The following is a 44,730-nucleotide window of genomic DNA, read 5'->3' as shown; positions in this document are numbered from 1 at the left end:
GGATTCCATACATCACGTTAAAGTATTTACTCATTCCAGAGTAAGATCGCAGTCGTTCCTTAGGATATGTAATGTGACCAGCCATAGATGCAGGCAATATCAATTTATAGGATCTCATCGTCATCCCAATCCCAGTCAATTTGGGAAATGTCACGGGAGACTTTGTGTAAATACCACCCGAGCAAAGCGACAATAGAAAGGATTAAAACTATAAAGGTTAAAAGCATATCCTACCCTTAGAGTTTGTATGAGACGTAACTACTAGGCTTACCATGGCAATTGAGTGCCATCGTAGACAAAAAATGAACCTGAATGCTTAAGTTTTAAATTGTCGATAACATTAAGCATGCCTGTAACACTCTCTTTTACTGTTACCTTGCCTTCCTTTCCACCCATATCGGTTTTTACCCAACCTGGATGAATTGCCATGGTCTTCACTCCCGCTTCGGATAATTCACAGGCTAGAGATTTAATTATTTGGTTGAGGGCCGCTTTTGATGCTCGATAGCTGTATCGTCCCCCTGAGCGGTTATCATCAATACTGGCCAGTATTGAGGTCATCCCGATTATGGTTTTATCTTGGCCGGCTAGAATATTATTGAGCAAGGCCTGCGTGATTAACATGGGTGCGATGGTATTGACCTTTAACACCTCTAGCCATCTTTGCTGATCCATATTGCCTAAGTTGTCACATCCTTCACCACTCACCCCAGCATTATGAATAAGTACATCAATAGGTTGCTCTTTAAACACCTCAGTTAAAGCGAGAATATCTGTTTCATGACTAACATCTAGAGCATAAGGGCGAATGGTTGAATACTGTTGTGCTAACAGGGTTAACTCATGCGCTGAATCAATATCGCGACAGCAAGCGATGACCTTGTAATGTCGCTGTGCATATTGCTTTGCAAGCTCTAATCCTAAGCCACGATTAGCTCCAGTAATAAAAACGGTTTTCATTGAGTGCCTCTTATCAGTTTCAATCTTGTCTAATACCAATCAATATAAGTTGCGAAAAGCTGGCCAATGCTGCTGCATTGACCAGCTCTAAGGGTAAGAGTCGTGTTTATTTCATTAATACATTTTTACCATTAACTTTCTGCACGCTTATCAAGACGGCCACTAAAGCGGGTCAAAGCAAGCGCTATCAGTACAACTACTGCACCTACCCAAGGTGTATGCATTAAGCCTGCTTCAGCGACAACCATCCCTCCGCCCCATGAACCAAGTGCAATACCAACGTTAAAGGCGGCAATGTTTAAACCGGAAGCAACATCCACTGCATCTGGTGTATATTTTTCAGCAAGTTTCACTACATATACTTGTAAACCTGGAACATTACCGAATGCAAATGCCCCCCAAACTAAAATCGTGGCTACCGCGGCAATAGGGTTAACGGCGGTAAAATTGAACACGATAAGCACAGCTGCAAGACCAGTAAAAATAATGCTAAGGGCTTTTATTGGGCCCATTTTATCGGCCATTTTTCCGCCCCAAATATTACCAATCGCAACTGAGACTCCATAAACCAACATAATTAAACTAATTGCATTCGCACTAAAGCCAGTTTCTTGCTGCAAAATAGGAGCAAGGAAAGTGAATGCTGTAAAAGTGCCGCCATAACCCAGTGCAGTAATCGCATAAACCAGTAATAATCTAGGTTGAGTTAATACCTTAAGCTGCGATGAAAGCTTAGCTGCAGCAGGTTGTTTTAAGTTATTTGGTACTAAGAAAGCACTACCAATTAATGCGATTAAACCTAATAGCGCAACAACTAAGAAGGTTGATTGCCAGCCAAAGGTTTGACCTATGTATGTCCCAAGCGGCACGCCTGTGACTAACGCCACGGTTAAACCAGTGAACATAATCGCAATGGCGCTGGCGGCTTTTTCTTTTGGTACCAGACCGGTAGCAATGGTTGAACCAATGGAGAAAAATACACCATGGGCTAAACCTGTCAAAATACGAGCGATAATCAGGGTGTTATATCCAGGTGCTTGCCATGCAACTAAGTTACCGACAACAAACAGTGACATGACGGTAATCAATACGTGTTTACGATTCCACTTTCCTGTTAAAGCCGTTAAAACCGGGGCGCCAATGGCAACACCAAGTGCATAAAGGCTAACCAGCAAGCCTGCTGAAGGCAGTGATATATTTAGGTCGGAGGCCATGGTCGGGAGTAGCCCCACGATCACAAACTCCGTTGTTCCAATAGCAAAGGCGCTGAGCGTCAATGCAAGAAGTGCTAAAGGCATAATATTTACTCTCTGTTGTTTGAAAATGACCAGCAATAGCCGATGTATTGGTCGCTATGCCGTCGCGTTGTTAATTGATGGGGGGCATTTTGCATTAAAGATTTTTTGTGAAAAACAGAGGTTTTTACAAATGATATTTGTTATAAATGCAATAAAGCTGATGAGCGATTGGATAAAGTTGAGGGAAATAGCATGCGAACAAAATCTGATGATTTAGCCATTTTACTAGCTGTAGTCGATACCGGAGGTTTTTCAGCGGCAGCAGAGAGCCTAGATATCCAAGTCGCGCGAGTATCCAGAGCGGTCAGTAAAGTGGAGAGTCAACTTGGGGTCACTATTCTAAACCGAACCACTAGACGTATTGAATTAACCGATGAAGGACGCCAGTTCATTGACTCTGTGCGGGTGGGATTAATGCAATTACAGCAGGCGGAAGAAGATATTATTTCCCGTGGGGAATTGCCCAAAGGCCGTTTACGTGTCGACGCGGCTAGTCCGTTTGTGTTTCATCAACTGGTGCCATTGGTGCAGTCATTTAATCAAGCCTATCCCGATATTGAGCTAGAAATAACCTCCAATGAAGGCATTGTGGATTTACTAGAAAAGAAAACCGATTTAGCAATTCGGATTGGTACGTTGAGCGATTCTACGCTACATGCTCGGTCGCTGGGTCGAAGCCCCTTGTATATTGTGGCTTCACCAGAATATATCTCAAAACGCGGGCTCCCCACTAAAAGCAGCGATCTTGCTCAGCATAATCTCATTGGATTTGTCGCCCCCAAAATTTTGAATGACTGGCCTTTAAAAGGTTTTACCCAACTAGACGCTTTGATGTCATCAAGTAATGGCGAAACCATTCGACAAATTGTGTTGGCAGGAAATGGCATTGCATGTCTATCAGGGTTTATGGTGAATAAAGATATTGCCGAAGGACGTTTAATCTCGCTGTTGGAGAGCGAAAAAATCAGTCATCCACGAAGAGAACAAGTCAACGCTGTGTATTATAAGACTTCTTCTGTGGCCAAGCGGATCTCCGCTTTTATTGATTTTATTAAGCCAAAGCTAACCCTGTAACCCGCTTAAACAAGCTGATTGTTGCAATTTATACAAATATTATTTGCCTTTATTGCTATAAATGATTGGTGACTCATTTGCTAGTATGCCCCTATCAAATGAAGAGGGCTCAACTATGTCACTATCACTATTTAAACCATTCACATTGGGTGGACTCACACTCAAAAACCGCATTGTCATGCCACCGATGACGCGTTCAAGAGCCAGTCAGCCTGGTGATGTCGCAAATGACATGATGGCAACCTATTACGCTCAGCGTGCCAGTGCAGGATTGATTGTGTCTGAAGGTACGCAAATTTCAGCGACGGCAAAAGGCTATGCATGGACCCCAGGTATTTACACACCTGAGCAGATTGCTGGTTGGCGTAAAGTGACAGACGCTGTGCATGCCAAACAAGGCGCTATTTTCGCGCAGCTTTGGCATGTGGGAAGAGTCACTCACCCAGATAACATCGGTGGTAAGCAACCGATTTCTTCCTCCGCATTAAAAGCGGAAAACGTCAAAGTATTCGTTGATAATGGCAGTGATGAACCTGGTTTTGTTGACGTCGTTCAGCCTAGAGCGATGACAAAAGCCGATATTCAGCAAGTGATCGAAGATTACCGTCAAGCCGCATTGAATGCCATTGAGGCAGGCTTTGATGGCATTGAACTGCATGCCGCTAATGGTTATTTAATTAACCAATTTATTGATTCAGATGCGAATGATCGCACTGATGAGTACGGTGGATGTCTTGAAAACCGTCTTCGTTTTCTTGATGAAGTTGTTACTGCAATGGTCGATGCCATTGGCGCTGATCGCGTTGGTGTGCGCTTGGCACCTTTAACAACCCTCAATGGTACTGTTGATGCTAACCCTATTGAGACTTATACCGCTGCCGCAGCGTTACTCAATAAACATCATATCGTGTACCTACATATTGCTGAAGTCGATTGGGATGATGCACCAGATACACCCGTCTCATTCAAACGTGCAATGCGCAATGCTTTTCAAGGCGTGCTGATCTACGCAGGTCGTTATAATGCGGAAAAAGCAAAGCAAGCTATTGATGACGGACTGGCTGATATGATCGGCTTTGGTCGACCTTTTGTGGCGAATCCCGATCTTCCTGAACGTCTACTTCACGGCTACCCATTGGCAGAGCATGATCCAAACACCTTGTTTGGTGGTGGTGAGAAAGGTCTGATTGATTATCCAACGTATAAAGCTTAAGGGGGTAAGTATGTTTAAGGTATTTAAAGGTCACGGACTTGAGACTAAAAACCGTATCGCGATGGCGCCGATGACTCGTTCACGCACGTCTCAACCTGGTGATGTACCAAACGAGATGATGGCAACCTACTACCGTCAGCGTGCCAGTGCTGGACTCATTGTATCAGAGGGCACCCCGATCTCAGCGGCTGCACGAGGTTATTCGATGACTCCGGGCATTTATACCCCAGAGCACATCGAAGGCTGGAAAAAAACCACCCAAGCTGTGCATCAAGATGGCGGGAAAATATTTACTCAACTTTGGCATGTGGGGCGACGCAGTCATTCTGATATTTCAGGTACTAAGCCGTTAGCCCCATCAGCGATTAAAATCCCAGATCAAGTATTTGGCCCACTAGCTGAAGGTGGCTTTGGGATGATTGAAACTGAAACGCCACGGGAGATGACGCTGCAAGACATTAAGAGCACGATTGCGGATTTTGTACAAGCGGGCAAAAACGCCATTGAAGCTGGTTTTGATGGCGTGGAAATTCATGCTGCGCATGGTTACTTGTTTGATACCTTTTTACGCTTAGAAAGCAACCAAAGAAGTGATCAATATGGTGGCAGCCAAGAGAATCGCATGCGCTTTTTGGTTGATACGTTGCAAGCACTTACCGACGAAATTGGTGGGGAAAGAGTTGCGGTTCGTCTGTCTCCTCATATCGGAGAGGGTTTTGCTGGGGATGATGTTGAAATTGTTCCGCTAACGTTAGCATTGCTGGAAAAACTACAACTGATGAACCTTGCGTATGTGCATTTTTCAGAAAACATATCACGCTATGTAGAGGTGCCTGAAGAGTTTCGCCAGCAAGTACGCCGAATATACTCTAATCCAATCATGGTTGCAGGAAAGTTGACCAAGCAATCTGCCCAACAGTTGCTAGATAAGCAGTATGCTGATTTCGTTGCCTTTGGTACTCCTTTTGTAACGAACCCTGATTTAGTCGCCCGATTTGTTCATGATTTACCATTGGCCGAGTTTGATGCCGATGCTAGGTTGACCTTGTATGGGGGCGGAGCCGAAGGCTACGTCGATTATCCAACTTATCAAGCCTAATACACCAGGTACCAAGGACGATAACTCTTTGGTGCCTTACCTTTTCATTAAGCGAGTGGAAGTGATATGGAACCCTATCGAATTTGGCAATATCAAACTGAGAAACACAGTCTTGTTTTAGGTAAGGCTGAAAGAGCAGCTTTAGATGACAGCGAAATCTTAGTACAAAACAAAGCGATTGGTATTAACCCTGTGGATTGGAAATTTATTAAAGCCAATCCTTTAAATTGGCCGAATGGCCATGTTCCAGGTGTTGATGGTGCAGGCGTCGTCGTACAAGTAGGTTCTAAAGTTGATCCCAGTCTAATTGGCCGTCGAGTGGCATATCATGGTTCACTAAATCGCCATGGTAGCTTCGCTAAATATACTGTTTTGAACGTTGAGCGAGTGATGACACTACCTGAGAGCCTATCTTTTGAACTTGCCGCGGCACTGCCTTGTCCGATGCTAACTGCGTGGCAAGCATTTGAAAAAATTCCATTAACCCAACAAAGAGAAGTGCTTGTCGTTGGTTTTGGCGCGGTGAATAATTTGTTATCCCAGATCCTTGTCAGAGCGGGTTATATCGTTGATGTTGTCTCCGCGAGTCTGAGCGAAGAGCGAGCCAAAAGTTTAGGTATTCGCCAAGTTTATCGGGAGCAATCTCAAATCGACATGAAATACTTCGCCATTTTTGATGCGGTGAGTGGGGAAAATGCCGCCCATTTAGTGCCGCTGTTAAGAGCGAATGGACATATTGTCTGCATTCAAGATCGTATTGCTAAACCCATTGACCCTCCATTTACGCGCACTATTTCTTACCACGAAATAGCCCTTGGAGCGTTACATAATTTTGGTGATAAAGATGATTGGCATACATTAATGCAAAATGGTGAAGCGCTGCTTGAGCGTATTGAAAATGGGAGTGTTGAAGTTAGTATTCCTGTCACTTTTAAATTCGAGCAGATGCTTGATGCGTTGAAACACAGTGAAACCACAAAACGAAAAACCGTGATTACATTGAGTTAGACTGCGCAATTTATCCTTTTGCTGGGAGTCACATAGCGCTTACTTCCTACACTTTGCTTGGATAGTTGTTCTAATTGCTGATATTGAGTAAGACTCATCTTTGCAACGTCGTTTAAAATTGTGGTCTAAATAATTTTGACCACACTCTTACTAGCAGATGCGATACTAATAGCAATCCAACCAATGAAGAATTCGTGATTGCTCAACAGTCGGTAGAACTACTGTAATTTACTTTAAAAACAGATGGTTAAAAGCGAGCTTAGTGCTCGCTTTTTTTTATGTTGGTTAAATCATCACGAACGATACTTTCTTCGTCTAGTAGATCTTCGAGTCAGCGAGGCTAGAGTTAACTCACTTTTGTCCCTTTTCAAGCTAGAGTGAAAACTTAACCACCTTTACTTTAAGTAAATTTGCCTTAGTAAAAGTTATTTTCAGTAGTCACTCTCTTTGTCAGCACGCTTCCTACGCCTACTAGTTCAAAAGGAAACTATTTTTGCTGCAATTATATTACAACATGTAAAACTAAATTTAGTGATAACTGACGGTTTTACACTTGCAACTGCTTGAAATATAAAGTTAAGCTTTGTAGCATATGTAATGATATTTACAAATTATTACAACGCTTTAAGGAAAAAGATAATGTTAAAACGCAAGTGGTTGGCTAGTGTTATAGTCACGTTGATATTGTCAGGTTGTGCAGCAACATATGAATCGGCAGAAGAAGCCTATCAAGATGGTGATTATGCTAAAGCAAGAGAATCTTGGCAAAAATTGGCTTTAGAAGGCGATAATCGTTCAATGTATCGCTTATATACCTCAACGAACCGTCCATCAGATGAAGATATTATCTGGCTTAAAAAAGCGGCGGATTCTGGTTTAGTTAATGCTCAATTTGATTATGGTATGCATGCGCTTAAACAAGAAAAATTCAAAGAAGCACAAGCATACCTTAATAAAGCATCAAAGAATAAATCAGAGAAAGCATTAAAAGAACTAGCTGACCATAAAGACTTATTTCCTTTATGGTTAAAAGCAGAAGAAAGTGACGCTTACTCAATAAAGAAGCTAGGTGAGCTATATTGGGAGAAAAAAGAATATAAGCAATCCCTAAAATGGTATGAACAATGTGTTGGTAGCTATACGTATTGCTCTTTCTATATGGGACTTGCTTTTGATAATGGCCACGGTGTTCCACAGGATTATAATAAAGCGATTCATTGGTACTCTAAATCAGCAAAAGACGGAAATAGGGACTCAGCCAGAAATCTAGCGTGGTTATATGAGAATGGACAAGGTACGAATATAGACAAGGAATCAGCCTTCTACTGGATGTCAAAAGCAGCTTCTTCAGGTTGGACAGTCCCAACAGCCTCTTTGGGAAGATATTATTTGTACGGAATTGGTACTGAAAAAGACACAGATAAAGCATTTAAACTACTATCGAAGGTTGCGAATGAGAATAAGTACGCTGCATATAATTTAGCTGGGATGTATTTTAATGGCAATGGGGTAAAGCAGGACTATCAGAAATCATTTGACTGGTACTCTATAGCAAGTAAATCAGATAATGCTGCATCAGATTATTTTATTGCTCAACACTATTATAAAGGGTTGGGTAGAGATAAGAATCTAACACAAGCTTATAAATGGTATCTTCAAGCTGCTGAGAAAGGAGATGTTGACGCTCAATTCAGACTGGGCTGGATGTTAAGTAATGGCGAAGGAGTTCCTGCAAGCTCCAGAAAGGCATTCAAATGGTATCAGAAAGCAGCCGAGCAAGGCTCTGTCTCAGCTCAGAATAACCTTGGGGTTATGTATGACCAAGGTCGTGGCACAGAAAAAGATCGTTATCAAGCTTTCAAATGGTACGAAAAGTCGGCAAGGCAAGGTAATGATGTAGCACAGAATAACTTAGGAGTAATGTATGAAAATGGCACAGGGGTAAGGAAAAGCAATCAATTAGCTGCCTTCTGGTACGCAAAGTCTGCACAACAAAATCACAAAGAAGCGCAATCAAACCTAAGTGGAATACTAAATAAACTTAGAACTAAAACCGTTCAGATCAAAAAAGCTTCAGTTTATAAAGAAGGCAATTTTGACAGTAAAGAGTTGCTTACATTGCCACAGGGTCAGCGTGTTTATGTGTTGTCCTCTGGAAGTAAATGGACAGAGATATATATCCCTAAAAACCACACCATTGGTTACTTAAACAATACTCATCTTTACTAAAATGGAATGGAAAATGAAGAAATTAATCTTTACACTATTATTTGTATGCCAATCAGTATTCGCAAACCCTACTGTATTTGGGCTAACGATTGGTGAAACCACTGTTGAACAACTTAAAAGCAAATACAACGTATCCCACCAAGGTATCAATAAGTATAGTCAAGGCGATATGTATCAGATCCCTCGAAATCAAATACAATTCGAAGGCATCAATGATGTGACGGTGATCTTTAGTCGCTCCAACAAACTGATTGCGGTTTTAACTGAATTACCAAAAAATAAGTTTGATTATTTGAATGGCACTCTTGGAAAAAAATATCAACTAGTAAACCAAAAAATCCCTTTCGTTGGGAATAAATCTGCGACATACAAAGATGGTGAGACTGAGATTACATTGGAAGCTCCACATATGAACTTTCAGCTATCTATGAATTATATCCACTCAGACCTTTTAAAAGCTTTTAATGTCCAGAGCAAACAAGAGGAGAAAAAGAAACAGCAGCAAGAGAGTTCAATGCTTTGATCTAAACAGGTCGTTATTTTGCGCTCGCTAGATGGACGATGGTAGTTGCATCCGAGCTTTCAAGTTACTTTTTCTCATCTTTTAGAAACGATTTAGAGCTATTTATCTAAATCGTTTATGTCCAAACCCGTGTTAATAGGTGCGATTATAATAGCTTGCCAACCAACGAAGAATTCGTGATTGCTCAACAGTCGGTAGAACTTCTGTAATCTGAACTGAAGTCTAAGCAAGAAAAAGACAATCAAAAGCGAGCCCAAGTGGCTCGCTTTTTGTGTCTAGTAAAGATGCGTCTGAATGTTTTAACAGGGGGATAGCCTACAAGGCGATCGTGAAACAGTTTTAGAACAGAGCTTAAATTGCGACTCATCGGGTGCTCTGGAAGCGCTAAGGTTATTTAGTCCCTGAGCGGTAGTTTGGATCTGTCCAGCATCGAGGTAACTCTTCCCCTGACATAAACATCAGTTCGGACTTTTTAAACATCTCAGGGTCTTGCTGTTCTTCGCCTGCTTGAAACCGACCTTCGATACTGTCTTGAAATAAGTTGGTTAATTTGGTCATTTCAGTTACATCAACGAGGTCACCGGTTTTTTCTCTTTTAGAAACATTTTTTTGCCCTCAATCTAATCGGTCACCCCTAATTATAATTGCTATTTGGAAAATGAGAGTCTTTTCAATTCCGGCACTTCTTGACTAAGCAGACCCCAGAGCTACGCTTATGATCATCGACAACCCAATCGATGAACAAACTTATCCTCAACAAATAAATGGAGTCGCGATGTCATCTGCCCATATTGCAAACAATCTCAGTAATTATCGAGCGCACTATTTAAATACTGGACCTGAGATCTGGCAGCAAACACAGGGGAATATTGATGCTCTAGTTTCAGTGGTGGGGACGGGTGGAACCATTGCCGGAAACTCACACTATCTATCTGAGCAGCAACCCAATCTCGAAACTTGGTTAGTTGACCCAAATGGGTCCGGCATTTATTCGTTTCTACGTAATGGACACTATCAATCAACGGGAAGTTCGTTCACGGAAGGCATAGGGATCATGCGAACGGTTGAAAATTTCAGGCAGGCAAAAATCAATCGTGCAATCACGCTTCCCGATCAGGATTTGGTGACGATATCCCGCCTTGTTGCGGAACATGACGGTGTTCTTCTAGGAAGCAGTTCGTCGTTGAACGTAGCAGGTGCGCTATACGCTGCGGCTAGAATGGGGAAAGGGAAAACCATCGTTACATTTAGCTGTGACCTTGCTGAGCGCTCGTATTCGAAGCTGCACAACGAAACGTTTCTGAAAGAAAAAGAGATACAGCTTAATAAAGAAAACCTCTCTCAACTATGGGCTCGTTATCAAGCCGAAGATGGCAGCATGGTCGTCAACGTATAGTCGCTTTAAGTTAGTAACAGCCAGTGGTCTGCCAGCTCTTTCGTTAGCGCTGAACATCCGGTTAGAGCTAAACATCCGTTAGCACCAAATCCGGCACTATTGCTTGTTATTAGGGTAGTGAATCACATTATGAAATACGGCGTTTCCTTCACCGATATTTTTGTAGGCATGGGTCTGGTTGGCGTTGAAGCGAACGGCTTGTCCTGCGCGTAACGTATGCCACTCATCATCAAACATCACGGCCATCTCTCCTGAAATGCATAAGATGTGCTCAGTGACGCCTGCGTTATGTGGGGCGGATTCATGCTGGTAATCGGGTGCTAGGGTGAGTTCGAATATTTCAAATCCTAGTGCTTCCTCAAAAGGAAACAACAAACTGACGAAAAAGCCAATGTTGTATTCTTCATGCCTTAGTTCGTTTGCATCTCTGAATAAACTCGTCAGTTCACTGTTTGGGCTAGCCGCGATAAAGCTCGAAAGTGACACCTCGAATCCAGAAGCTATCTGCCAGAGCTTAGCGACTGTCGGGCTGGATTCTCCACGTTCAATTTGTCCTAACATTGCTTTACTCACGCCTGTTGCTTTCGCTGTTTTGTCTAAGCTCCAGCCTTTTTCTTGGCGAAGGCGTTTCAAGTTAACGCCGACTTTAATTTCTGTTTGCATATTTTCTCTACAAGTTTTTCAAAAATTAGTTGTGCGTTATAGCGCACGGGTGCTAAGTTCAGTCTATGGACGTTATAACGCACACAGGAATAAATTAACATGACTAAGCTAAAATTTTCTCACGTCAGTACCGGCTTTATCGCTGTTTTCATTGGTTATGCGAGCGCCGCGGCGATTATTTTCCAAGCGGCAATGAGTGCTGGAGCAACTGAAGAACAAGTGGCGTCATGGTTTTGGGCGTTGGGAATTGGCATGGGCGTAACCACAATACTGCTTTCGTTTCATTACAAGAAGCCTGTGGTTACAGCGTGGTCGACGCCTGGAGCGGCGTTGTTAATCACATCTCTTGAAGGGCTAACAATGAATCAGGCTGTGGCCGTGTTTTTGTTCAGTTCGATGTTGATCACGTTAGTTGGATTAGCGGGGATATTTGAGAAAGTCCTAAAACAGATCCCAACATCGATTGCCTCTGCGATGCTCGCGGGGATCCTATTGCAATTCGGTTTGGGTTTGTTCACGTCGTTAATGGAAGAGGCACAAGTCGTAGCGGTCATGCTCGCTGTATTTATTCTGGCGAAAGCGCGGTTAGGTAATTTACTGATCCCAAGTATTTTCATTATCGCACTGGTTATGTGTGTGGGGTTTGGCAAACTCGATGTCAGTCAGGTAACTATGGGATTAACGACCCCGATGTTCATTACGCCCGATTTTGAGTTCTTTTCGTTGTTCAGTGTAGGTATCCCATTGTTTATAGTGACGATGGCTTCACAGAACTTACCGGGATTTGCGGTTCTAAAAGCGAACGGATACCAGGTCGATTCATCGAAGATCATTACCACCACTGGGGTGACAGGTTTGATCTTCGCGCCGTTTGGTGGCTTTGCGTATAACCTTGCTGCGATTACGGGCGCTATTTGCATGGGCCCGAATGCGGATGGCAATCCAAAGACACGTTACATGGCGGGGATCTGTATGGGCGGGTTTTACTTGTTAGCTGGCGTGATGGGGATGTCATTTGTGTCGCTGTTTAGCGCCGTGCCCTCCGAGATTGTCATTGCGGTTGCTGGCTTAGCGGTGATGCCGACCTTGATGAATTGCCTTGCGGTATCAATGGCAGACAGTCATTACCGAGAACCCGCATTGCTTACTTTCTTATTCACTGCTTCTGGTACTAATTTACTGGGAATCGGCAGTGCATTTTGGGGTTTGTGTATCGGGTTGTTTTGTTGCTGGTTACACAATTACAAAGCTAAGTCACGTGGAGCAAGCAAGACTTCGCAAACTTCGTCGTAATGAAACGACTCAAGATTATGATCAGGTTCGCTGTGAATTAGAAACACCAGCAAGTTGTTTGAGTAGTAAGCCCAGTCATACTTGTGACTGGGCTTGCTTACAAAGGAATAAAGCTACTTAACTTCGTATCTCAGTAGCACTTCATTATCGAGAACGACATTTGTCGACCAGATAAAGCTTGCGCCAGCACCACTGAATTTTTCGATAAAGTTCATGTACGCTTTTTTATTGTTCACGCCAATATCGTCTTCTGAATATACTGATGCTTGAGGCCAAGATGTTGAATCGAACTCTTGGTTCATCCAGTTGGTTGGTGTTTCCCAATGAGCGGCGTAGGCATCTTGACCGTGGTCAGTTCCTTCCGTGGTGCAGCTTTCAGAAAGACGCTTCCCGTCCACTTCACTCAAACAAGTCAGGTCATAAATCGGTGAGGTATAAAAGGTTTGTGCTTGCCATTCTGGTCCTGTCACGGTTCCGTCACTAAAGCTCGCGATAAAGCCACCATCGCCAGCGTGGTATGCCTTTCCGCGGTTATCTTCGCTGCCAAGACCTAGGTTTTCTTCCCAATCAATCACTTTCACGGCAATCGTGTAAGGCTTCTTCACCTTAAATTTGACGATGTTTGAGTTAAACGGTGTGAAAGGAACGGTGTCTACCGCGATTAACTTGCCGTTGATATAAAGTTCGAAATAGTTATCGGCAAAAATATAGCCTGTTATTTCCTCACCGTCTTGATCCACTATCGCTACAGGTACAGAGCTTTGATCGACTTCGGCTAGGCTGCTTGGTGTGGTGTTTGAGCACTCTTCATAAAGATCAAAGGCTTTTGGCCCTGTCGCAAAGTTGTTCTTGGCTGGAACCGTCCAAACCTTTCCTTCTGAGTCCGTAATTTCCCCAACGCCCGCCACTCGGCTACGTCCGTTTGCACACTCAAAGAGATTCGATTCAACGGTGGTCGCCACACCCTGAGTAATACTCGCTGAGCCTTGGTAATCACTGATGTTGCTGACCGAAGGCGTATCTGATGATGGTGAGCAGCCTGTAGCGAGCAAAGCAACCGATGAAAGGGCAAGGGCTTGATATTTTTTGATGATCATTGATTGGGTATCCTAAATGGGTGATTTAAATAAGCGTGGTTCAAAATAAGCCAAGTGCAAGTAAGTTAATTGAAAACAAAGCTATTTCAAACAAATCCGAGCTAAGTAGCTAAGTAGCTAAGTAGTTAAGTAAGCCGTGAACTCATAGCTGATAGCTGGAACGACGAAACTAAGCAAGAGCCAAAGCAATTGTGAGGTACCACGCTTATTATTTGATGAGGCATATATTACCCGTACAAATGTAAACAAGCGTAAAGCTGAGTAAGCATGCGCAAAACAGCGCTTTTATAGGATGATCACATCAGCTTGCGCGGAGCTTGAAAAAATACTTAGAACGAAGCGGTTTCAGGTTGTGATTGAGATAGTATTTTGCTACAAAACGCGCATAATCTCGCTATACAACATTTAAAGAAGAATTTACCTATGACTACCTTTCAATACTACTTTCACCAACTGCCTTGCTTCGACTGTAAAAAAACGACAGTAAGTACTGATCTTGGTTGGTTAACGCCTGCGATGAAAGACGATGCTATCGCACAAGTGACAGCAACACTTGCACAAGGCGAGGTCACTCCTGATCTTTCAGCGGACGTGGTTTGTACGAAAGATGAAGCGCGTGAGTATTTACTACTGAACTTCTTCGGTTATTCAGAAGAAGAGCTAGCAAGCGGAATCGAAGCGGATGATGAAAAAGAAGTGGTAGACGAAATCGCAGAGCTAGTAGAAGAAGGTAAAGACACCATCACCTTCGAACATGAGATTGCTCTTCAGTGCTGTGCAGACTGCGACGTTGAAGACGAGTCAAACTAAGCTCTTGTATTAAGAGTATTAAACTAAGTACTCTTATTAAGGTTCATCATGAAGCTATGATGTTCTAATGATGAAAGGCGTTAGCGAATTGAGTTCGCTAACGCCTTTTTTGTCTCTCTGTTTCTTATCTTTAAGCGGCATTCAATCTTAAGATGTTGTGCTTTCTATGATGCCTTGTTTGCTCAGTTGCGAAAGGATCTCAGCGGTCTTCTCTCTGAATAAATCTCTCAGTAGACGCACAGTCGGGGTGATGGATTGACGACTTGGACACACTAACCAGAGCTCGGTAGGGGTCGGCTTAAACTCAGGCATAACTTTAACCACTTCACCTGAAAGCAGATGAGGTGACATGTCTAAACAAGATTTTATTGCCACTCCTTTACCTGCGATACACCAACGTCTTACAAGGTCTGCGTCGTTCGAAGCGCGATTTCCTTTTAGTTTCACTTTATGATCTTGAGTACCCTCGTTAAACACCCACTCGTCTTGCAACATATCATGGAGTTGGTAAAGCAAACCATTGTGCTGCGCTAAGTCACTCGGGTGTTTTGGTGTTCCCATTTCAGCCAAGTATTCAGGAGCCGCACACAATATCCTCGGCACATCGCATATCTTGAAACCATACATGTTCGCATCGGTCGGAGAGCCGTAACGCAGCGCCATATCGACGGAATCTCGGTAGAAGTCGATATTGCTATCGCTGATGCTAGTACGTAGTGCGGCGTTAGGATATTCCAGTAAAAACTCATCAAGCCAAGGTGTGATTAGGTTTCGTCCTAGATCAGAAGAAAGCGCGATACGAATTTCACCGTCAAGAATCCCGAGCTCTTCGCGCATGTTGAGCTTCGCTTGCTCCAACATCTTTAAGGCTTGTTCGCATTCCGGTAAATAACGCTCGCCTGCTGAAGAGAGCCTTAGGTGGCGTGTGGTTCTTACAAACAACTCTGCACCGAGTGCCGCTTCAACACGTTTTACGGCTGCACTTGCTGTGGCAGTGCGCATATCTAGGTTGGTGGCTGCAGCGGTGATACTACGAAACTCCGCCACTTTCAAAATGACCTGTAAGTCTTCAAGAAGCATTTCGTTTCCCTGTTCTGAACCTTGAATCGGTTACCCATAAATTAGGCATTTTCAAATTGCTAATCTTAGTATTTTTCCTGCGCATATACATCTGATTATCAAAAATTATTTGATAATCATTCAAATATTAGGCGGTTTATCTAGAGTGAGAATTGACTAAGATTAACTCGTCTAATTCAAGGAGAAAGCACCATGTCAGTACCATCAAAAATGAAAGCTATCGGATTTACTCAATCACTTGCGATTACAGAGCAAGACAGTTTATTTGAGTTTGAAACGAGTCTGCCAGAACTAAAAAATAATGACTTGCTGGTAAAAGTGAGCGCGACTTCTATTAACCCTGCTGACGCAAAAATTCGTATTCGTAGTGCCAAAGACAAAACACTCGAACAACCAAAAGTGCTGGGTTATGACGCAGTCGGTGAAGTTGTTGGTAAAGGTGCTGACGTTGAAGGCTTCGAAGTCGGTGACCGTGTGTACTATGCGGGTGACGTAACACGCATGGGGGCTAACGCAGAATACCAAGCTGTGGACTACCGTATTACCGCTAAAGCGCCTAAGAGCCTTTCTGATGAAGCTGCAGCCGTTATGCCACTAGCGACGCTTACAGCATGGGAAGCGTTGTTTGACCGCTTGCGTGTTCGTCCTGAAGAGAAAAAGTCTATCCTGATCATTGGTGGAGCGGGCGGCGTTGGTTCAATTACGATTCAACTGGCTAAGCAACTGACCAACCTAAATGTTATCGCAACAGCTTCAAGACCTGAAACGGAGCAGTGGGTAAGAGATATGGGAGCGGACTATGTGGTGAACCACCGTAACCTTGTTGAGTCAGTGCGAGAGCAAGGCATTCAACATGTTGACTACATTTTCAATGTTGCTGATACAAAAGGGCACTGGGATGCGATGGTTGAGTTGATCGCACCGCAAGGCATGATCAGTTCGATTGTTGAATTTGATGGTGGCATTGACTTATCAGCGCTGCAAGGAAAATCAGCAGGCTTTGTTTGGGAGCTGATGTTCACGCGTTCATTGTTTAACACCGAAGATATCCAGAAGCAGCAAGACATCCTATTCCAAGCCGCGAATCTGATTGATTCGGGCCGTATTAAAACGACTCTAACCACGACCCTAAATGGCTTTAGTGTGGATACAATCAAAGATGCACACCAACGCATTGAGAGCAGTGCCTCGATTGGTAAAACTGCCATCAAATACTAATTGCTGATGTTTTAATCCGTCGTTGTTTTGAGTCGTTGACGGTTTAAATAGAAGAAGCCCCTGATATCTGATTGCTAGTCAAAAGGTTTCAGGGGCTTTTGTTTGTTTTCAGTTTAGTCAGCTTCTGGTGATGTGATAGGTTTCGATGTTCTGAAGTGAAGCTGTATTAGGTCTAGCTCAAAAGGCGAGGGCTCTTTGTCCGCAATCAAAAAACCGATTTGTTTGATGTCTTGTGCCTTAAGTTCCGGCGCATCGCTCAGTAGCCGACCTCTGAACACAGCTTGAAAATCATTGAAGTGGAACACCTTGCTAAACTGTTCTCCCTTTATCGTATCGAAATCGTGTTTGTATTGAATTCGATTGCCGTCCTTCGATGTTGTGAACCTCAGTTGGTAAGTGCGACCATCACCAACGAATACTAGCTCTGCACTGTCTATTTCATGGGCAGGTGATTCAATGGAGCGCTTTACAGAACTGAAACCACCATTATTTTCTAACGATAGCTCGCCCCTAAATCGACTCATATCATCAAGATAAATGAGCTCGCCTGTAGAGATGCCACCCATTACATCGTCGTTGGTCGCTGTCCAATTCTTGTGTTCGTTCGGTTGTATAAAATCAATCATACCTATGCCTGCTACAGATACTTGAGACCATAAAAAGGAGAGGCTGAGTACTAGCCACAAAGGGTGTCTTCGCTTAAGCAATGAAGCCGTTTCGTTCATGATTGTCTCCGTTAGCCGTTAGCCGTTAGCCGTTAGTCTGTTCGCGTTTTATGGAGAAGGTTCAGTGGCAAGCATACCCATACAATGCTCAATAAATTCAGAGTAATTTGAAGCGTTGCCGTACTCAATTTTTAGCGAACCGTGAAACATCAGCGTCACCGTGACGTCTTTATAGCTTAGCCAACAGGTGTAACCGTCGTAATCATGCCAAGCCGTCATTTCGCCAACTAGATATTTGTTGTCCCGTTGCTCACCGGAAGAGCGAATAAACTCAAATACTCTGAGAAATTCAATAATGGTGATTCTGTTGTCCATGTGTTACTCCCGCTGCGTCATCTTTGAGAATAGGCTGATCTTTGGTGTTTAGATTGCCTACGTCTTTCTTTCATATCCTTACGGCTTACCTCTGTGCCCCGATCACTGAAAGGGTCTTACCTTCTCGATAAACCGCTGTTTTCTAATATTTCATCATCATTCCATACATCTGTTCAATCCAGAGCGAAGCGTGCGTAACAAACTCGAATAACAACGTTAACCCTCAAGATAAAGACGAGCTTAATTTGCGTTTATGGTGGTTAATTAAAATTAGAGTCGATAGGATAAATAGCATCGGAGCCTTGTTATTGGCTGAAATGGAATCTACAGAAAGTGCGTGTCAACATGATAGAAAAACTGAAAAAGGAATGGTTTCTTGTAGGGATGGTGGTGGCTATGGTCGTTGCTGTTTTTACGCCGGATTGGGGCAAATCGGGTGGGGTACTTCATCTCGATACGGTGACTGTTCTCGGCATCGCTTTGGTGTTTTTCTTACACGGTTTGGGTTTGTCTCCCAAAGCCATTCTTGAGGGGCTTTCGAATTGGAAGCTGCATGTTTTTGTACAAAGCGCGACATTCTTAGTTTACCCACTGCTTTGGGTGATATTCGGGCAAGGCTTTGTCGCTTATATGCCAGCAGCTCTGGCCTTTGGTTTCTGTTACCTCTTCGTATTACCGAGTACGATTTCGTCTTCGGTCGCGATGACGGTGATTGGAAAAGGAAACCTACCGGGTGCGATATTCAATGCATCACTTTCTAGTATTTTAGGCGTGTTCATTACGCCTCTACTGATCCAGCTCTTTATGGGGTTGGAAGGTGCAGAGCTAAACCTGATGGAATCGGTGATCTCTATATCTAAAATGCTGCTATTGCCAATGATTGTCGGCCAGTTGATGCGCCCGTTACTTTTTGAATGGACTCAGAAACACAAGTCAGTGGTCAATAAGTTAGATAAATACGTGATACTTCTGATCGTCTACAGTGCTTTCTGTGACTCTATTGAACACGGTATTTGGAGCGACTTTTCACCAATGCTGTTGTTGCTGTCAGCGGTGATTTGTTTAGTGGTATTGATGGTGATGGTACACGGCATTCAATGGAGTGCCCGAAAGGTTGGATTCAATCATCAAGATGAAGTCGCGGCAGTATTCTGTGGTACTAAGAAGACCTTAGCGGCAGGTATTCCTATGGCTAAGGTGATCTTTGCTCACAACCCTAATCTAGGGATGATATTACTACCAATCATGCTTTATCACCCGATTCAGATCTTTTACTGTGCAGTGCTAGCCAACCGTTACGCCAAGGTTGATACACAATCTAGTTAAACTTGTTTGTTGTTACAAGTACAACAGAAAAACGCCTTTCACTTCGCTGTGAAAGGCGTTTGTATTTGAATCTACTTCACTTTAATTAGAGTGCTTGAATCTGTATGAGCAAATGCGTTGTCGTAGATCTCTAAGCCTGTTGTTTGAGAGTACGTCAGCGTATCGTCTGAAATGCTAATGTTCATCGTGAAGCCCGTGGTGGTTGCGTTGTCCGTCATGTATTCGGACTCAGCGATGCCACGCTTAGACGCAACTAACGTCATTGTATCGCCAGCAGGGCCTTCTGCGGTGACACATGTGGTGCGTGGTACGCAGTAAGAGTTGTAGACGACCTGATTTTTTTGGTCGTAGATGAAGTAGCCACGTTGATCGTGGAACTTAGAGTCGTCGGCCTTTCTGAATACTTCTTGTTTGTAGTACAGAGCAACCAGATATTGATCGCTGGCATTGGTTGCATCTGCCGCAACCTCAAACGTCATTACTTCATAGAATGGTGTAACCGCGGGACCACCTGCACCCACTTCTGTGCCTTCTTGGCCTGGAGAAATATCAACGCCGCCAGTTTCGACTGATTTCCATGTGCCGACTAACTTTGCGAGTGGACCAAAATCCATACCATTGATTGTGTTGTGGTCGGCTACTGCTGGAGCCGAGATTACCGCTGCGATACCAAGTGCTAATAATTTTTTCACTTTAACTTCCTTTTTTGTAATTATCTGACCACATTAAAAGTAAGGTTATTGTGAAGCCAATTTATTAACCCAGATCAGTGTTCTTGGTTAATATGAAAGCGATTTGTAACTTGATGTATCAGTCAATAAGAGAATATTAATGCGGCTAAATATTGAACGAATAGCTGTGATTTGTTCATCGAGGTTTAATTCAAAATTGCATTAGTCTGAGCCTTATTAATTTTGCTATTACACATTTCAAATTCTCATGTATGATGTGCGCCCATAATTGTATGACAAATGTGTAATCTTACTTCTGTATGAATAAAGCTGTTAACCACGCCATTTTGCTTTTGGTGCTCGCAAACCTACTTGCGTCTTTTTCAGACGTATCATTGAAGATACTGAATGGCGAAGTCCCTACGTTCCAGTACGTGTTTATCCGTCAGCTATTGAGCGTGATCTTGTTGCTTCCATTTTGGTTAAAGTTACCGAGAGAGACGCGTATGAAAGGCGGTTGCCGAATCAACTTCTTAAGGGCTCAATTTATCTTAGTGGGGAGTGGCTGCGCGATGATCGCCATTACACACCTTACTTTGGCGACAGCAAACGCGATGTTCTACGTTGGACCAATCCTTATGCTGCCTTTGTCGATCGTGCTGTTGAAAGAAAGGCCGACATCTTCAAAAGTGATCGCGACCCTGATTGGTTTTGTGGGCGTATTAATCGTGTTACGCCCTGAACAATTTCATTGGGCGGCGATTGCTGGGCTAGGCAGTGCGCTTGCGATGGGCGTGGGTAATATCTTGATTAAACGCTTGAATGCAGAGCAACACATCATCTCAACTCTGTTCTGGACCAGCATTATGACTCTGCCACTTGCACTGGCATTAGCGCTGCCAACTTGGTCTGCGCTCGAATGGCGTCATGTTGGTTGGATCATGGCAATCAACTTGTTCGTACTTGGATACCATGCGCTTGTGGTGGTGGCTTACAAAAAAGCACCGGCCAACCAGATTGCGCTCGCCGAATATTCTGGGTTGGTGTTCGTAACATTGTTTGGTGTTATGTGGTTCGATGAGATTCCAGACATCCTGACGCTGGTGGGCATTAGTCTCATCGTTATTCCAATGATGCCGATTAAATGGAAGAAGGTTTTCAAGTGGAGAGACCGAGCCGCTTTAGAAGTTGAGGTTACTCCGCCTAAACCATAGCGGCTTGTCTCTCAGTCATTCTGGATTCCAAATAAACCACATCAGGGAAGGTCGTCTAAACTTAGGGTTTGTATCGCTTCAAAATACGACAATTTGGGCTCTAAAAACGTTCTCGAAATAAATGCAAATTAGTGCTTTACCTCAACTTAACTTGAGGTATTAGGATGTGCAACGTTGCTTACGAGAATACTTTAAGGAGAGAAGAATGATCCAACTTGAACATGTGAATTTAGTCGTCAAGGACATCCCTGAAATGCTGACTTTCTATAAAGCGGCGTTTCCACACTGGTACGTTCGTGATGAAGGAAAAGGCGAATGGTCAGGCAAGCCACGTAACTGGCTGCATTTTGGCGACGAGTACCAATACATCGCATTGAGTGATCACGGTGAGGGTGAAAACAGAGATTTGGCAGGGCACTCTGTTGGCCTCGCGCACTTCGCTTATGTGACCAATAATATCGAAAGCGTCACTCAACGTCTTATCGATGCGGGTTTCCCGATTGCTAAACCTGGCGCTGAAGAACCTTATCGAAAAAATGTCTACTTTGTGGATCCGGCAGGCTTTGAAATCGAGTTCGTTGAATACCTAAGTGATGACCCTAAGTTACGAAATGCCACGAGTTAGTTACGTAATACGCCGCTTTGTTAAAGTTGGTTAGCTGAATGAAAGCGCGCTAGAGAGCATTTATAGAAAAGGGCATTGTGGAATAATCCGCAATGCCCTTTTTAGGTCTATGCAATAGCTGATTATTTAGCTGATGTTTAGCTCAGTTGTTGGGTTGTTTATTTAGCCTTAAAAGGCACCAACAGTTGTTTGCCAAACACATTAATCAGCGCGCCAGTCACAATCAGGCCACCGCCTAGATAAGTCCAAACCGATGGAATTTCATTAAAGATCCACACGCCTAACAGTGCCGAGAAGACGATCTGGACGTATGAGTAAGCCGAAGCTTTACCCGCCGCTTGAGTCTGCATCGCTTTGGTCAAACCGTATTGGCCTATCTGAGTGAAAATACCGACTAACACGAGCATCACGGTTAAGAATAGACTTGGCCATACAAAGTCGTTCCAAATAAGGACTGTCGATATTGGCAGAGCAACCAGTGGGAAGTAGAAGATGATGACAGAGCTGTCTTCCGTCTGGCTCAGCTTTCTCACAATCACATAAGCAATTGAGCTACCAAACGCACCACATAACGCCACCATAATGCTGAATAGCGGTAACTCGCTGCTCGCGCCGCTGTTCATGCTTGGTTGAACCATCACCAATAATCCCGCTAGGCAGAATGCAATGCAGATCATGGTCGATTTCTGGACGCGTTCTTTCAGGAACAACACACCGAGCAACGCGGTAAAGACCGGATGTACGTATTGTAGAATGGTCGCTTCTGCTAACGGAAGAGTGGTTACAGCGTAGTAAACACACATCAGTGCTGCAGTACCTACTGCGCCACGAACAAACAACAAAGGTTTGTTATTACCCCAGATCGAAATGCCTTTTCGTTTTACGTCGATGTAGCTGATGATCAAAGACACCAAAGCCCTTGCTGCAACAATTTCGAATACAGGAATGCCATAATTGCTGATGTATTTCACACAAGCTGACATCAGTGCGAATCCAAAAGCGGAGAGGATCATGAATCGAACCCCAACAGGGATTTGTGAAAAAGAGAAAGAAGACATAAAAATATCAATCGGTTGAGGGAACAGGAATCATAACTTAGTTTAGAAGAGCCGACCAAAGTCTTTGTCCTGTTCTATTACACCAAACCATTGATATTGCTGTGCGAGTACTTTCAGCAACTCGATCTCTTTTGTTGTCTCTTCTCTAAGCCATTCAATAAGGTCGTTGATGATAGGCGTGTGACTGCGCTGGTGCATGAAGTAAGTCCAAGCACTGTGTTGGATTTTTGCATTTCTAGGGCAGTACAAGAAGCCTCGTTGGAGATCTTGTTGAACTAACAACAGATCCGTGACCGTAACCCCTTCACCGGATAGACAGGCACTGAGCGCCATATCTAAAGACAAGAAGCTGGTATTTCTGACAGGTTTCTTTGGTGGGAATTCAACATCGGCCAGCCACACTTTCCAGTCGTGATGATCTAAGGTTGGATGCAGCCTTGGCAAGGTTAAGATTGAATCAAGGTCGGTGTCTTTGGTGGTTAAACTAGTAGAGCAAACCGGCGCCATAAACTCTTCACGCAAGAAGGTGATATCAGGTGCTTTGTCATAGCGCTTTTTGAAGCGCGTGTGGAAGATCAGTAGATCATACTCACTACTATTAATCGATTCGTCTTCCTCAATCACAGGAACTATGACGATCTCATGATCTTGATAACGCTCGTTTAATTCCCGCACTTTAGAGATCAATACTCGCGTCGCGAAACTCAAGGTCGCTTTGATCACAATACGCTTCTGCTTGGGCTCACTCCAAGAGGCGATAACAGCTTCGATATTGCCGTAGCTTTCTCGCAAAGCCACATACAAATCATGACCTTGTACCGTTAATTCTATGGCTCGATGCTTACGAATAACCAGTGATGCGTTTAACTCATCTTCAAGCTGTTTGATCTGTCGGCTGATTGCACTTTGTGTCACATGCAGCTCTTCGGCAGCCAGAGTAAAGCTCATCAGCCTTGCGGCAGCTTCAAAGGCTTTTAGGCCATTATGTGAGGATGGCAAGCTAGGATATGGGGTCATAATTCGTTCGCATGAGTTTATGGAATGTTAGAGTCGCAAATTTATCAATTGAACGCCAGCCTCATCGATCGTATTTTGGGCGAAATTAACTGAGGCGCTCATGAAAAAAATACTCACTCTTGCATTCCCTTTGATCATTTCACAGCTGATCTCTATGGCTTTAGTCCTTACTGATGTTTGGATGATGTCGCGTATCAGTGTGTCAGCCCTTGCGGCTGGTGGCTTAGGTGCCTCAATCTACTTTTTCATCTTCATTATTGCGAGCAGCACCGTGGGTTGTGTCGCGAATTTGATTGCGATCGCTTATGGTCAGCGAGTAGCTCGCCCTGAGTTTGGTAATACTCAAATTAGATTGGCGGTGAAAGGCGCAACCATGTTGGCATTCGTGCTCAGCGTGACCTTAATGGCCAGCTTCTGGTTTGCTCCGTTGGTATTAGAAGCAGCCAAACAGCCACCAGAAGTGATCACTTTAGCCATGGAATATGTCCATGCTTTGAAGTGGGTAATGTTGCCTTCGCTTATCTTGTTGGTACTTCGTGGCTTAACCAGTGCGTTTGGCAACGTGCGCTCCATTCTTGTGATGTCGATTATCACCGTAATTCTGAATGTGCCAGTGAGCTACTTTCTCACCTTCCAATTAGACATGGGCTTAACAGGTTTAGGGCTTGGTACGGCTATCGCGGCATTTATCGTGATGGTTGGATATACGGTTTGGGTATTTAAGCGTGACGAGTTTAAGCAGTTCGCCCCTTGGCTAAATACAGAAGAGTATTCAATCAAGTTGATGAGCCCATTGTTGTTGATGGGTCTACCAATCGGCTTGGCTGCTTTACTTGAGCATGGCTTGATTTACGGTGGCACCTTGATGGCGGGCACGATCAGTATTGCTTCGTTAGCCTTGCACCAAATCTTGCTGCAATGTTTAAGCTTTACTTGGAACTTCAATTTTGGTTTCTCACAAGCTGCGGCGATTTTGGTTGGCCGTGATTTTGGCGCGGGTAACTACGAAGGAATAAAAAGAACCTCGATTCAAAGCTTCATATTGGTGTCGGTGTTGAGTGTGGCGTTGTCGGCCGTGTTCATTATATGGCCTGAGATGATCGCTTCTATCTTCAAGTTAGACGATGGCACGGGTGCTATGACTTCACTACTGGCTTCTGTGATTTGGGTCGTTGCTTTGTGCTTTATTGTTGATGCTTGGCAACTACTGGCGATTAACCTGCTAAGAGGCATGAAGATTGTCTCTATGCCAACCGTGATGACTGCCATCGGTTACTGGGTATTTGGCTTGCCTGCGGCTTGGTATTTGATGCCTAAGTTCGAATTGGCAGGGATTTGGGGCGGAATCGGTGTTGGCTTAGGCGTGACAGGTATTCTGCTGCTTATCCAATTGATGCGTGTCATTCAAAAGAACAACCAATCTCCAGATTTGTCGAATCATGCTTATACGTGATTTGCTTGTGATGCTCGCCTTTACCATGGAACCTTGAACGATAAACGTTGTATTGCTGACCGAGAACTATCAATTACCAACAATGACCTATAAGCCCTAAATTGCGTACTTCGTAATTTAGACCTTGGTCTTACAGAAACCGAGCTAAAAGGTGACTAGAATGATTTGAGTTGCTCACCGTTTTATCAAGGAATACACAAATGGAAGTTGGATTGTTCTGGGCTGAAAAAGGAATGTTAGTGCTTGGCGCACTGTTTGTTTTGACGAGCATGATGCAGTATGGAAGACGCAGTAGCGATTGGAAAGGCGTGATTACGATGTTCTACAAGCGTATCCCAATGAACATCGCCGAATACAAATGGTATCGCCTGGGGATCGCGTTGTTGGTATTTGCTGTGATCATACGTTTCGCATTACTGATTTTATGGCCTTCATATCAGTTCTAGTTCTCTTGCATTAGCTTTGTTGGATAGCTCTCTATCATGGCTACATAAAGCCGTTCAATGAATGAGTCAGTCGAGCCTTAATAAACCCGCTTGTTAAGGCTGCTGTTAAATATAATAGTGCTATTACTCAACAGCAAGGATTGGCTATTACCTTTGTAGCATATTGTTTTTCATGAAGAATAATGCGAAATAATAGCTTACCCACCTGTTTCATCATTCTTACTAATAATCTGCACATAAATCCATTCACCCCGTACCTGATACCATAATGTTCTGTTACACTCGGTCGAATTAGCTTTAATTTGTCAGTGGTGCATTTATGTCGTTCCCAGTTCTTATATGTGATGATTCTGCGTTAGCAAGGAAGCAGATGGCTCGGTCACTGCCTAGTTCTCTAAATGCAGATATAACTTTTGCTGTTCATGGGCTTAATGCACTTGAAGAGCTCGCTAAAAACCAATTCAAATTGATGTTCCTCGACCTAACCATGCCGGAATTAGACGGCTATGGTACATTGGAAGAGATGCAACGTTTAGGCGATACCACGCCAGTTGTCGTTGTTTCTGGTGACATACAACCAAAAGCACAACAGAAGGTGCTGGATCTTGGCGCCAAAGCATTTTTGCAAAAGCCGATCGATAAAGAAGCGCTAAAAGCCATTTTACGTGAGCATGTCGAGCCGCCAAAACAACCTCAAATCATTACCCCAACCGCTTTAGAACTGCCAATACTTCGCAGACGCGATATCTATATGGAAGTCGCGAACGTAGCGATAGGCCGTGCCGCTGATGCACTGGCTCGTCACTTTAATGTGTTTGTTCACCTACCGCTGCCGAACGTTAACATCTTCGAAGTGAGTGAATTGCACATGGCACTTCGTGACCTAGCGGATAACGACCAAGTGTCGGGTGTTTGCCAAGGCTTTAGTGGAGAAGGCATTGCAGGTGAAGCGCTAGTTTTGTTGAGTGATTCCAGTGTGAGCGATCTTAAGAAGCTCATGAAGGTGCCAACAGAAAGCGAGCAGCTAGAAGAATTAGAGTTGTTGATGGATGTATCGAACATCTTAGTCGGCTCTTTCTTGAATGGGTTAGGGGAGCAATCAGAAGTTCGTTTCTTCCAGGGCTCTCCTGTGCTGCTAGGTCAACACATCTCGATTGATTCGGTGATTGAAAATACCAGCGGCTCATTTAAAAAGACCATGACGTTCGAAGTCAGCTACAACATCGACGGCACGTCCATCCGTTGTGACCTTCTATTTATGTTTGTTGATGAGTCTCTGCCTCTTCTAGATAACAAATTGGCCTACCTAATGGAGGAGTTTTAATATGTTGAATCTTCCTGCTGAATTTGAACAGTTCCACTGGATGGTAGACATGGTTCAAAACGTCGATATGGGGCTGGTGGTCATTAACCGTGACTTTCAGGTACAAGTTTGGAATGGCTTCATGACGCACCATAGCGGTAAGCAATCGCATGATGCGATCGGTAAGTCGATCTTTGAGTTATTCCCTGAAATTCCTGAAGAGTGGTTTAGGCTTAAAACAAAACCGGTTTATGACCTAGGCTGCCGTAGCTTCATAACGTGGCAACAAAGGCCTTATCTGTTTAAGTGCCGCAACGTGAGGCCAGTAACTCAGCAAGCCGACTTTATGTATCAGAACGTCACGCTTAACCCGATGCGTTCTCCAACTGGGCAAGTGACATCCTTGTTCTTGTCGATTCAAGATGCGACTGCTGAAGCTCTGATGTCTCAGAAAAAGGCTTGACGTACCTTAAGGTGAAAATTGAATCGCCTTATAAGAGCACTCTGAAAACCAAATAAAAATGGCCAAGGTTAATCCCCTTGGCCATTTTTGTATCTGATCCTGTAGTAATGAGTTCGAACTAAAGAAAGGCGTTCCGTGTTCGTTAACTTTAGTCGAGTTGTTGTTAGGCTCTATCAACAGCGGCTTGTATCCGCTGGGTTCTCATAAATAAGCGCATCTAACCTGCCATATTTTGTGGACTTTACCCCGCTCATCCAAGTTTCGAACGTGCTAATCGATCTTGCCTTTGTACTTTATAAATTTCAGGGCTAATGAAAGAGGGCTGAGATCGGCACTCGAAGCGAAAAAAGTCAGAAAAAAATGAAATTATTTAAGAAAAAACGCATTTTTTGATTCAAGAAAAGTGTGATTTTTATGTGATTAAAGGGCACTTTTTTCACAAATTTGCCTTATCGAAGATTTTTTCGCCGAATTTGCAAGGGAAACGTTTGCGCAATAAACCGACAGCGTTTGCGTGAATATGTTGTTAAGTTATTAATTACTATGAATTTAGTAGGAAATGACGGGCGGGAAGCTTTTACCAGATATGGAATCTTTGAGAGGATAGCACAAAAAAAAATGAAATATCAGACTTGCTGTTAGTAAATCACAGCCTATAATGCTGAAAACCGGAGCGTCTGCCAACGCTCCGGTTTTTTTGTGTCCGAAACTCAGTAAAGCGTCTGCCAACGCTTACCGAAAACGCACGACACGTAATATGATTACAGGACAAATTATCATGCGTATCGAACAAGAACTTAAGTTAGGTTTCAAAGATGTACTCTTCCGTCCGAAGCGTTCTACCCTTAAAAGCCGTTCTCAAGTTGAATTAACCCGCGATTTTACATTCAAGCATAGCGGTCGTCAATGGTCTGGTACTCCAGTAATTGCAGCGAACATGGATTCGGTAGCAAGCTTTGAAATGGCAGCTGCTCTAGCAGAGCACGGTGTTATGACTGCAGTACACAAGCACTACACAGTAGAGCAGTGGGCTGAGTTCGCAAAAACAGCAGACAAGAAAACGCTGAACAACGTATTTGTTTCAACAGGTACTTCTGAAGCTGAGTTTGAGAAAACTAAGCAAATCATGGCGCTTAGCGACGAATTCGTATTTATCTGTATTGATATCGCTAACGGCTACTCAGAGCACCTAGTTGAGTATGTACAAAAAGTACGTGCTGAATTCCCGACTAAAGTTATCTCTGCTGGTAACGTTGTAACGGGTGACATGGTTGAAGAGCTAATCCTAGCTGGCGCAGACATCGTTAAGGTTGGTATCGGCCCTGGTTCTGTTTGTACTACACGTGTTAAAACAGGCGTAGGTTACCCTCAACTTTCTGCAATCATCGAGTGTGGCGACGCAGCACACGGCCTTGGCGGCATGATCATCGGTGACGGTGGCTGTTCATGTGCGGGTGACGTATCTAAAGCGTTCGGCGGCGGTGCTGACTTCGTAATGCTAGGCGGCATGCTAGCAGGTCACTCTGAGTCAGGCGGCGAAGTTGTAGAGCAAGACGGTAAGCAATTCATGAAGTTCTATGGAATGTCGTCACAGTCGGCTATGGACAAGCACTCAGGTGGTGTTGCTAAGTACCGTGCTGCTGAAGGTAAAACTGTTTTACTTCCGTTCCGTGGCTCTGTTCACAACACAATTTCTGACATCCTTGGTGGTGTACGTTCAACTTGTACATACGTAGGTGCAGCAAAGCTTAAAGAGCTAACTAAGCGTACGACTTTCATCCGTGTACAAGAGCAAGAGAACAACGTATTCGGTAAAGAGTAATCTGAACTGATTCGAATAGTTTGAAAATCAAGAGCCGCTAAAGCGGCTCTTTTTTTACGTGAAATTGATAAAATCAATGTCATTAAACCTGCGCGCTAATAATCTGTCTAATTTTCAGAAGACGCTGGATTTAGAATGTGACTAACAGATTTAATGATCGCAGGAACTATGATGGTTATTAGTACTAACGTGAATAATGATGCCTCAAACCAGTGCCAACCTAATATACTTGTAGTATAAAAGTAAGCGCCTAAAGAGAGTGGCAGCGTCAAATTAAACACGATTAAGACGATTAACGCAGCTCCTGCCCATACCATACCAAACTGATTCTCAAGTCCTGAAAAACCTTTAGACAGATAGCACGTACCAGATATTGTAACAAGTAAAGCACTAAGGCAGCCTGATCTCATTTTGTTGCCTAGAATATTAACGAAAAAAGCAAAACTATCAGAACGCCTAATTATTTGAATTAGCATTCAAAAATTAATATTACTTTCAAATGCTATTAGTCTTTGTAAAACTCATTTATCGTCTCTTTAGTTGATTGTCACATGATTGTTTTTTCATTTGGTATCTTGAAAATAAGTTTATGCTTTGTAGTCGAAGTTTAATTCATGCCTAACATATGCCTTACAAATTCGCTGCGATCCAGAGTAACTGATTCAGGACTTTTCCCCGGCACGACCGACAGAGACACCATCGGATGTCGGTAAGGGTTCTTACAATAGCTATATCAATAGTATTGATATTTTAACTAGTGTGGTATCAGTTAATAGAAACAATACTATTGATTTTTAGATAGCTCGCCCAGTAATGAGCTTTCGCTCCACATCGTTTACTTCATGCTGAATTCTTCGTTGATTGGGAAATTCGAAGGAAACAGCGCTCGTTTCGCTTCTTCATCACGTTCGGTTTTAAACTCAATGCCTTTGCCGATTTCGCGAGCACGCAGCGCAGCAGGGCGAGTGTTGATTGCGTTAAACCAGCGCTTCAAGTTCGGGTAAGGTTCTAAGCCTTCTTCACCAAGCACGACAGGTGCTTTATCAATCCAGCCCCATGCAGCGACATCGACAATCGTGTACTCATTTCCGACGATAAACTCACGACCTTCCATATGCTTCTCTAACACTTCGTAGTGACGTTGTGCTTCACGTAGGTATCGGTTCACAGCGTAGTCTAAGCCTGCTGGTGCAGCATGGCGGAAGTGTACCGATTGGCCTGAATATGGACCAAGGCCACTCGCGATAAACATCATCCAAGAGAGTAGTTCAGCTCTGTCTTCTGGCTGACCGCCAAGCTTGCCTGTTTTCTCTGAGAGATACAGAAGGATAGCGTTAGAGTCGAATACACGTTGTCCTTCATCTTCAATCGCAGGCGTTTTGCCATTTGGATTGATTAAACGATATTCCGGTGAATGCTGCTCACCCTTTAAGGTATCGACAGGAACAAGTTCAAAATCTAGGCCTGTCTCTTCCAAAAACAGAGCGATCTTCATTGGGTTTGGTGTTTGGTGAAAATAGAACTTAAGCATGGGGTAACTCCTTGTATTGGTCATTTATTAAAGCACCACTTGAACGATCGTTCAATGGTTGATTTTGAATTATTTGAAGATCTTCTGACTCGCATTCCAACTCTATGTGTTGAAGACCTCGTTATTTGAGCGAGGGGTAAAATCGCGCGATTCAGTGTGTTGGATTTTAAGTTGTTGAAAAAATGAGCTTAAAGTGGTTTTTTTGATTCGTTGCTTTATGCGGAGTTCGGATTTGTGATGGGTGGTTTTTGGCGGGATAGGGCGTATGAAATCCGCAGTCAGATATTCCAACAAAAACGTTGAGCACTGGTTCAAACCAGAATTATCTGGATGCACAGGCTTATTGGTAAGTTCAAAATCATGATCTGCTGCCACACCTTATGCAACAAATGAATATAAACGTCAGAGATTAAGGTGTGCTTCACGGTTTTTTAATCTTAGGGACTTACATTGGTGAGCAAATCTGATGTGAACACTTAACGACACAGGATCTTTTCATGAAAAAGAACATTATCGCCCTCGCTCTTGGTGGCATGCTGGCTTTTGGCGCAACACCTTATTCTTTTGCTGCTAACGACGGCGCAGTACAGGCTTCTGCGGATTACGCGCAGTTGGTGACTAAGCGACAAGTTGTCGACCAATTACTTCTTGATGCGTTGCAGGCGTTTAAGTCTCCGGCAAGAATTTCTCACGCGGGCTTTACGGCTAAAATGCCAAGCAACATGGAAATTGTGACTAACCGATTGTTAGAAGCTTACCAACTAGAACCTTACCGTACTGATTTGCTTATCTCGGCAGCGAACGCTCAGATCTACAACAAGAATGCAGAGCGCGCTATTGAGCTGTTTGAGCAAGCGCTGACGGTTGCACCAGACGATGTTGATCTTCATGCTTACCTTGCGGTTTGGCAGCGATTTGAAGGCAATGAAAGTGAATCCAATAAGCACATGGAGAAACTGGAAAGCCTGAACAAAGGTAAAGCAGAAGACATCAAACGCATTTTTGCTACGGTCGACCGCGTGTTAGAAACACCGTTGAAAGAGTCTGCGGATAAAGGCTTGCTTGATCATCATGGCGCGATTGTCACTTTGGGCTATGCGCTTAATCCAGACGGCTCTATGCATCAAATTTTGGTTGAGCGTCTTGAGACAACATTGGCGATGGCTAAGGCGAACTCAGATGCGATGATCGTGTTAACGGGTGGCGTGCCCAAGAACCACAAGACTGAAGGTAAGTTAATGGCGGATTGGCTTATCGAGAAAGGGGTAAGCAAAGATCGCATCATCGAAGAGAATTACGCGACCAGCACGGTAGGCAATGCCTTATTCAGTAGCTACGCACTTGCTCGCCATGATATTAAGCACGCGACCATTATTAGCTCGGCAAGCCATGTTCGTCGTGGTCAAACTCTGTTTGAAATCGCTAGCTGGCAAACCGGCCCTCAGGGCATTACTTTTGATACGGTTTCTTACCCAGACAAGCCACTCGCAGATCTTAAGAAGGCGAGTGATGGTGAGCTACTAGGTATCTACCGAGATGCGCTTAGAACCTATGGTATGTGGAGCTACCGCTCTTACCCATTAGAGTCTCGCTAGGCTTAGGGTTACTTCACAGTAGGCAAAGTATAAGTTGCTAGTACAATCGAGCACAGCTAGATGGTATGCTGTGCTCCTACTTAATTTAGTGTTTCAAAGGCAAAAAAATGAACCCGATTTTAGCAATGTTGAAAGAGAACAATATTAGCGACGAGCAGATCAGCGAGCTATTCAAGACGTTGACCGAGAACCCTCTTGCAGCAATGGCGACGATCAGCCAACTTGGCTTACCACAAGATAAACTTCAAATGCTGATGGGCCAGGTAATGCAAAACCCTGCGCTAATCAAAGAAGCAGTTGAAGAGCTTGGCCTAGATTTTTCTAAGGTTGAAGCCGCTAAAGAGCAACTTCAAAAATAAGCGAATTTGAATGAGCTAAGATCGAATTAGCTTAATCAAAATTCAATGAAAAGGTCGTTTAAGTTCAGCAACAGGCTGTCTTAACGGCCTTTTTTGATCTTGGTGGCGATTATTCACTTTGATCAAGTTGCTTTCAATCCCTGCTTCCCATTTTCTACTCAACGACTATTTCAACACAATTGACAGCACTTTTGCCAAACATGCGTTGCTACTGACAATTTACTTACTAGACTTAATTAACCTATGTGCGACTTGATATGTGCACCTTGATGAACAGTGTTTTTTGGATGAGGAATGCCCTGAATAGTAGGGATCATCAAACAATAGCGCTGTTTATTTATGGGTCACAACAAGAAAAAGAATAAGAGGGCACTCAAATAAGCCCTTTATTGAGCAGTGATTTTATAGGAAATGAGTTATGAAATATTTAAAGGAAACGGCTTTAGCTAGCCTTGTGTTGGCCGGGCTTGTTGGTTGTGGCGGAGACTCAGGATCATCAAGCAGTACGACACCCATTACCTTGAGTGTGAGTGATGCGCCCGTCGATGATGTTAAAGATGTGACGGTGACATTCAGCAAGGTAGCTTTACTTCCGATTCAGGGAGGTACAACGCTAGTGTATGACGTGTATAAAACGGACGAAAACGGTGATTACGTTGATGAAAATGGCGACCCGTTGCCAGACGGTGAAGATCCTATTCCATTAAGTGTCAATTTATTGGATTACCAAGGAAGCGATGCACTTCCTTTGATTGAAAACGAGGTAGTTCCAGTAGGTAGCTATAAACTATGTGTGTTTGCGAATGATGGCGATCACCCGACACATCCATCTTATGTTGTAGAAAACGATGACTCGATTCGTGAGTTAACGGTGAAAGGTAATGGCGCGTGCCCGCAAGGTGTTGGTAAAGAAGATAACGCTGGCGTGCTTTACTTTAATGATTCATTTAATGTGAACCAACAGAGTAACGATTTTGTTGTCGAGTTCGATCTTCGACGTGGCCTAAAGAACAGTTCGACTTTCCCTGATTACACTATTCAAAGAACGTCTGTAAGCCTTATCAATACGGTTGAGACAGGAAACATTGAAGGTACTGTTTCGAGTACCACTTTTGAAGCTTGTAACCCTACAAATGATAATACTTATGTTCAGTCGGTGTACTTGTATGAAGGTAATGTCGACAAAGCTGACATGGCGCCTATTGGCGGTTCCGATGAGGTGAAGCCGATTACTTCAGCATCAGTGGCAATGAATGAAGCACAGACTAACTATGAGTTCTCTCTGGGATTTATTGATCCAGGTACTTACTCATTGGGTTATACCTGTACCGCGCAACACGACAGTGATGAAGACAATGCTGATCCGGTTGCTGATGGTTTTGACATTTATGAAGTTCAAAATAGTGTTCAGGTAGTGGTTGGTCAGGATAACCAAGTATCGTTTTAAATCTTTGACGTGATTAAGCATTCGAATAAAAACGGCCTCTCATTTAGAGGCCGTTTTTGATCATGTCACCTAGTTAGCATGAATTTGATGATCATTGAGTGTGACTCTAGGGAAGTGATAATGTAACTTTGTATCTCTTACTTTAACCTAGCGAAATGTACTCCGGCGTTGCTCATGAAATCTAGCTTAAGCATTCGATCTTACACCAAGCAATTTAATACCCATGCTCATGATGACCATCATCAACTGGTATTGCCGATCCAAGGCAGTATTAATATCGAAATGGTGGGGTATGTCGGTAAAGTGGCGGTGGGCGAATGTGTGGTGATTCCGGTAACCACAGCACATGCGTTTAAAGCGGACGAAGCAGCGCGGTTTATTGTCGCGGATATGGCTGTGTTGCCTCTGCATTTGTTAGAGCACGAGCTCTCGGTTTTCACGATAACGCCACCTTTGATGAGCTTCTTGTTGTTTGTTGAGAAGCAGCTGGAATATCAGGTCGATAGCGGTATTGAGTCATCCATCTTGGATGTGTTTTCACTGCTGTTAGAGCAACAACAAGTGAGCAAGAGCATCGACCCAAGAATCCGCGCTGTACAAAGGCTGATAGCGGATAATTACACACAACCATTATCCATTTCGCAACTTGCAGAAACGGCTTGTTTGAGCCCCACTCAATTCAAAAAACGCTTCAAAGAATGTCTGGGTATCAGTGCGCTTAAATACATCACTCGCTATCGTATGGAGAAAGCCCAAGCCTTGTTAACTCATACCGATTTACCGGTTCAATTGATTGCTGAAAATGTGGGCTATAGTGATGTGTCTGCTTTCAGTCGTCGCTTCTCTCAGCACTTTGGCATGTCTCCAAGGGCGTTTCTAGGCTCAATGAAAGACAGTCTTTAGAAACAACAATAGCGTCCTTTCGGCAAACTAACTTTTATCAATCTTCACTATTATCTATTTCAGAACTGAAAATTGGGTAATAGAAATGAATCTTGCCATCAATCGCGTTAACGAATTCCAAACGGGCACTTTAGCCATCTTGTTTGCTTCTATTTTATGGGGCACGACAGGCACCGCCGCAAGTTTTGCGCCTGATCTAAGCCCATTAGCGATTGGTGCTTTTTCAATGGGCGTCGGCGGCTTAATGCAAGCAGTCTTGGCGTATCGAAAGATCTTATCTTCACTTGATAAGCTTTTGCTCAACAAAAAGTTTTTAGCGGCGAGTGCGCTGGCTTTGGCGATCTATCCTCTGGCTTTTTACTCTTCGATGAAGTTATCGGGTGTCGCAATGGGCACAGTGGTGTCGATAGCTACTGCTCCTTTCTTTTCTGCACTTTTAGAGTGTCTTATTAGCAAAAAGAATAATATCAACAAACGTTGGTTAACGAGCTTTGCCATTGGCGTGGTTGGTATTGGGCTACTGGTATTTTCAGAATCATCATCAGCGAATGATTCTGGTGACGATCTGAAGCTTTTGGGCATTGGATTAGGGTTGATTGCTGGGTTGTGTTACGCCATTTATTCATGGGCGACAAAAGCTCTGATAGACGAAGGCATTAAGTCGCAAGCAGCGATGGGCAGCATATTTGGGCTAGGAGCGATGTTGCTACTGCCAACGCTTTGGTTTACGGGGGATAACTTGTTCGCATCGAATACCAATATATTGGTGGTGAGTTACTTGGTGTTACTTCCTCAATGTTTAGGCTATATCGCTTTCAGTTTTGGGCTACGCCATGTCACAGCGAGTAGCGCCAACTTGATTACCTTACTTGAGCCAGTCGTTGCCGCCGTGTTGGCCGTGTGTATTGTGGGTGAGCTTATTCCATTGGTTGGATGGCTAGGTATGTTCTTGATAGTGATGTGTTTATTCATCCAATCTCAGCCAACTAAAAAGCCATTATAAGTATTTGTTAAAACGGGATTAATTGAATTAAATTCATGCGTGATTCTTATAATTGAATAAAATGAGTATCTCAGTTGCGAGAGTGCTGTTACTATCGTTATCAATAGTCGGGGGGCATATACCTTAGTTGGTGTTTGCTGAGATCGTTATTCGAGACCCGTTGAACCTGATTCAGTTAACACTGGCGTAGGGAACTATGATTACTTTGCCTACGTGGTTCAACAATGATCTCTCATTGCTTTCACCTCCACACTCTCTTTGCGGCCAAAGTTCGGTTCTTTTACGTCTTTTAGACAGTAGGAGCGACCATGACACAGCATTCCAATTCTCAAGTATCACCTAACAGCACTCAAACACCAGAAAACCAATCTTCTTCGATCAATACTCCGATTGTTTTGACCATTGCGGGTTCTGACAGTGGTGGTGGCGCGGGCATTCAAGCTGATATTAAAGCCATGTCTGCAACGGGTAGCTTCGCTTGTTCGGTAATTACCGCGATTACATCTCAGAACACCCAAGGCGTGTCCGCTATATTTCCAATCCCACTAGAGCATGTCGCTAGTCAGTTAGATGCAGTGTTTACCGATTTGAATATCGTGGCGGTAAAAGTCGGCATGTTGGCGGATTCGCAAATCATCAAAGTCGTTGCAGACAAAATCAAACAATACCAACCAAAACACTTGGTAATTGACCCTGTAATGGTCGCGACAAGCGGCGACCTTCTTCTAGAAAACTCTGCTATCACTACGCTAAAACAAGAGCTGATTCCGCTCGCCGACATTATTACCCCTAACTTACCTGAAGGCGCGGCGTTAACAGGCAAGCCGGTACCTGAAAGCGAAGCCGAAATGCAGGACATGATTGAAGATCTGCGCGCTTTAGGTGCTAAAGCCGTTCTGCTAAAAGGTGGTCATCTAGAGAAAGATGAAAACAGCAATGACTTACTGATTCTACCAACTGCATCTGCTGTGATTAGCGCGAAGCGTTTTCCTACCAAAAACACTCATGGCACGGGCTGCACGCTCTCTTCTGCTATTGCTTCTTTCTTGGCTCAAGGCAACACGCTCCCAGAGGCTGTAGACCTGGGTAAACAATACATTTCACGCGCGATTGCCCATGCTGACGAGTTGAAAGTCGGTCAAGGTCATGGCCCAGTAAATCACTTTTTCGCTGGGCACGGTAATGTCCGTTAATACGGTTGGCGTTCAACTTAGCAATGCGACGTTGCGTTACCGAGATAGCGAGCACGCGACCCTGTCGGGGCTGTCACTTAACTTAAGCGCAGGTAAGTGGACAGTGCTACTTGGACGCAGTGGTTGTGGGAAAACGACGGTATTGTGTTATTTGGCAGGTTTGTTGGAAGACAAGGTGGAGTGGCAGGGTACATTGGCAACGTCTGATGAACTGCCTCTAACTGATCGTATCGCATACATGGCACAGCAAGATTTGTTACTGCCATGGTTGTCGGTTATCGACAATGTTTGCCTAAGTCATCGTTTTCAAAATCCAGCTTCTGATAAAGCACTACAAACCAATCAAGCACTAGAGTTGCTCGCTGCGGTTGGTTTGGCTGATCACGCGTCTACTATGCCAAATCAATTGTCTGGCGGTATGCGTCAGCGTGTTGCTTTGGCTCGCACTTTAATGCAAGACAAACCAGTGGTACTGATGGACGAGCCTTTCTCTGCGCTGGATGCGGTAACAAGACACAAGCTGCAAAGTTTAGCGTGTGAACTGTTAAGAGATAAAACCGTTGTGTTGATTACTCATGATCCACAAGAAGCGGTGCGCTTGGCGGATAATTTGTATGTGTTGCAAGGCACACCTGCGAATGCTCAGTTTTTATCTGTGCCTCTCACATCAACACCACGAGTGTTAGACGGTGAATGCGCTGAGTTACAACAAGCGATCTTAGATCAGTTGGAGCGTGATTATGAATGATCTAACGCGGAGCGAAACTGTGGCTCGTTCAACCGACATACAGGTTAGCACTGAACTTCCTCGCCAGATGAATCCCGTTATGCGTTTGCTTATCAGCAGTGCTGTGATTCTCGGTTTATGGCAAATGGTGGTCGTTATCTTCGAGATGCCGAGCTTCATTCTTCCCGCTCCGGCAGAAGTCTTTTTAAAGTTGATTGAACGTTACGATGTGTTACTCAAACACACTTGGGTGACTGCGCAAGAGATCTTACTTGGCTTGCTACTCGGTTTGTCGATGGGGCTATTTTTCGCCCTGCAGATGTTGATGTTCGAACCACTAAAACGCTGGCTGTTACCTATCTTAATCGCTAGCCAAGCGATTCCTGTGTTTGCGATTGCTCCAGTATTGATGTTGTGGCTTGGCTATGGCATCGCCTCAAAAGTGGTGATGGCGGCGATCATTATCTTCTTCCCTGTAACTACCTGTTGCTACGACGGCCTGCGAAATACTCCGACGGGCTATCTTGATCTTGCTAAGACCATGGGTGCATCGAAATGGCAATTGTTGCGTTATATCCAACTGCCTGCTGCGCTGCCAACACTGGCGTCTGGCATTCGTGTAGCGGTGGTTATTGCCCCAATTGGCGCGGTCGTCGGGGAGTGGGTGGGTTCGAGTGAAGGGCTGGGTTACCTAATGCTACAGGCCAACGCACGCATGATCATAGATGAGATGTTTGCTGCCTTGTTCATCTTGGCGGTGCTGTCTATCTCGCTCTACTTCGTTACAGATAAATTACTCAAAAAAGCTATCCCTTGGGAAAACCAATGATGGCTTCGCTCAACACAATAATAATATTCAAAAGGAAAGGTTAACCGTGAAAAATACAAAATTGATAGGTGCAGTGGCACTGCTTGCTTCGTTAGTTTCAGGTCATGCTCTAGCGGACTCTGAACAAAAGAAACTGACATTGATGTTGGATTGGTTTGTGAACCCGAACCACGGCCCGATTGTGATCGCTCAAGAGCGTGGCTACTTTGCTGACCAAGGCCTAGAGGTTGAAATCCAAGAACCAGCAGACCCAAGCACGCCAGCGAAACTGGTCGCAGCAGGTAAGGTCGATTTAGCGGTAACTTACCAACCAAGTTTAACTATGGATGTGGCAGCGGGTCTTCCTTTGGTTCGTGCATCAACCCTTATCGCTACGCCACTGAACACACTAATGGTACTGGATAATGGCAAGAACGATTCGTTAGCGGATCTGAAAGGCAAGAAGATCGGTATTGCGATCGCAGGAAACGAAGAAGCAACAATTGGCACCATGTTAGCGCAAGAAAATGTTGCGTTTACCGACGTGCAAACCATCAATGTGGGTTGGGCACTTTCATCTTCATTGGCATCGGGCAAGGTAGATGCAATCTGGGGTGGTTTACGTAACTTCGAAACTAACCAATTAGCCCTTGAAGGCTTTAAAGCAAAAGCGTTCTTCCCAGAAGAGCACGGTGTGCCAGCTTACGATGAGCTGATCTTTGTTGCGAACGCAAAGCAGCACGATGATGAAGCGATCAAAGCGTTCAACAAAGCATTAGAGCAAGCGACCACTTACATCGTGAACCACCCACAAGAGTCATGGAGCGAGTTTGTTGCGTATTCACCAGATACGTTGAACAACGAACTTAACCAACGCGCATGGAATGACACGCTGACTCGTTTTGCACTTCGCCCTTCAGCGGTTGATCTAAAACGTTACGACGATTACGCACAGTTCATGTTCGACAAAGGCATCATCAAATCACTACCAAAAGCCGCTGACTACGTACCGACTTTTGACTAAGGAATCTTATGAAATACCAAGACTTAATCCAAGCCTGTCAACAAGATTGGCAAGAGTACACTGAGCACGCTTTTGTTAAAACGCTGGCAAACGGCACTCTTGCTCAGCCGTGTTTTATGCATTATTTGAAGCAAGATTTTCTGTTCTTGAAGCAGTACGCTCGCGCTTATGCGTTGGCGATTTACAAGGCAAAAACACTGGCTGATATGCGTCGTGCACTGCCAAGTGTTCATGCTCTGCTAGATTCTGAAATCTCTCACCACGTGACTTACTGTGGTCAGTGGGGTTTAACCGAATCTGACCTAGAAAACGAACCGGAAGATTTCGGTACAGTTGCTTACACGCGCTATGTTTTAGATGCGGGTATGACGGGTGATCTCGTCGACTTATATGCGGCACTGGCTCCGTGTTCAATTGGTTACGCTGTGATCGGTAAAGCGCTGTTAGAAAGCAGTGATACTGTTTTGGAAGGCAACCCATACGCAAGCTGGCTACAGCTTTACGGCGGTGAAGAGTTCCAGTCTGGCGTAGCAACGGGCGCGGAATACTTCAATCAACTGCTTGCTGAAATTGATATCAACAGCGAGCGCGGTCAGAACATCGTTCATATTTTCAAAACCGCAACGCGTATGGAAGTGGCTTTTTGGCAGCAAGGTCTGAATGCACTTAATGACTCAACAGCGGCTTAGAGCGACTTTCACGAATAAGGATTTATCCATGCTAACTGAACAAATTATCCAATCGTTGCGCGCAGTACGAGAGCAAAAGCCACTGGTGGTGAACATCACCAACTACGTCGTGATGAACAATACGGCCAATGCGTTATTGGCGATTGGCGCTTCGCCTATCATGGCGCACTCGCAGCAAGAACTGGCTGAGATGATGTCTTTCTCTGGCGCGCTTGTGATTAACATTGGCACGTTAGACAGTGTTTGGACGCCAAGAATGTGTTTTGCTGTTGAGCAAGCGAACGCGAACAACAAGGTGGTGGTTCTTGACCCTGTGGGTTGTGGTGCAAGTACGCTGCGAACTGAGACTTCTCGTGAAATCGCACGTTTAGCGGATAAGTTGATCATTCGTGGTAACGCGTCTGAGATTATCGCGTTAGCGGGTGAGCAAGCACAGAGCAAAGGCGTTGATGCACTAGATAGCAGTGATGCTTCATTAGGCGCAGCGCAATGCTTAGTGGCTGAATATGGCGCAAATGTGGTGATTTCTGGTGAGACGGATTACGTTGTCACCAAAGACAGTGTTGTGACGTTAAACAATGGTCATCCAATGATGCCGTATGTGACAGGCATGGGCTGTACTTTAACAGCATTGACGGGCGCATTTGCTGCTATTGGTGATGACAGTGGTTTGGCGGCAGCAGCGGTATTAGGTGTGGTTGGTGAAATCGCAGCTGAAAACTCACGCGGCCCGGGTGGCCTGCAAATGAACTTGCTTGATGAGTTGTACCAGTTAGATGAAGAGACTCTGATTCAACGATTGAAGATTCAGTAGGGTTAACCGAACTCTAAGCCACAAGCCTAACTTAAATCTCTTTAGATAAAGAAAAGCCCCCGACACTTATGTGCTGGGGGCTTTTTATTATTGCTTTGGAACTGTGCCAGCTGTGTATAGACTGGCTGGCTAGGTTCTAAATCGATTCACTTGGCTCTCTAGGTGGTGAGCAACCTCAGTTAAGTCGCTGGCTGCACCTGAAATGCTGCTGACTGATTCTTGGTTACTTTGCGCGATGGTGTTTGCACCTTGCGCGTTCTCACCAAGTGATTTAGTGAGACGATCCTGCTCATCAACTGACACTGCGATTTGGCTGTTGGCTTGGTTCAGGTCTTGGATGTGTTGATTAATCACATGTAAATTCTGAGAAGCTTGCTGCGCCTGCGTTGAAGCGTCTGAAACCGTGCTGTGGCTCTCTTTGATAGACTCTAACGCATCTTTAGCGCCACGTTGTAGTGAGGTGATGAGCTCATCAATCTGGCTAGCAGAGTCTTGGGTACGTTTAGCGAGCGTTCTTACTTCATCGGCTACTACTGCAAATCCGCGACCTTGTTCACCTGCGCGCGCAGCTTCAATAGCCGCATTCAATGCCAACAGGTTGGTCTGCTCAGAAACGCCTTTGATTACTTCAAGAATGGCACCAATGTTCATCGACTCTTTATGTAGGTCGGTCACTTTTTGGCTGCTTACCTGCATGCTTTCATCGGCGCTACCAATTTCATGCAGTGTCTTATCTACTTCTTTCAGTCCCATCGCCACATTCTCGGTGGCTTGGTTGGCAACTTGAGACGCGTGGTTAGCACTTGCCGCAATTTCTGATGTGCTGGAAGCTAATTGATCAACGGCAGAAGAGATATTGATCATTTCACTGTTCAATTGTGTTGCGTTGGTCGAGCTGTTATTGGTCACTTGATTGAGTGACTCCGACATCTCACCAATACGCACGCTAGAACGGTTCACTTGGCCAACAATATCGCGCAGAGATTCAATGGTGATCTCCATATTAGTCAGCAGTTCGCCAATCTCATTTTTGCTCTCAATGTTCACTTCCACATTCAGGTTGCCCTGAGAAAGCTCGTTGGTGATCTGTTTAACTTGTGCGATGCCTTTAGTAATAGAGCGAGTCACCAACACGGCGCTCGTCATGCCAATAACTAAAGCCACACCCGTCAGCAATATGATGATTTGAATCGAGCGCTTTTCGCTGGCTTGCAGTTCTGGTGTTAATGCTTGTTTCTGTTGTTCTAGAATGCTCTGAGCATCAGCTACCGAAATCGCTAAGCTGTCACCAATAGAGGCGAGGGTAGCGGTTCTTTGCGTGTTCTCAATCATCTGTTGGTGAACTTGCTCAAAGCCTTTCGCGTACGCTTCCCGTTGGTTAGAGAAATCTTCAATCAATTCACTTTGATAAGGAGATGATTTAAGAGATTCAATATCGCCTTCTATACCTGGCAGAGCATATTCAAAAATGTCTTTACCAGCTTCATAGTTTTTGAGGTCGTTGTTGTTTGAGTAACTCAGCACTGTGATCTTGGCGGCGAGGAAGTTCTCCATCAACATGCCCGCATATAAGCTCGCGTTTGGATCGTTGTTGTTGTAAGACTCATACAACAAGCTCTGAGCAGCTTTCAGTGCGTTGGTTTCTCGTGTGACCATTTCCACGTTCACTAACTGGTCAATGAGCAGTTGGCTCTGTTTCATTGAACCATAAGCCGCATCAAACGCTGCGACGCTGTCTTGCACTAATTTCAGGCTCGACAAGCTATCAGTATTGGTGGTGGTTTGGATTAAGTTGTTCAGCAGTTCATCAATCGCAAGTTTGCTCGATTGATAATTCGCTTCGTATTGATCATCCAATGACTCTAAGTAACGTTCAGAAGCTAAACGCATCTGAAGAAAGTGCACTTGAATGTTGCCTGACAATGTCGCCTTGTGGCTGAGTTCACTGTACTGGCTAAAGCCGTTCGACAAGGTTTGAATACCTTTGTAACTCACAAGGCCTGAAATGACGAAAAAGAGCAAGCAGATGGCATAACCCAGCTTGATCTTGAGCGCTATAGAAAGGTGGCGCATAACTATCCCTATATTTACCTGATTCCTTCACTGTGGAGTATTTCATAAAACAGCGTTCTGGGCATGCTTGAAGTGAATTCTTTGTGTAATAAGTAACGCTTTAGTTAAAAAATTCAGGTTTTTCGGCATGCTTTCAACGAGTTGCGTATTTGATGGCGCGTATGTCATTGAGCTAATTTAGTATTAACTTCCATGCACATGATGCGATTTGTCGGTAAAATGGTGCAACGCCAATTTTAGACATCGACTCCAAAGGTACGAAATGAACCCTTATAAGCTCTATTTAGTAACGGATGACCAACAAGATTTAGAAACGCTTAAGTTCGTGGTTGAACAAGCGGTTGCGGGTGGCGTTACTATGGTCCAAGTAAGAGAAAAACATGGGGACGTAAGAGCCTTCATTGAACGAGCACAAGCGGTTAAGTCGATTTTAGCTGGCTCCGGTGTTCCGCTGATCATCAATGACCGAGTGGACGTTGCATTGACTGTCGACGCCGATGGTTTGCATCTGGGGCAATCGGATATGCCTGCAGAGTTAGCACGCAAGCTGATTGGCGCGGATAAAATTCTTGGGTTATCGATTGAGACGGAGCAGCAGCTGCAAGAAGCCGATAGCTTGCCGATTGATTACATTGGCCTTAGTGCGCTGTTTGCGACACCGACCAAGACAAACCTCAAGAAACACTGGGGTTACGAAGGCATTCAAATGGCGTTAGAAACGACCAAGCTTCCGATTGTGGGTATCGGTGGAATCAACGAGTCGAACATTCCTCAGTTAACGCAAACAGGCATCCATGGGTTGGCATTAGTCTCTGCGATATGTCACGCCGAAGATCCTAAAAAGGCGACGCAAGACTTGCTAAATCTGATGGGAGAGTGAGTTTGTGGTGGCTAGAAAACAAATGAAGCGAGTCATTTGTTTTCTAGTTAGCGCGTATGAAAGCGCTCAAGGGATCTTCAGCTGAAGATAGAACCTAACTTACTGAATACACAGAGCAACGGTGCCGATGATCATCAGAGCGATGGCTGCGTACCAACCGTATTGCGAGGTTTTATCGGCAACGAAAATCTTGATGTAATTGATTTCTTCATGTGCCATCGCAATAAAGTCGGTGTAGTTAATGGATAACTCACGACTTGTCTCTTTTAAGTCATTTTGTAATTT

General features: G+C 44.2%; 43 protein-coding genes, 1 pseudogene and 1 riboswitch (1 of these 45 cut by a window edge). Of the genes and pseudogenes, 30 read left to right on the top strand and 14 right to left on the bottom strand.

Translation table 11 applies throughout. The features are described 5' to 3' along the window. Window positions 1-267: 267 nt before the first annotated feature. A complete protein-coding gene (locus tag AB4138_RS10500) occupies window positions 268-960 on the bottom strand; it encodes an SDR family oxidoreductase (protein WP_017068416.1) in 693 nt (230 codons plus the stop codon). A gap of 131 nt (window positions 961-1,091) precedes the next feature. After that, window positions 1,092-2,258, bottom strand: a complete 1,167-nt coding sequence (locus tag AB4138_RS10495) for an MFS transporter (RefSeq protein WP_029235440.1) — start codon at window positions 2,256-2,258, stop codon at window positions 1,092-1,094. Between the two features lie 192 nt (window positions 2,259-2,450). Between AB4138_RS10495 and AB4138_RS10490 the strand changes: the two genes are divergently transcribed. The 6 genes from AB4138_RS10490 (at window position 2,451) to AB4138_RS10465 (ending at window position 9,404) form a co-directional block, all read left to right on the top strand. Then, window positions 2,451-3,332, top strand: coding sequence for a LysR substrate-binding domain-containing protein (locus AB4138_RS10490; protein ID WP_017062691.1), 882 nt, complete (start codon window positions 2,451-2,453; stop codon window positions 3,330-3,332). 115 nt (window positions 3,333-3,447) lie between these two features. After that, a complete protein-coding gene (locus AB4138_RS10485; RefSeq protein WP_372305949.1) occupies window positions 3,448-4,545 on the top strand; it encodes an alkene reductase in 1,098 nt (365 codons plus the stop codon). A gap of 10 nt (window positions 4,546-4,555) precedes the next feature. Further along, on the top strand, window positions 4,556-5,644 hold the full coding sequence (locus AB4138_RS10480; protein ID WP_372305946.1) for an alkene reductase: 1,089 nt from the start codon (window positions 4,556-4,558) through the stop codon (window positions 5,642-5,644). A gap of 66 nt (window positions 5,645-5,710) precedes the next feature. Beyond that, window positions 5,711-6,652, top strand: a complete 942-nt coding sequence (locus AB4138_RS10475) for a zinc-binding dehydrogenase (RefSeq protein WP_017062694.1) — start codon at window positions 5,711-5,713, stop codon at window positions 6,650-6,652. Window positions 6,653-7,291: 639 nt separating this feature from the next. Beyond that, window positions 7,292-8,881 carry a hypothetical protein gene (locus tag AB4138_RS10470; RefSeq protein ID WP_372305944.1) on the top strand — a complete coding sequence of 530 codons (1,590 nt, stop codon included), beginning with the start codon at window positions 7,292-7,294 and terminating at the stop codon, window positions 8,879-8,881. A 13-nt stretch (window positions 8,882-8,894) separates the two neighbouring features. Then, complete coding sequence (locus AB4138_RS10465; RefSeq protein WP_372305941.1) at window positions 8,895-9,404, top strand: hypothetical protein; 510 nt, start codon at window positions 8,895-8,897, stop codon at window positions 9,402-9,404. A 390-nt stretch (window positions 9,405-9,794) separates the two neighbouring features. On the opposite strand, the gene AB4138_RS10460 is transcribed toward AB4138_RS10465, so the two are convergent. Then, window positions 9,795-9,962 carry a hypothetical protein gene (locus tag AB4138_RS10460; protein WP_017062447.1) on the bottom strand — a complete coding sequence of 56 codons (168 nt, stop codon included), beginning with the start codon at window positions 9,960-9,962 and terminating at the stop codon, window positions 9,795-9,797. A 241-nt stretch (window positions 9,963-10,203) separates the two neighbouring features. On the opposite strand from AB4138_RS10460, the pseudogene AB4138_RS10455 reads away from it, so the two are divergent. Next, a pseudogene (locus AB4138_RS10455) lies at window positions 10,204-10,800 on the top strand (pyridoxal-phosphate dependent enzyme); the annotation flags it as partial. A gap of 96 nt (window positions 10,801-10,896) precedes the next feature. On the opposite strand, the gene AB4138_RS10450 reads toward AB4138_RS10455, so the two are convergent. Beyond that, window positions 10,897-11,463, bottom strand: a complete 567-nt coding sequence (locus AB4138_RS10450; RefSeq protein WP_017070515.1) for a helix-turn-helix domain-containing protein — start codon at window positions 11,461-11,463, stop codon at window positions 10,897-10,899. 99 nt (window positions 11,464-11,562) lie between these two features. On the opposite strand from AB4138_RS10450, the gene AB4138_RS10445 reads away from it, so the two are divergent. After that, window positions 11,563-12,756: a benzoate/H(+) symporter BenE family transporter gene (locus AB4138_RS10445; protein ID WP_372104430.1), complete on the top strand. Its 1,194-nt coding sequence runs from the start codon at window positions 11,563-11,565 to the stop codon at window positions 12,754-12,756. A gap of 113 nt (window positions 12,757-12,869) precedes the next feature. Here the strand turns inward: AB4138_RS10445 and AB4138_RS10440 are convergent, their stop codons facing one another. Continuing rightward, window positions 12,870-13,853, bottom strand: a complete 984-nt coding sequence (locus AB4138_RS10440; protein ID WP_371724974.1) for a hypothetical protein — start codon at window positions 13,851-13,853, stop codon at window positions 12,870-12,872. A gap of 423 nt (window positions 13,854-14,276) precedes the next feature. Between AB4138_RS10440 and AB4138_RS10435 the strand changes: the two genes are divergently transcribed. Further along, entirely contained in the window at window positions 14,277-14,663 is a 387-nt protein-coding gene (locus tag AB4138_RS10435) for a hypothetical protein (RefSeq protein ID WP_102333936.1), read from the top strand. A 147-nt stretch (window positions 14,664-14,810) separates the two neighbouring features. On the opposite strand, the gene AB4138_RS10430 is transcribed toward AB4138_RS10435, so the two are convergent. Next, entirely contained in the window at window positions 14,811-15,743 is a 933-nt protein-coding gene (locus tag AB4138_RS10430) for a LysR family transcriptional regulator (RefSeq protein WP_372305938.1), read from the bottom strand. A gap of 192 nt (window positions 15,744-15,935) precedes the next feature. Here AB4138_RS10430 and AB4138_RS10425 point away from each other — a divergent pair, with 192 nt between their 5' ends. Continuing rightward, a complete protein-coding gene (locus tag AB4138_RS10425) occupies window positions 15,936-16,961 on the top strand; it encodes a zinc-binding alcohol dehydrogenase family protein (RefSeq protein WP_372305936.1) in 1,026 nt (341 codons plus the stop codon). A gap of 113 nt (window positions 16,962-17,074) precedes the next feature. Here the strand turns inward: AB4138_RS10425 and AB4138_RS10420 are convergent, their stop codons facing one another. Further along, window positions 17,075-17,686, bottom strand: a complete 612-nt coding sequence (locus AB4138_RS10420; protein WP_372305934.1) for a CIA30 family protein — start codon at window positions 17,684-17,686, stop codon at window positions 17,075-17,077. A 48-nt stretch (window positions 17,687-17,734) separates the two neighbouring features. Next, a complete protein-coding gene (locus tag AB4138_RS10415; RefSeq protein ID WP_372074263.1) occupies window positions 17,735-18,001 on the bottom strand; it encodes a DUF3081 domain-containing protein in 267 nt (88 codons plus the stop codon). Between the two features lie 345 nt (window positions 18,002-18,346). Here AB4138_RS10415 and AB4138_RS10410 point away from each other — a divergent pair, with 345 nt between their 5' ends. Beyond that, the gene (locus AB4138_RS10410) at window positions 18,347-19,327 is read left to right on the top strand and encodes a bile acid:sodium symporter family protein (protein ID WP_032545880.1); all 981 of its coding nucleotides are present in this window, start codon (window positions 18,347-18,349) and stop codon (window positions 19,325-19,327) included. A 71-nt stretch (window positions 19,328-19,398) separates the two neighbouring features. Here the strand turns inward: AB4138_RS10410 and AB4138_RS10405 are convergent, their stop codons facing one another. Then, window positions 19,399-20,019: a heme-binding beta-barrel domain-containing protein gene (locus AB4138_RS10405; RefSeq protein WP_017062436.1), complete on the bottom strand. Its 621-nt coding sequence runs from the start codon at window positions 20,017-20,019 to the stop codon at window positions 19,399-19,401. 299 nt (window positions 20,020-20,318) lie between these two features. Between AB4138_RS10405 and AB4138_RS10400 the strand changes: the two genes are divergently transcribed. Beyond that, window positions 20,319-21,212, top strand: coding sequence for a DMT family transporter (locus AB4138_RS10400; protein WP_017065985.1), 894 nt, complete (start codon window positions 20,319-20,321; stop codon window positions 21,210-21,212). Between the two features lie 205 nt (window positions 21,213-21,417). Beyond that, window positions 21,418-21,837, top strand: coding sequence for a VOC family protein (locus tag AB4138_RS10395; protein WP_017065925.1), 420 nt, complete (start codon window positions 21,418-21,420; stop codon window positions 21,835-21,837). Window positions 21,838-21,995: 158 nt separating this feature from the next. On the opposite strand, the gene AB4138_RS10390 is transcribed toward AB4138_RS10395, so the two are convergent. Beyond that, window positions 21,996-22,895 (bottom strand): DMT family transporter, encoded by a 900-nt coding sequence (locus AB4138_RS10390; protein ID WP_017068434.1) that lies wholly within the window; start codon window positions 22,893-22,895, stop codon window positions 21,996-21,998. A 42-nt stretch (window positions 22,896-22,937) separates the two neighbouring features. Continuing rightward, window positions 22,938-23,912, bottom strand: coding sequence for a LysR family transcriptional regulator (locus AB4138_RS10385; protein ID WP_017068435.1), 975 nt, complete (start codon window positions 23,910-23,912; stop codon window positions 22,938-22,940). A gap of 100 nt (window positions 23,913-24,012) precedes the next feature. Between AB4138_RS10385 and AB4138_RS10380 the strand changes: the two genes are divergently transcribed. The 5 genes from AB4138_RS10380 (at window position 24,013) to AB4138_RS10360 (ending at window position 29,399) form a co-directional block, all read left to right on the top strand. Beyond that, on the top strand, window positions 24,013-25,365 hold the full coding sequence (locus AB4138_RS10380; RefSeq protein WP_017062432.1) for an MATE family efflux transporter: 1,353 nt from the start codon (window positions 24,013-24,015) through the stop codon (window positions 25,363-25,365). Between the two features lie 200 nt (window positions 25,366-25,565). After that, the gene (locus AB4138_RS10375; protein WP_010430578.1) at window positions 25,566-25,811 is read left to right on the top strand and encodes a hypothetical protein; all 246 of its coding nucleotides are present in this window, start codon (window positions 25,566-25,568) and stop codon (window positions 25,809-25,811) included. Window positions 25,812-26,130: 319 nt separating this feature from the next. Continuing rightward, window positions 26,131-27,135 carry a response regulator gene (locus tag AB4138_RS10370; protein WP_372305931.1) on the top strand — a complete coding sequence of 335 codons (1,005 nt, stop codon included), beginning with the start codon at window positions 26,131-26,133 and terminating at the stop codon, window positions 27,133-27,135. Between the two features lies 1 nt (window position 27,136). Further along, the gene (locus AB4138_RS10365) at window positions 27,137-27,577 is read left to right on the top strand and encodes a PAS domain-containing protein (RefSeq protein WP_017062430.1); all 441 of its coding nucleotides are present in this window, start codon (window positions 27,137-27,139) and stop codon (window positions 27,575-27,577) included. 778 nt (window positions 27,578-28,355) lie between these two features. Further along, window positions 28,356-29,399 carry a GMP reductase gene (locus AB4138_RS10360; RefSeq protein ID WP_017062429.1) on the top strand — a complete coding sequence of 348 codons (1,044 nt, stop codon included), beginning with the start codon at window positions 28,356-28,358 and terminating at the stop codon, window positions 29,397-29,399. Window positions 29,400-30,234: 835 nt separating this feature from the next. Here the strand turns inward: AB4138_RS10360 and AB4138_RS10355 are convergent. After that, a complete protein-coding gene (locus AB4138_RS10355; RefSeq protein WP_065585070.1) occupies window positions 30,235-30,930 on the bottom strand; it encodes a glutathione S-transferase family protein in 696 nt (231 codons plus the stop codon). A gap of 497 nt (window positions 30,931-31,427) precedes the next feature. Here AB4138_RS10355 and AB4138_RS10350 point away from each other — a divergent pair, with 497 nt between their 5' ends. From AB4138_RS10350 to thiM, 11 genes are all read left to right on the top strand, one after another. After that, window positions 31,428-32,525 carry an ElyC/SanA/YdcF family protein gene (locus AB4138_RS10350; protein WP_372305928.1) on the top strand — a complete coding sequence of 366 codons (1,098 nt, stop codon included), beginning with the start codon at window positions 31,428-31,430 and terminating at the stop codon, window positions 32,523-32,525. Between the two features lie 107 nt (window positions 32,526-32,632). Next, on the top strand, window positions 32,633-32,884 hold the full coding sequence (locus AB4138_RS10345; RefSeq protein ID WP_004731647.1) for a DUF2999 family protein: 252 nt from the start codon (window positions 32,633-32,635) through the stop codon (window positions 32,882-32,884). Window positions 32,885-33,302: 418 nt separating this feature from the next. Beyond that, window positions 33,303-34,331 (top strand): DUF4382 domain-containing protein, encoded by a 1,029-nt coding sequence (locus AB4138_RS10340; protein WP_136974469.1) that lies wholly within the window; start codon window positions 33,303-33,305, stop codon window positions 34,329-34,331. A 174-nt stretch (window positions 34,332-34,505) separates the two neighbouring features. After that, window positions 34,506-35,234 (top strand): helix-turn-helix domain-containing protein, encoded by a 729-nt coding sequence (locus AB4138_RS10335; protein WP_372305925.1) that lies wholly within the window; start codon window positions 34,506-34,508, stop codon window positions 35,232-35,234. Between the two features lie 85 nt (window positions 35,235-35,319). Then, window positions 35,320-36,237 carry a DMT family transporter gene (locus tag AB4138_RS10330; protein ID WP_372305922.1) on the top strand — a complete coding sequence of 306 codons (918 nt, stop codon included), beginning with the start codon at window positions 35,320-35,322 and terminating at the stop codon, window positions 36,235-36,237. Between the two features lie 98 nt (window positions 36,238-36,335). Further along, a riboswitch (TPP riboswitch) is annotated at window positions 36,336-36,447 on the top strand. 98 nt (window positions 36,448-36,545) lie between these two features. After that, the gene (thiD, locus tag AB4138_RS10325; RefSeq protein WP_372305920.1) at window positions 36,546-37,430 is read left to right on the top strand and encodes a bifunctional hydroxymethylpyrimidine kinase/phosphomethylpyrimidine kinase; all 885 of its coding nucleotides are present in this window, start codon (window positions 36,546-36,548) and stop codon (window positions 37,428-37,430) included. Continuing rightward, a complete protein-coding gene (locus tag AB4138_RS10320; protein WP_372305917.1) occupies window positions 37,420-38,178 on the top strand; it encodes an ABC transporter ATP-binding protein in 759 nt (252 codons plus the stop codon). The genes thiD and AB4138_RS10320 overlap by 11 nt, the downstream gene beginning before the upstream one ends. Further along, a complete protein-coding gene (locus AB4138_RS10315) occupies window positions 38,171-38,986 on the top strand; it encodes an ABC transporter permease (RefSeq protein WP_050646627.1) in 816 nt (271 codons plus the stop codon). Before AB4138_RS10320 ends, AB4138_RS10315 begins: the two co-directional genes overlap by 8 nt. A gap of 46 nt (window positions 38,987-39,032) precedes the next feature. After that, a complete protein-coding gene (locus AB4138_RS10310) occupies window positions 39,033-39,989 on the top strand; it encodes an ABC transporter substrate-binding protein (protein WP_017086372.1) in 957 nt (318 codons plus the stop codon). Between the two features lie 8 nt (window positions 39,990-39,997). Further along, a complete protein-coding gene (tenA, locus tag AB4138_RS10305) occupies window positions 39,998-40,678 on the top strand; it encodes a thiaminase II (protein WP_372305914.1) in 681 nt (226 codons plus the stop codon). A gap of 28 nt (window positions 40,679-40,706) precedes the next feature. After that, window positions 40,707-41,492, top strand: a complete 786-nt coding sequence (gene thiM, locus AB4138_RS10300) for a hydroxyethylthiazole kinase (RefSeq protein ID WP_372305911.1) — start codon at window positions 40,707-40,709, stop codon at window positions 41,490-41,492. Between the two features lie 129 nt (window positions 41,493-41,621). Here the strand turns inward: thiM and AB4138_RS10295 are convergent, their stop codons facing one another. Continuing rightward, on the bottom strand, window positions 41,622-43,565 hold the full coding sequence (locus AB4138_RS10295) for a methyl-accepting chemotaxis protein (protein WP_372305908.1): 1,944 nt from the start codon (window positions 43,563-43,565) through the stop codon (window positions 41,622-41,624). Between the two features lie 262 nt (window positions 43,566-43,827). Between AB4138_RS10295 and thiE the strand changes: the two genes are divergently transcribed. Further along, window positions 43,828-44,445 carry a thiamine phosphate synthase gene (thiE, locus tag AB4138_RS10290; RefSeq protein WP_372305905.1) on the top strand — a complete coding sequence of 206 codons (618 nt, stop codon included), beginning with the start codon at window positions 43,828-43,830 and terminating at the stop codon, window positions 44,443-44,445. A 99-nt stretch (window positions 44,446-44,544) separates the two neighbouring features. Here thiE and AB4138_RS10285 read toward each other — a convergent pair whose 3' ends face one another. After that, on the bottom strand, window positions 44,545-44,730 hold the 3' portion of the coding sequence (locus AB4138_RS10285) for a thiamine-phosphate diphosphorylase (protein ID WP_372133634.1). It continues 159 nt past the right edge of the window; the window shows 186 of its 345 coding nt (coding positions 160-345); the start codon falls outside the window, past its right edge; it ends in the stop codon at window positions 44,545-44,547.

The organism is Vibrio sp. 10N.286.52.C3, assembly GCF_041468865.1.
Classification (GTDB): Bacteria; Pseudomonadota; Gammaproteobacteria; order Enterobacterales; family Vibrionaceae; genus Vibrio; species Vibrio crassostreae_C.
This window is presented reverse-complemented; position numbering and strand designations above follow the sequence as displayed.

Excerpts from the sequence above, each read along its gene's own strand:
- AB4138_RS10470 (WP_372305944.1), top strand. The coding sequence starts at position 7,292 with ATGTTAAAACGCAAGTGGTTGGCTAGTGTTATAGTCACGTTGATATTG.
- AB4138_RS10360 (WP_017062429.1), top strand. The coding sequence starts at position 28,356 with ATGCGTATCGAACAAGAACTTAAGTTAGGTTTCAAAGATGTACTCTTC.
- AB4138_RS10365 (WP_017062430.1), top strand. The coding sequence starts at position 27,137 with ATGTTGAATCTTCCTGCTGAATTTGAACAGTTCCACTGGATGGTAGAC.
- AB4138_RS10295 (WP_372305908.1), bottom strand. The coding sequence starts at position 43,565 with ATGCGCCACCTTTCTATAGCGCTCAAGATCAAGCTGGGTTATGCCATC.
- AB4138_RS10340 (WP_136974469.1), top strand. The coding sequence starts at position 33,303 with ATGAAATATTTAAAGGAAACGGCTTTAGCTAGCCTTGTGTTGGCCGGG.
- thiD (WP_372305920.1), top strand. The coding sequence starts at position 36,546 with ATGACACAGCATTCCAATTCTCAAGTATCACCTAACAGCACTCAAACA.
- tenA (WP_372305914.1), top strand. The coding sequence starts at position 39,998 with ATGAAATACCAAGACTTAATCCAAGCCTGTCAACAAGATTGGCAAGAG.
- AB4138_RS10475 (WP_017062694.1), top strand. The coding sequence starts at position 5,711 with ATGGAACCCTATCGAATTTGGCAATATCAAACTGAGAAACACAGTCTT.
- AB4138_RS10415 (WP_372074263.1), bottom strand. The coding sequence starts at position 18,001 with ATGGACAACAGAATCACCATTATTGAATTTCTCAGAGTATTTGAGTTT.
- AB4138_RS10400 (WP_017065985.1), top strand. The coding sequence starts at position 20,319 with ATGAATAAAGCTGTTAACCACGCCATTTTGCTTTTGGTGCTCGCAAAC.
- thiE (WP_372305905.1), top strand. The coding sequence starts at position 43,828 with ATGAACCCTTATAAGCTCTATTTAGTAACGGATGACCAACAAGATTTA.
- AB4138_RS10315 (WP_050646627.1), top strand. The coding sequence starts at position 38,171 with ATGAATGATCTAACGCGGAGCGAAACTGTGGCTCGTTCAACCGACATA.
- AB4138_RS10350 (WP_372305928.1), top strand. The coding sequence starts at position 31,428 with ATGAAAAAGAACATTATCGCCCTCGCTCTTGGTGGCATGCTGGCTTTT.
- AB4138_RS10495 (WP_029235440.1), bottom strand. The coding sequence starts at position 2,258 with ATGCCTTTAGCACTTCTTGCATTGACGCTCAGCGCCTTTGCTATTGGA.
- AB4138_RS10435 (WP_102333936.1), top strand. The coding sequence starts at position 14,277 with ATGACTACCTTTCAATACTACTTTCACCAACTGCCTTGCTTCGACTGT.
- AB4138_RS10450 (WP_017070515.1), bottom strand. The coding sequence starts at position 11,463 with ATGCAAACAGAAATTAAAGTCGGCGTTAACTTGAAACGCCTTCGCCAA.
- AB4138_RS10460 (WP_017062447.1), bottom strand. The coding sequence starts at position 9,962 with ATGACCAAATTAACCAACTTATTTCAAGACAGTATCGAAGGTCGGTTT.
- thiM (WP_372305911.1), top strand. The coding sequence starts at position 40,707 with ATGCTAACTGAACAAATTATCCAATCGTTGCGCGCAGTACGAGAGCAA.
- AB4138_RS10440 (WP_371724974.1), bottom strand. The coding sequence starts at position 13,853 with ATGATCATCAAAAAATATCAAGCCCTTGCCCTTTCATCGGTTGCTTTG.
- AB4138_RS10500 (WP_017068416.1), bottom strand. The coding sequence starts at position 960 with ATGAAAACCGTTTTTATTACTGGAGCTAATCGTGGCTTAGGATTAGAG.
- AB4138_RS10375 (WP_010430578.1), top strand. The coding sequence starts at position 25,566 with ATGGAAGTTGGATTGTTCTGGGCTGAAAAAGGAATGTTAGTGCTTGGC.
- AB4138_RS10485 (WP_372305949.1), top strand. The coding sequence starts at position 3,448 with ATGTCACTATCACTATTTAAACCATTCACATTGGGTGGACTCACACTC.
- AB4138_RS10320 (WP_372305917.1), top strand. The coding sequence starts at position 37,420 with ATGTCCGTTAATACGGTTGGCGTTCAACTTAGCAATGCGACGTTGCGT.
- AB4138_RS10410 (WP_032545880.1), top strand. The coding sequence starts at position 18,347 with ATGATAGAAAAACTGAAAAAGGAATGGTTTCTTGTAGGGATGGTGGTG.
- AB4138_RS10385 (WP_017068435.1), bottom strand. The coding sequence starts at position 23,912 with ATGACCCCATATCCTAGCTTGCCATCCTCACATAATGGCCTAAAAGCC.
- AB4138_RS10355 (WP_065585070.1), bottom strand. The coding sequence starts at position 30,930 with ATGCTTAAGTTCTATTTTCACCAAACACCAAACCCAATGAAGATCGCT.
- AB4138_RS10345 (WP_004731647.1), top strand. The coding sequence starts at position 32,633 with ATGAACCCGATTTTAGCAATGTTGAAAGAGAACAATATTAGCGACGAG.
- AB4138_RS10425 (WP_372305936.1), top strand. The coding sequence starts at position 15,936 with ATGTCAGTACCATCAAAAATGAAAGCTATCGGATTTACTCAATCACTT.
- AB4138_RS10465 (WP_372305941.1), top strand. The coding sequence starts at position 8,895 with ATGAAGAAATTAATCTTTACACTATTATTTGTATGCCAATCAGTATTC.
- AB4138_RS10490 (WP_017062691.1), top strand. The coding sequence starts at position 2,451 with ATGCGAACAAAATCTGATGATTTAGCCATTTTACTAGCTGTAGTCGAT.
- AB4138_RS10335 (WP_372305925.1), top strand. The coding sequence starts at position 34,506 with ATGAAATCTAGCTTAAGCATTCGATCTTACACCAAGCAATTTAATACC.
- AB4138_RS10395 (WP_017065925.1), top strand. The coding sequence starts at position 21,418 with ATGATCCAACTTGAACATGTGAATTTAGTCGTCAAGGACATCCCTGAA.
- AB4138_RS10430 (WP_372305938.1), bottom strand. The coding sequence starts at position 15,743 with ATGCTTCTTGAAGACTTACAGGTCATTTTGAAAGTGGCGGAGTTTCGT.
- AB4138_RS10480 (WP_372305946.1), top strand. The coding sequence starts at position 4,556 with ATGTTTAAGGTATTTAAAGGTCACGGACTTGAGACTAAAAACCGTATC.
- AB4138_RS10380 (WP_017062432.1), top strand. The coding sequence starts at position 24,013 with ATGAAAAAAATACTCACTCTTGCATTCCCTTTGATCATTTCACAGCTG.
- AB4138_RS10420 (WP_372305934.1), bottom strand. The coding sequence starts at position 17,686 with ATGAACGAAACGGCTTCATTGCTTAAGCGAAGACACCCTTTGTGGCTA.
- AB4138_RS10390 (WP_017068434.1), bottom strand. The coding sequence starts at position 22,895 with ATGTCTTCTTTCTCTTTTTCACAAATCCCTGTTGGGGTTCGATTCATG.
- AB4138_RS10330 (WP_372305922.1), top strand. The coding sequence starts at position 35,320 with ATGAATCTTGCCATCAATCGCGTTAACGAATTCCAAACGGGCACTTTA.
- AB4138_RS10445 (WP_372104430.1), top strand. The coding sequence starts at position 11,563 with ATGACTAAGCTAAAATTTTCTCACGTCAGTACCGGCTTTATCGCTGTT.
- AB4138_RS10370 (WP_372305931.1), top strand. The coding sequence starts at position 26,131 with ATGTCGTTCCCAGTTCTTATATGTGATGATTCTGCGTTAGCAAGGAAG.